The sequence below is a fragment of the Burkholderia sp. SIMBA_062 genome (assembly GCF_046534765.1).
Lineage (GTDB): Bacteria > Pseudomonadota > Gammaproteobacteria > Burkholderiales > Burkholderiaceae > Burkholderia > Burkholderia ambifaria.
The window spans coordinates 113388-171058 of the sequence record NZ_JAWRYD010000005.1 but is presented as its reverse complement, the minus strand read 5'-3'; the positions used below and the strand labels follow the sequence as shown (position 1 = coordinate 171058).

Annotated in this window: 51 protein-coding genes and 2 pseudogenes (2 of these 53 cut by a window edge); 33 read left to right on the top strand and 20 right to left on the bottom strand. The window is 67.4% G+C overall.

The annotated features are described in order from the left end of the window. A protein-coding gene (locus SB786_RS07365; protein WP_410726933.1) for an ATP-binding cassette domain-containing protein crosses the window boundary here: on the bottom strand, positions 1 to 253 show its beginning. The gene continues 1679 nt to the left of window position 1, outside the view; 253 of the gene's 1932 nt are visible here — the first part of the coding sequence; it begins with the start codon at positions 251 to 253; its stop codon lies beyond the left edge, outside the window. A 136-nt stretch (positions 254 to 389) separates the two neighbouring features. Here SB786_RS07365 and SB786_RS07360 point away from each other — a divergent pair, with 136 nt between their 5' ends. After that, the gene (locus SB786_RS07360; protein WP_410726932.1) at positions 390 to 869 is read left to right on the top strand and encodes a glutathione peroxidase; all 480 of its coding nucleotides are present in this window, start codon (positions 390 to 392) and stop codon (positions 867 to 869) included. 138 nt (positions 870 to 1007) lie between these two features. Here the strand turns inward: SB786_RS07360 and cls are convergent, their stop codons facing one another. From cls to dapC, 6 genes are all read right to left on the bottom strand, one after another. Further along, positions 1008 to 2447 carry a cardiolipin synthase gene (cls, locus tag SB786_RS07355; RefSeq protein WP_410726931.1) on the bottom strand — a complete coding sequence of 480 codons (1440 nt, stop codon included), beginning with the start codon at positions 2445 to 2447 and terminating at the stop codon, positions 1008 to 1010. Between the two features lie 114 nt (positions 2448 to 2561). After that, on the bottom strand, positions 2562 to 3470 hold the full coding sequence (prmB, locus tag SB786_RS07350) for a 50S ribosomal protein L3 N(5)-glutamine methyltransferase (RefSeq protein ID WP_006759626.1): 909 nt from the start codon (positions 3468 to 3470) through the stop codon (positions 2562 to 2564). Between the two features lie 11 nt (positions 3471 to 3481). Beyond that, complete coding sequence (dapE, locus tag SB786_RS07345; protein WP_410726930.1) at positions 3482 to 4621, bottom strand: succinyl-diaminopimelate desuccinylase; 1140 nt, start codon at positions 4619 to 4621, stop codon at positions 3482 to 3484. A gap of 90 nt (positions 4622 to 4711) precedes the next feature. Further along, on the bottom strand, positions 4712 to 5080 hold the full coding sequence (locus tag SB786_RS07340; RefSeq protein ID WP_006759624.1) for an ArsC family reductase: 369 nt from the start codon (positions 5078 to 5080) through the stop codon (positions 4712 to 4714). Beyond that, positions 5080 to 5907 (bottom strand): 2,3,4,5-tetrahydropyridine-2,6-dicarboxylate N-succinyltransferase, encoded by an 828-nt coding sequence (gene dapD, locus SB786_RS07335; protein WP_006478479.1) that lies wholly within the window; start codon positions 5905 to 5907, stop codon positions 5080 to 5082. Before dapD ends, SB786_RS07340 begins: the two co-directional genes overlap by 1 nt. Before the next feature lie 45 nt (positions 5908 to 5952). Next, complete coding sequence (gene dapC, locus SB786_RS07330) at positions 5953 to 7200, bottom strand: succinyldiaminopimelate transaminase (RefSeq protein ID WP_410726929.1); 1248 nt, start codon at positions 7198 to 7200, stop codon at positions 5953 to 5955. Between the two features lie 173 nt (positions 7201 to 7373). Between dapC and SB786_RS07325 the strand changes: the two genes are divergently transcribed. From SB786_RS07325 to def, 5 genes are all read left to right on the top strand, one after another. Continuing rightward, positions 7374 to 8315 carry a DMT family transporter gene (locus SB786_RS07325; RefSeq protein ID WP_410726928.1) on the top strand — a complete coding sequence of 314 codons (942 nt, stop codon included), beginning with the start codon at positions 7374 to 7376 and terminating at the stop codon, positions 8313 to 8315. Between the two features lie 139 nt (positions 8316 to 8454). Next, complete coding sequence (gene smc / locus SB786_RS07320) at positions 8455 to 11967, top strand: chromosome segregation protein SMC (RefSeq protein ID WP_410726927.1); 3513 nt, start codon at positions 8455 to 8457, stop codon at positions 11965 to 11967. 85 nt (positions 11968 to 12052) lie between these two features. Then, the gene (locus tag SB786_RS07315) at positions 12053 to 13351 is read left to right on the top strand and encodes a cell division protein ZipA C-terminal FtsZ-binding domain-containing protein (protein WP_410726926.1); all 1299 of its coding nucleotides are present in this window, start codon (positions 12053 to 12055) and stop codon (positions 13349 to 13351) included. Between the two features lie 174 nt (positions 13352 to 13525). Beyond that, entirely contained in the window at positions 13526 to 15601 is a 2076-nt protein-coding gene (ligA, locus tag SB786_RS07310) for an NAD-dependent DNA ligase LigA (RefSeq protein ID WP_410726925.1), read from the top strand. Further along, positions 15598 to 16131, top strand: a complete 534-nt coding sequence (gene def, locus SB786_RS07305) for a peptide deformylase (RefSeq protein ID WP_410726924.1) — start codon at positions 15598 to 15600, stop codon at positions 16129 to 16131. Before ligA ends, def begins: the two co-directional genes overlap by 4 nt. Positions 16132 to 16234: 103 nt before the next feature. On the opposite strand, the gene SB786_RS07300 is transcribed toward def, so the two are convergent. Genes SB786_RS07300 through map form a run of 3 tightly spaced genes read right to left on the bottom strand, consistent with a single transcriptional unit; the run spans position 16235 to position 21666 of the window. Next, positions 16235 to 18202: a pseudouridine synthase gene (locus tag SB786_RS07300; protein WP_410726923.1), complete on the bottom strand. Its 1968-nt coding sequence runs from the start codon at positions 18200 to 18202 to the stop codon at positions 16235 to 16237. 16 nt (positions 18203 to 18218) lie between these two features. Further along, a complete protein-coding gene (locus SB786_RS07295) occupies positions 18219 to 20795 on the bottom strand; it encodes a [protein-PII] uridylyltransferase (protein WP_410726922.1) in 2577 nt (858 codons plus the stop codon). A gap of 55 nt (positions 20796 to 20850) precedes the next feature. Further along, on the bottom strand, positions 20851 to 21666 hold the full coding sequence (gene map / locus SB786_RS07290) for a type I methionyl aminopeptidase (RefSeq protein ID WP_006752148.1): 816 nt from the start codon (positions 21664 to 21666) through the stop codon (positions 20851 to 20853). Positions 21667 to 22047: 381 nt separating this feature from the next. Here map and rpsB point away from each other — a divergent pair, with 381 nt between their 5' ends. From rpsB to SB786_RS07210, 16 genes are all read left to right on the top strand, one after another. After that, positions 22048 to 22788, top strand: a complete 741-nt coding sequence (rpsB, locus tag SB786_RS07285) for a 30S ribosomal protein S2 (RefSeq protein WP_006758564.1) — start codon at positions 22048 to 22050, stop codon at positions 22786 to 22788. Between the two features lie 162 nt (positions 22789 to 22950). Further along, positions 22951 to 23832, top strand: a complete 882-nt coding sequence (gene tsf / locus SB786_RS07280) for a translation elongation factor Ts (protein ID WP_006752150.1) — start codon at positions 22951 to 22953, stop codon at positions 23830 to 23832. Between the two features lie 156 nt (positions 23833 to 23988). Continuing rightward, a complete protein-coding gene (pyrH, locus tag SB786_RS07275; protein WP_006752151.1) occupies positions 23989 to 24702 on the top strand; it encodes a UMP kinase in 714 nt (237 codons plus the stop codon). Positions 24703 to 24804: 102 nt separating this feature from the next. Further along, on the top strand, positions 24805 to 25365 hold the full coding sequence (gene frr, locus SB786_RS07270; protein WP_006752152.1) for a ribosome recycling factor: 561 nt from the start codon (positions 24805 to 24807) through the stop codon (positions 25363 to 25365). A 49-nt stretch (positions 25366 to 25414) separates the two neighbouring features. After that, positions 25415 to 26197 (top strand): polyprenyl diphosphate synthase, encoded by a 783-nt coding sequence (gene uppS, locus SB786_RS07265; RefSeq protein WP_410726921.1) that lies wholly within the window; start codon positions 25415 to 25417, stop codon positions 26195 to 26197. Beyond that, entirely contained in the window at positions 26191 to 27012 is an 822-nt protein-coding gene (locus SB786_RS07260; protein ID WP_410726919.1) for a phosphatidate cytidylyltransferase, read from the top strand. Before uppS ends, SB786_RS07260 begins: the two co-directional genes overlap by 7 nt. Before the next feature lie 15 nt (positions 27013 to 27027). After that, entirely contained in the window at positions 27028 to 28224 is a 1197-nt protein-coding gene (locus tag SB786_RS07255) for a 1-deoxy-D-xylulose-5-phosphate reductoisomerase (protein ID WP_006758561.1), read from the top strand. A gap of 11 nt (positions 28225 to 28235) precedes the next feature. Next, a complete protein-coding gene (gene rseP / locus SB786_RS07250; RefSeq protein WP_410726918.1) occupies positions 28236 to 29624 on the top strand; it encodes an RIP metalloprotease RseP in 1389 nt (462 codons plus the stop codon). 64 nt (positions 29625 to 29688) lie between these two features. Next, entirely contained in the window at positions 29689 to 31995 is a 2307-nt protein-coding gene (bamA, locus tag SB786_RS07245) for an outer membrane protein assembly factor BamA (protein ID WP_410726917.1), read from the top strand. A 64-nt stretch (positions 31996 to 32059) separates the two neighbouring features. Then, positions 32060 to 32557 (top strand): OmpH family outer membrane protein, encoded by a 498-nt coding sequence (locus SB786_RS07240; protein ID WP_034176583.1) that lies wholly within the window; start codon positions 32060 to 32062, stop codon positions 32555 to 32557. Positions 32558 to 32573: 16 nt separating this feature from the next. Next, on the top strand, positions 32574 to 33698 hold the full coding sequence (gene lpxD, locus SB786_RS07235; protein WP_410726916.1) for a UDP-3-O-(3-hydroxymyristoyl)glucosamine N-acyltransferase: 1125 nt from the start codon (positions 32574 to 32576) through the stop codon (positions 33696 to 33698). A gap of 130 nt (positions 33699 to 33828) precedes the next feature. Continuing rightward, complete coding sequence (gene fabZ / locus SB786_RS07230) at positions 33829 to 34296, top strand: 3-hydroxyacyl-ACP dehydratase FabZ (RefSeq protein ID WP_006495559.1); 468 nt, start codon at positions 33829 to 33831, stop codon at positions 34294 to 34296. A 67-nt stretch (positions 34297 to 34363) separates the two neighbouring features. After that, on the top strand, positions 34364 to 35152 hold the full coding sequence (gene lpxA / locus SB786_RS07225; protein ID WP_006758556.1) for an acyl-ACP--UDP-N-acetylglucosamine O-acyltransferase: 789 nt from the start codon (positions 34364 to 34366) through the stop codon (positions 35150 to 35152). A gap of 3 nt (positions 35153 to 35155) precedes the next feature. Then, complete coding sequence (lpxB, locus tag SB786_RS07220) at positions 35156 to 36325, top strand: lipid-A-disaccharide synthase (RefSeq protein ID WP_410726915.1); 1170 nt, start codon at positions 35156 to 35158, stop codon at positions 36323 to 36325. Beyond that, positions 36322 to 36975, top strand: coding sequence for a ribonuclease HII (rnhB, locus tag SB786_RS07215; RefSeq protein WP_410726914.1), 654 nt, complete (start codon positions 36322 to 36324; stop codon positions 36973 to 36975). Before lpxB ends, rnhB begins: the two co-directional genes overlap by 4 nt. Before the next feature lie 295 nt (positions 36976 to 37270). Next, positions 37271 to 38053, top strand: a complete 783-nt coding sequence (locus SB786_RS07210; RefSeq protein WP_410726913.1) for a TrmH family RNA methyltransferase — start codon at positions 37271 to 37273, stop codon at positions 38051 to 38053. 115 nt (positions 38054 to 38168) lie between these two features. Here SB786_RS07210 and SB786_RS07205 read toward each other — a convergent pair whose 3' ends face one another. After that, entirely contained in the window at positions 38169 to 38984 is an 816-nt protein-coding gene (locus SB786_RS07205; RefSeq protein WP_410726912.1) for a pyruvate, water dikinase regulatory protein, read from the bottom strand. Positions 38985 to 39359: 375 nt separating this feature from the next. On the opposite strand from SB786_RS07205, the gene ppsA reads away from it, so the two are divergent. The 3 genes from ppsA (at position 39360) to SB786_RS07190 (ending at position 43329) form a co-directional block, all read left to right on the top strand. Continuing rightward, positions 39360 to 41759: a phosphoenolpyruvate synthase gene (ppsA, locus tag SB786_RS07200; protein WP_410726911.1), complete on the top strand. Its 2400-nt coding sequence runs from the start codon at positions 39360 to 39362 to the stop codon at positions 41757 to 41759. A 166-nt stretch (positions 41760 to 41925) separates the two neighbouring features. After that, positions 41926 to 42360 carry an NfeD family protein gene (locus SB786_RS07195; RefSeq protein ID WP_410726910.1) on the top strand — a complete coding sequence of 145 codons (435 nt, stop codon included), beginning with the start codon at positions 41926 to 41928 and terminating at the stop codon, positions 42358 to 42360. 33 nt (positions 42361 to 42393) lie between these two features. Continuing rightward, positions 42394 to 43329, top strand: coding sequence for an SPFH domain-containing protein (locus tag SB786_RS07190; RefSeq protein WP_410726909.1), 936 nt, complete (start codon positions 42394 to 42396; stop codon positions 43327 to 43329). Between the two features lie 227 nt (positions 43330 to 43556). Here SB786_RS07190 and smpB read toward each other — a convergent pair whose 3' ends face one another. Next, entirely contained in the window at positions 43557 to 44003 is a 447-nt protein-coding gene (gene smpB / locus SB786_RS07185; protein WP_006758548.1) for an SsrA-binding protein SmpB, read from the bottom strand. 98 nt (positions 44004 to 44101) lie between these two features. Between smpB and SB786_RS07180 the strand changes: the two genes are divergently transcribed. Continuing rightward, a complete protein-coding gene (locus tag SB786_RS07180) occupies positions 44102 to 44539 on the top strand; it encodes a type II toxin-antitoxin system RatA family toxin (RefSeq protein ID WP_011657270.1) in 438 nt (145 codons plus the stop codon). 4 nt (positions 44540 to 44543) lie between these two features. Then, on the top strand, positions 44544 to 44867 hold the full coding sequence (locus tag SB786_RS07175; protein WP_006758547.1) for an RnfH family protein: 324 nt from the start codon (positions 44544 to 44546) through the stop codon (positions 44865 to 44867). A 31-nt stretch (positions 44868 to 44898) separates the two neighbouring features. Here the strand turns inward: SB786_RS07175 and SB786_RS07170 are convergent, their stop codons facing one another. The 3 genes from SB786_RS07170 to SB786_RS07160 form a co-directional block, all read right to left on the bottom strand. Then, a complete protein-coding gene (locus SB786_RS07170; RefSeq protein WP_410726908.1) occupies positions 44899 to 45888 on the bottom strand; it encodes a DMT family transporter in 990 nt (329 codons plus the stop codon). 181 nt (positions 45889 to 46069) lie between these two features. After that, positions 46070 to 46753, bottom strand: a complete 684-nt coding sequence (locus SB786_RS07165) for a glutaminyl-peptide cyclotransferase (protein ID WP_410726907.1) — start codon at positions 46751 to 46753, stop codon at positions 46070 to 46072. A 30-nt stretch (positions 46754 to 46783) separates the two neighbouring features. Beyond that, positions 46784 to 48004 (bottom strand): helix-turn-helix domain-containing protein, encoded by a 1221-nt coding sequence (locus tag SB786_RS07160; protein WP_410726906.1) that lies wholly within the window; start codon positions 48002 to 48004, stop codon positions 46784 to 46786. Positions 48005 to 48117: 113 nt separating this feature from the next. On the opposite strand from SB786_RS07160, the gene SB786_RS07155 reads away from it, so the two are divergent. From SB786_RS07155 to guaA, 5 genes are all read left to right on the top strand, one after another. Next, on the top strand, positions 48118 to 48882 hold the full coding sequence (locus SB786_RS07155) for a DUF899 domain-containing protein (RefSeq protein ID WP_410726905.1): 765 nt from the start codon (positions 48118 to 48120) through the stop codon (positions 48880 to 48882). 30 nt (positions 48883 to 48912) lie between these two features. Continuing rightward, positions 48913 to 49740, top strand: coding sequence for a DUF2182 domain-containing protein (locus SB786_RS07150; RefSeq protein WP_410726904.1), 828 nt, complete (start codon positions 48913 to 48915; stop codon positions 49738 to 49740). A gap of 277 nt (positions 49741 to 50017) precedes the next feature. Next, positions 50018 to 51478 carry an IMP dehydrogenase gene (gene guaB / locus SB786_RS07145; RefSeq protein ID WP_410726903.1) on the top strand — a complete coding sequence of 487 codons (1461 nt, stop codon included), beginning with the start codon at positions 50018 to 50020 and terminating at the stop codon, positions 51476 to 51478. A 6-nt stretch (positions 51479 to 51484) separates the two neighbouring features. Continuing rightward, complete coding sequence (locus tag SB786_RS07140; RefSeq protein WP_410726902.1) at positions 51485 to 52084, top strand: hypothetical protein; 600 nt, start codon at positions 51485 to 51487, stop codon at positions 52082 to 52084. 107 nt (positions 52085 to 52191) lie between these two features. Beyond that, positions 52192 to 53811, top strand: coding sequence for a glutamine-hydrolyzing GMP synthase (gene guaA / locus SB786_RS07135; RefSeq protein ID WP_410726901.1), 1620 nt, complete (start codon positions 52192 to 52194; stop codon positions 53809 to 53811). A gap of 118 nt (positions 53812 to 53929) precedes the next feature. On the opposite strand, the pseudogene SB786_RS07130 reads toward guaA, so the two are convergent. The 5 genes and pseudogenes from SB786_RS07130 to SB786_RS07110 form a co-directional block, all read right to left on the bottom strand. Next, positions 53930 to 54249: pseudogene (locus SB786_RS07130) on the bottom strand (gamma-butyrobetaine hydroxylase-like domain-containing protein). After that, on the bottom strand, positions 54246 to 55241 hold the full coding sequence (locus SB786_RS07125; RefSeq protein WP_410726900.1) for a HEAT repeat domain-containing protein: 996 nt from the start codon (positions 55239 to 55241) through the stop codon (positions 54246 to 54248). The pseudogene SB786_RS07130 and the gene SB786_RS07125 overlap by 4 nt, the downstream one beginning before the upstream one ends. A 40-nt stretch (positions 55242 to 55281) precedes the next feature. Further along, positions 55282 to 55449: pseudogene (locus SB786_RS07120) on the bottom strand (ABC transporter ATP-binding protein); the annotation flags it as partial. A 42-nt stretch (positions 55450 to 55491) separates the two neighbouring features. Continuing rightward, on the bottom strand, positions 55492 to 55737 hold the full coding sequence (locus SB786_RS07115; RefSeq protein ID WP_006764074.1) for a ferredoxin family protein: 246 nt from the start codon (positions 55735 to 55737) through the stop codon (positions 55492 to 55494). Between the two features lie 17 nt (positions 55738 to 55754). Further along, entirely contained in the window at positions 55755 to 57494 is a 1740-nt protein-coding gene (locus SB786_RS07110) for a fumarate reductase/succinate dehydrogenase flavoprotein subunit (RefSeq protein WP_410726899.1), read from the bottom strand. 92 nt (positions 57495 to 57586) lie between these two features. On the opposite strand from SB786_RS07110, the gene SB786_RS07105 reads away from it, so the two are divergent. After that, on the top strand, positions 57587 to 57671 hold the beginning of the coding sequence (locus SB786_RS07105; protein ID WP_410726898.1) for an RNA-guided endonuclease InsQ/TnpB family protein. The gene runs 968 nt beyond the window's last position; the window shows 85 of its 1053 coding nt (coding positions 1-85); its start codon is at positions 57587 to 57589; its stop codon lies beyond the right edge, outside the window.

Genomic DNA, 57671 nt, shown 5'->3' with positions numbered 1-57671 from the left:
GCGTGTAGTCGAGGGCCGAGCGGTCGACCGCCGGCGTTTCCTGCGACACGTGGGCGATCCGCCACGACGGCGGCATCGAGAAATCGCCGGCGTCGGAATGCAGCTCGCCGCGCAGGACCGAGAACAGCGTCGATTTGCCGGCGCCGTTCGCGCCGATCAGGCCGGCCTTTTCACCGGGATTGAGCACGAACGATGCTGACTCGAACAGCGGTTTGGTGCCTCGAGCAAGGCTGAACTGATTGAAACGGATCACGGCGGGAATGACTGACGAAAACCGCTATTCTAGACTGCGCGCGCGTCGCTCCGGATATCGGCCGAACGGCCGGTGCCGCAACGGCGCGATTTCGCCTAGACTCCACGTCGTTCCGGTCTCATGAAAGGAGTGCCCGATGTCCACCCTGTATTCCTTCAGCGCGGAGACGCTCGCCGGTGAGCCGGCGTCGCTCGATGCGTATCGCGGCAAGGTGCTGCTGATCGTCAATACCGCGAGCGAGTGCGGTTTCACGCCGCAGTATGCGGGCCTGCAGAAGCTGTACGACCAGTACGCGGAGCGCGGCTTCTTCGTGCTCGGCTTTCCATGCAACCAGTTCGGCAAGCAGGAGCCGGGCGACGCCGCGCAGATCGGCGCGTTCTGCGAGCGCAACTACGGCGTCACGTTCCCGATGTTCGCGAAGGTCGACGTGAAGGGCGACCATGCGCATCCGCTGTACCGCTATCTGACCGACGAGGCGCCTGGCATTCTCGGCCTGAAGGCGATCAAGTGGAATTTCACGAAATTCCTGGTCGACCGCGACGGGCGGATCGTCAAGCGCTATGCGCCGTCGACGAAGCCCGAGGAAATCGCCGCGGATATCGACAAGCTGCTGTAACGCCGAGAAGCGGCGAGCGGGGCGAGCGGGGCGTCCGGACCGAACGGGCCGCGACCGCGGTGCCGGGCCGGACGGTGCGAAAGGGTGCCGCCATCCGGGCGGTGCCGGGCTGGCGCTCGCGCGAGCGCGACGGGCGCGCTACAGGATGGGGGCGAACAGGCGGGCGACGTGCATGGCGATGCGCCGCCACGCGGGCGAGTGCCGATACTCGTTCGCATCGACCTCGTAGGCCTGCGCGAAATCGGCGTCGAGCATGGCCTCGACTTCGTCGGCGAACGCGCGATCGACGGTCAGCACCATGATTTCGAAGTTCAGCCGGAACGAGCGGTTGTCGAGATTCGCGCTGCCGACCGCGGCCGCGATGCGGTCGATCAGCACGACTTTCTGGTGCAGGAAGCCGGGCCGGTAGCGGAACACCTTGACGCCTGCGTCGATGAGATCGCGTGCATAGAGCTTCGACGCCTCGAACACGACGTAGTGGTCGCGCCGGCACGGGATAAGGATGCGCACGTCGACGCCGCGCATCACCGCGAGCTTCAGCGCGGCGATCACCGCTTCGTCGGGTATGAGATACGGTGTCGTGATCCACACCCGTTCCTGCGCGGCGTTGATCGCCCCGACGAAGAACAGCGAGCCGGTTTCCTGCTTGTCGGCCGGCCCCATCGGCACGGCGAGGCAATGCATCGCGTCGCCGGGCAGCGCCTCCGGCGGCGCGGCGAGCGGCGGAAGCGTCTGCGTGGCCCAGTGCCAGTCTTCGGCGAACACGTACTGAATGCTGGCGACCACCGGGCCGCGGATTTCGATATGGGTGTCGCGCCACGGCGACAGGCGCCGGTTCGCGCCGAGATATTCGACGCCGACGTTATGTCCGCCGACGAACGCGCGATTGCCGTCGACGACGACGATCTTGCGATGGTTGCGGAAGTTGAGCTGGAAGCGGTTGACGAACTTGCGGTGGGTCGCGAACGGGTGGACCTCGACGCCGCCGCGGCGCAGCGTGTCGACGTAGCTGTGCGGCAGGTCGAAGCAGCCGATGCTGTCGTACAGCAGGTAGCAGCGCACGCCGGCGGCCGCGCGTGCGAGCAGCGCGTCGCGCAGCATCAGGCCGAGCGCGTCGACGCGCACGATGAAGAACTGGACGAACACGTAATCGCGCGCCGAGTCGATCGCCGACAGGATCGCCGAGAAGGTCGCATCGCCGTTGACGAGCGTGCGCACCGAATTGCCGCCGACGAATGGCATCCCGCCGAGCCGCGTGAGCGCGAGCACGGCAGCCCGGCCGATCGCGTCGGCCGCCGGCCCGTTGGTTGCGTCCGCATCGAGCCACGGCGCGCGCGGCGTGTGCGTGCGCAACGCTTCCATTTCGTGGCGCCGCGCGTCGACGTAGCCGGAGAACTTGCTGCGACCGAGGAACAGGTAGGGGATGAGCGTCAGGTACGGCATCGCGGCGAGCGACACGGCCCACGCGATCGCGCCTTGCGACGTGCGCGTGTTCAGGAGCGCGTGACACGCCGCGATGATCCCGAGCACATGGACGGCCAGGATCAGGGTGCCGAGATGTAGCCAGTCGAGGGTCATGGGCGCGTGACGGACTCCTGAGGTCGTGCGGCGCGACGGCCGCTTACGCGCATCTTACCCAACCGTGCGGGACAGCGGTTTGCCGTACCGCACGGCCGCGGCCGCGGCGCGCCGTCAGGCCTTGCGCGGCAGGTCCGACGCCTGGATCAGGAACACCGTGTCGTCACCCGCGCTGGTGGGCAGCCATGTCAGTTCGAGGCCGCCGAACGCGGCTTCGACGTGCTCGCGCTCGTTGCCGATCTCGACGACGAGCACGCCGTCGTCGTGCAGCCACTTGTGCGCTTCCGAGATGATGCGCCGCACGATGTCCATTCCGTCCTCGCCGCCCGCGAGCGCCATCTCCGGCTCGTGCCGATACTCGGGCGGCAGGGCTGCCATCGACGTCGCGTTCACGTACGGCGGGTTCGTCAGGATCACGTCGTAGCGCGCGTCGGGTTCCGCGCGGAACGCGGGCAGCGGCGCATAGAGGTCGCCACGATGCAGCGTGATGCGCTCGTCGAGGCCATAGTCGCGCACGTTGATCCGGGCGACTTCGAGTGCGTTGTCGGACAGGTCGACCGCGTCGATCTCGGCATTCGGGAACGCGCTCGCGGCGAGGATCGCGAGGCAGCCGGAGCCGGTGCACAGCTCGAGCACCGCGCCGACCTGCTCGGGGTCGGCGACATACGGCTGCAGCCCGTCGTCGAGCAGCTCGCCGATGAACGAGCGCGGCACGATCACGCGCTCGTCGACGTAGAAGCGGTGGCCGTGCATCCACGCTTCATGCGTGAGGTACGCGGCCGGCACGCGTTCGGTCGCGCGCCGTTCGATCACCGCGAGCACGGCCGCGATTTCATCGGGCAGCAGCCGCGCATCGAGGAACGGCTCGAGCGTGTCGAGCGGCAGGTCGAGCGTGTGCAGCACGAGGTAGGCGGCTTCGTCGTACGCGTTGTCCGAGCCGTGGCCGAATGCGAGCTGGGCCTTCGAGAAGCGCGTGACCGCGTAGCGCAGCAGGTCGCGAATAGTTGCAAATGGTGTCGTCATGCGAGGCTCCGTCAGGCGATCAGTTGTTCGAGCACGCGTCGGTACACGTTCTTCAGTGGGTCGACGAAGCGCACGTCGATGTGCTCGTCGATCTTGTGGATGCTGCCGTTCGGCGGCCCGAACTCGATCACCTGCGGGCAGATGCGCGCGATGAAGCGTCCATCGGACGTGCCGCCCGTCGTCGACAGCTCGGTCGTGAGGCCGGTCTCGGCGCGGATCGCGTTCTCCAGCGCGTTCGACAGGTCGCCGCGCGGCGTGAGGAACGGCAGGCCGCTCACCGACCACTTCAGCGTGTAGTCGAGGCCGTGCTTGTCGAGGATCGCATGCACGCGTGCCTGCAGGCCCTCGACGGTGCTCGCCGTCGAAAAACGGAAGTTGAACATCAGGTCCGCATGGCCGGGGATCACGTTGGTCGCGCCGGTGCCGGCATGCAGGTTCGACACCTGCCAGGTGGTCGGCGGGAAGTATTCGTTGCCTTCGTCCCACTGTTCGGCGGCGAGCTCGGCGAGCGCCGGCGCGAGCAGGTGGATCGGGTTCTTCGCGAGGTGCGGGTACGCGATGTGGCCCTGCACGCCCTTGACGACCAGTTCGCCCGACATCGAGCCGCGACGGCCGTTCTTCACGACGTCGCCCAGCTCCGTGGTCGAGGTCGGCTCGCCGACGATGCAGTAGTCGAGGCGTTCGCCGCGCGCTTCGAGCAATTCGACGACCTTCACGGTGCCGTCGGTGGCCGGGCCTTCCTCGTCGCTCGTGATCAGGAACGCGATCGCGCCGCGGTGGCCGGGATGGGCCGCGACGAACTCCTCGGAGGCGACGACGAACGCCGCGAGCGACGTCTTCATGTCGGCCGCGCCGCGGCCGTACAGCTTGCCGTCGCGATGCGCGGGGATGAACGGCGGCGAGGTCCACTGCTCGAGCGGGCCGGTCGGCACGACGTCGGTGTGGCCCGCGAACGCGAGCAGCTTGCCGTCGCGGCCGTCGGCGCCGCGCTTGACGGCCCACAGGTTGGTCACGCCGTGCGACGGGATGGTCTCGCATTCGAAGCCGAGCCTGGCGAGGCGCTCGGTCATGATCTGCTGGCAATGCTGGTCGTCGGGCGTGACGGACGCGCGGGCGATCAGCTGTTCGGTAAGGGCTAGGGTGGCGGACATGGTTCGGACCACTTTCGATAAAAAATGCCGGCGCGGTGGCCGGCAGTGACGAGACGTCGGGCTGCACCCGCGGGCGCAGCGCGGGCGGCCCTAGGCGGCAAACAGCGCCGCGTACTGATCGGCCACGAAGCCGAGCGATTTCACGCGGCCGTTGACGACGAGCACGGGACGCTTGATGACCGACGGCTTGTGGATCATCAGCGCGACCGCGCCGGACCGCGTTTCCGCGGCCGCCTTCATCGCATCGTCCAGGCCGCGCCACGTCGTGCCGCGCTTGTTCACGAGCGCGTCGAGCGACACGTCCTTCAGCCAGTCCTCGACGAGCGGCGCGCTGACGCCGAGCTTCTTGAAGTCGTGGAACTCGAACTCGACGCCGTGATCGTCGAGCCACACGCGGGCCTTCTTCACGGTGTCGCAGTTCGGAATGCCGTAGACGACCACGGTGCGTGGCTTGGCCATCAGTCGCCTCGCAGCAGCTCGTTCAGGCCGACCTTCGCGCGGGTCTTCGCGTCGACTTTCTTCACGATTACCGCGCAGTACAGGCTGTGCGAGCCGTCCTTCGACGGGAGGTTGCCGGCCACGACGACCGAGCCGGCCGGGATGCGGCCGTAGCTGACTTCGCCCGTTTCGCGATCGTAGATCTTGGTGCTCTGGCCGAGGTACACGCCCATCGAGATCACCGAGTTCTCCTCGACGATCACGCCTTCGACGACTTCCGAGCGCGCGCCGATGAAGCAGTTGTCCTCGATGATGACGGGATTCGCCTGCAGCGGTTCGAGCACGCCGCCGATGCCGACGCCGCCCGACAGGTGCACGTTCTTGCCGATCTGCGCGCACGAACCGACCGTGGCCCACGTGTCGACCATCGTGCCTTCGTCGACGTACGCGCCGATGTTGGTGTACGACGGCATCAGCACGACGTTCTTCGCGATGAACGAGCCGCGGCGCGCGATGGCCGGCGGCACGACGCGGAAGCCGCCCGCGGCGAAGTCTTCCGCGGTGTAGTTCGCGAACTTCGACGGCACCTTGTCGTAGAACTGCGAGTAGCCGCCGGCCGGCATCGGCGCGTTGTCCTCCAGGCGGAACGACAGCAGCACGGCCTTCTTCAGCCACTGGTGGACCGTCCAGTTGCCGTCGATTTTCTCGGCGACGCGCAGTGCACCCTTGTCGAGTTGCTCGATCGCGTGAGCGACGGCCTCGCGGACGTCGGCGGGCGCGGCCTTCGGCGACAGCTCGGCGCGGTTTTCCCAGGCGGTATCGATGATTTGCTGAAGTTGTTGCGACATGTTCGTTTTCGCAGGAGATGAATGGAATTGATCGGGATGGACGTCTTACCGTGCGAGAGCCCGGCAGAAATCGACGATGCGTTGCGCGCCCTCGACGCATTCGGGGGTGTCCGCGACGAGCGCGATCCGGATGAAATCGCGGCCCGGATTCGTGCCGTGCGCGTCGCGCGCCAGGTACGAGCCGGGCAGAACCGTCACATTATAGTCGGCGTACAGGCGGCGGGCGAACTCGGTGTCCGACAGGCCGGTGCGCGCGACGTTGGCCCACAGGTAGAACGCGGCGTCGGGCAGCTTCACGTCGATCACGTCGGCCAGCATCGGCGTGACCGTGTTGAACTTCTGCAGGTACAGCGCGCGGTTCTCGCGCACGTGCGCCTCGTCGTTCCACGCGGCGATGCTCGCGTGCTGCCAGACCGGCGACAGCGCGGCACCGTGGTAGGTGCGGTACAGCAGGAATTTCTTGAGCAGCGCGGCGTCGCCGGCGACGAAACCCGAGCGCATGCCCGGCACGTTCGAGCGCTTCGAGAGGCTCGACAGCATCACGAGGCGCTCGAAGCCGCGCCCCAGGCGGTGCGCGGCCTCGAGGCCGCCGAGCGGCGCCGCCGCTTCGTCGAAATAGATTTCCGAATAGCACTCGTCGGACGCGATCACGAAACCGTGGCGGTCGGACAGCGCGAACAGCTCGCGCCAGTCGTCGAGCGTCAGCACGGCGCCCGTCGGGTTGCCCGGCGAGCACACGTACAGCAGCTGGGTGCGCGCCCAGACCTCGTCGGGCACCGCCGCGTAGTCACACGCGAAGTTGCGCGCCGGGTCGCTGTTCGCGAAATAGGGTTCGGCACCGGCCAGGAGCGCTGCCCCTTCGTAAATTTGATAGAACGGATTCGGACAGAGTACGATCGCCTTCTTGCCGTCCGCGCTCGCGCGTGAGTCGATCACCGTCTGCGCGAGCGAGAACAGCGCCTCGCGCGACCCCGACACGGGCAGCACTTGCGTGGCCGGATCGATCGCCGGCAGCCCATAGCGGCGTTCGAGCCAGTGCGCGATCGACGTGCGCAGCGCGTCCGAGCCGGCCGTGGCCGGGTACGACGCGAGGCCGTCGAGCGCGGCTACCACGGCGTCGCGGATCAGCGCCGGCGTCGGGTGCTTGGGCTCGCCGATGCCGAAGCTGATCGGTTTCAGGCCGGCAGCGGGCGTACCGGCAGCGGGCATACCGGCACCGGGCGTCACGTCCTTGAACAGGGCGCGCAGCTTTTCGAAGGGATAGGGCTGGAGCGAGTCGAGTCGAGGGTTCACGGGCGAAGCGGCCGTCGCGGCCGGTTGGAGCGAAAGGGGCGGCGCAGGTGCCGCACGGCTGCGAACGGGCGCCGACGGCGCGCGGCTCGCAACGGACGATTATAGCGTGACGCAATGCGGTCACGGCCGCCGCAGCGGCGGCCGGGCCGGTCGAATAAAGGGTATCGAACCACATGAATAACGCGGTACGCGGCAGCCTGCCGACGCTGGCCATCCTGATCGGCGCTTCGGTATGGGGCCTGATCTGGTATCCGCTGCGCATCCTTGCGTCGCTCGGCCTCACCGGCACGCTGGCGAGCGCGCTGACGAGCCTCGTCGCTTTCCTGTTCGTGATCGTCGTGCGCCACCGCACGATCGCGACGCTGCGCTGGCACTGGGTGCTGCCGGGCATCGCGATCACGGCCGGCGTGACCAACCTCGGCTTCGTGTGGGGCACGATCCACGGCGAAGTGCTGCGCGTGATGCTGCTGTTCTACCTGACGCCGGCGTGGACCGCGATCTACGCGCATTTCCTGCTGCGCGAGCGGCTGACCTGGGCCGGCGCGGGGCTCGCGGCGCTGTCGATCGCCGGCGCGATGCTGATGCTGTGGTCGCCGACGCTCGGCGTGCCGCTGCCGGCCAACCCGGCCGAATGGGCGGGGCTCGCGGCCGGCCTGAGTTTCGCGATGAACAACGTGCTCGTGATCAAGGCGAGCCGCGAGCTGCCGGAGATGCGCGCCGAGATGCGCACCGCGACGCTGTTCGGCGGCGCGGCGGTGTTCGGCGCGATCGCGTCGCTGTTCGAGGGGCTGCCGGCCGCGCCGGCCGGCGGCCAGCTCGGCACAGCCGCGCTGATCGTCGTCGCGATCGGCGTGACGATCGCGGTGAACAACCTGCTCGTGCAATACGGGCTTGCGCGCGTGCTGGCAAACCGCGCGTCGATCATCATGCTGTTCGAGATCGTGATCACCGCGCTGTCCGCATGGGTGTTCGCGAGCGAACTGCCGAGCGCGCGCGAGTGGGCGGGCGGCGCGTGCATCGTGCTGGCGACGCTGCTGTCGAGCCGGGTCCATCGTGCCGCGCCGGCACGGGGCAAACCCGGCGACGGGCGGGACGGCGCACGCGCGATGGTATGATGGAAGCCGTTTGCGGGGCCCAACGCTGGATGCGCGCGGCCCCGCTTTTGAATTCCGGGGCGCATCGCGCACATGGGCCGTCCGGCCCCGCGCGTCGCGGCCCGTTCCGTTTCACACCTTCTTCACATCCGATACCGCCGTGCGTCTGAGCTCGATCAAACTCGCTGGCTTCAAATCCTTTGTCGATCCCACGCATTTCCAGGTTCCGGGCCAGCTAGTCGGCGTGGTGGGCCCGAACGGGTGCGGCAAGTCCAACATCATCGATGCCGTGCGCTGGGTGCTCGGCGAGTCGCGCGCGTCCGAGCTGCGCGGCGAGTCGATGCAGGACGTGATCTTCAACGGCTCGACCGCCCGCAAGCCCGGCAGCCGGGCAAGCGTGGAACTGATCTTCGACAACTCCGACGGCCGCGCGGCCGGGCAGTGGGGCCAGTACGGCGAGATCGCCGTGAAGCGCGTGCTGACGCGCGACGGCACGTCGAGCTACTACATCAACAACCTGCCGGCGCGCCGCCGCGACATCCAGGACATCTTCCTCGGCACGGGCCTCGGCCCGCGTGCGTACGCGATCATCGGCCAGGGCATGATCGCGCGGATCATCGAGGCGAAGCCGGAAGAGCTGCGCGTGTTCCTCGAGGAAGCCGCGGGCGTGTCGAAGTACAAGGAACGCCGCCGCGAGACCGAGAACCGCCTGCACGACACCCGCGAGAACCTGACGCGCGTCGAGGACATCGTCCGCGAGCTCGGCGCGAACCTCGAGAAGCTCGAGGCGCAGGCCGTCGTCGCGACCCGGTACAAGGAACTCGTCGCCGATGGCGAGGAGAAGCAGCGCCTGTTGTGGCTGCTGCGCAAGAACGAGGCCGCCGGGGAGCAGCAGAAGCAGCAGCGCGCGATCGAGCAGGCGCAGATCGACCTCGACGCGCAGACGGCCCGGCTGCGCGAGGTCGAGTCGCAGCTCGAGACGCTGCGCGTCGCGCATTACTCGGCGAGCGACGCGATGCAGGGCGCGCAGGGCGCGCTCTACGAGGCGAACGCCGAAGTGAGCCGCCTCGAGGCCGAGATCAAGTTCATCGTCGAATCGCGCAACCGCGTGCAGGCGCAGATCGCCGCGTTGAACGCGCAGCGCGAGCAATGGCGCGCGCAGGCCGAGAAGGCGCAGGACGAGCTCGAGGAAGCCGAGGAAGCGCGCGCGATGGCCGACGAGAAGGCCGCGCTCGCTGAAGACAACGCGGCCGCGAAACACGACGCGCTGCCGGCGCTCGAAGCGAAGTGGCGCGATGCGCAGGCGCAGCTCAACGACGAGCGCGCGCGCATCGCGCAGACCGAGCAGTCGCTGAAGCTCGAGGCCGCGCACCAGCGCAATGCCGACCAGCAGCTCCAGCAGCTTCAGCAGCGCCATGAGCGCCTGAAGTCCGAGGCGGGCGGGCTTGATGCACCGGACGAAACGCAGCTCGAAGAATTGCGCATGCAGCTCGCCGAGCAGGAAGAGATCCTCGCCGAGGCGCAGGCGCGCTTGGCCGATGCGCAGGAAGCGCTGCCGCGTCTCGACGCCGAACGCCGCGCCGCGCAGGAGCGCGTGCAGGCCGAAAGCGCGCAGATCCACCAGCTCGAGGCGCGGCTCGCCGCACTCAAGCAGCTGCAGGAGAACGTGCAGACCGAAGGCAAGATCCAGCCGTGGCTCGACAAGCACGAACTCGGCGCGCTGCCGCGCCTGTGGAAGAAGCTGCACGTCGAAGCGGGCTGGGAAGCGGCGCTCGAGGCCGTGCTGCGCGAGCGCCTCGCCGCGCTCGAAGTGTCGAATCTCGACTGGGTGAAGGCGTTCGCGACCGATGCGCCGCCCGCCAAGCTCGCGTTCTACGCGCCGCCGGCCGCCGGTGAACCGCCGGCCGCCGCGGCCGGGCTGCGCCCGGTGCTGTCGCTCGTGCGCATCGACGATGCGGGCATTCGTGCGGTGCTGAACGACTGGCTCGGCAACGTGTACGTTGCCGACGACGTCGCGCAGGCGCTCGCGACGCGTGCGCAACTGCCGGCAGGCGGCGCATTCGTCGTCAAGGCAGGCCACATCGTCACGCGCGTCGGCGTGCAGCTGTACGCGGCCGATTCGGAGCAGGCCGGGATGCTGGCCCGCCAGCAGGAAATCGAGAACCTGGCCCGCCAGGTACGTGCGCAGGCGCTGCTCGCCGACGACGCCCGCACGGCCGCGGTGCGCGCGGAAGCCGCGCACACGCAGGCCACGCAGGCGCTCGGCGACGTGCGCGCGCAGGCCGAACGCGCGACGCAGCGCGTGCACGCGCTGCAGATGGACGTGCTGAAGCTCGCGCAGGCGCATGAACGCTACACGCAGCGCAGCACGCAGATCCGCGAGGAACTCGAGGAAATCGGCGCGCAGATCGACGAGCAGCGCGCATTGCGTGCCGAATCGGAAGCGAACTTCGAGCGTTTCGACGGCGAACTCGCGGAACTGCAGGCGCGCTTCGAGGACAACCAGCTCGCGTTCGAAGCGCTCGACGAATCGTTGACGCAGGCGCGCCAGGAAGCGCGCGATCTCGAGCGCGGCGCGAACGACGCGCGCTTCGCCGCGCGCAACGCGGTCACGCGGATCGACGAGCTCAAGCGCAGCATCCAGGTCGCGCACGAGCAGAGCGAACGCGTCGCCGCGTCGCTGGAAGACGCGCGCGCCGAACTCGAAACGATCAACGAGCAGACCGCGCACACGGGCCTGCAGGACGCGCTCGAAATTCGCGCGGTGAAGGAAGAAGCGCTGCAGGCCGCGCGGATCGAACTCGACGACCTGACCGCGAAGCTGCGCGCGTCGGACGAGCAGCGTCTCGTCGCCGAGCGTTCGCTGCAGCCGCTGCGCGACCGCATCACCGAGCTGCAGTTGAAGGAGCAGGCCGCGCGCCTGGCCGTCGAGCAGTTTGCCGAGCAGCTCACGACCGCCGAGGTCGACGAGGAAGCGCTGCGCGAGAAGCTGACGCCGGACCTGAAACCGTCGTACCTGCAGGGCGAGGTCACGCGCCTGAACAACGCGATCAACGCGCTGGGCCCGGTGAACATGGCCGCGCTCGACGAGCTGAAGGCCGCGAGTGAGCGCAAGGTGTTCCTCGATGCGCAGTCGGCCGACCTGACCGATGCGATCACGACGCTCGAGGACGCGATCCACAAGATCGACCAGGAAACCCGCACGCTGCTGCAGGGCACCTTTGACGAGGTCAACCGTCACTTCAGCGACCTGTTCCCGCGCCTGTTCGGCGGCGGCCAGGCGAAGCTGATCATGACGGGCGACGAAATCCTCGACGCGGGCGTGCAGGTGATGGCGCAGCCGCCGGGCAAGAAGAACGCGACCATCCACCTGCTGTCGGGCGGCGAGAAGGCGCTGACCGCCACCGCACTGGTGTTCGCGATGTTCCAGCTGAACCCGGCGCCGTTCTGTCTGCTCGACGAGGTCGACGCGCCGCTCGACGACGCGAACACCGAGCGTTTCGCGAATCTCGTGCGCGCGATGTCCGACAAGACGCAGTTCCTGTTCATCTCGCACAACAAGATCGCGATGGAGATGGCGCAGCAACTGATCGGCGTGACGATGCAGGAGCAGGGCGTATCGCGGATCGTCGCGGTGGACATGGAAACCGCCGCGGGTTTTGCCCAGAATTGACGTGTGACGAAACCGGACCGCGTTCGCGCGGCGCATGGGCGCCCGTTCGCGGGTCCGACGAAAAAGAATTGCTGATGGAGCGTGCATGGACGAGTTGACACTCGGTTTGATCGGCGCCGGCGCCGTCGTGGTGGGCGGCGTCGTGGTCTACAACGCGTGGCAGGGCGCGAAGGTGCGGCGCAGGATGCCGCGCCCGATGCCGGAAGAGGCGGCCGAGGCGATGAATCGCCCCGAGCGCGACGAGGAGCTGCCGTTCATCGAGCCGGTGCGCCAGCCCGCGCGCCGCGAATCCGCGGCACCGGCGGCACCGGCGGCGGGCGCCGCGAGCACGCCGGCTGAAGCAGCGCGCGTCGAGCCGACCTTCGGCAGCGCGGCGCCTGCCGACATGCCGGCCGATCTGCAGGCCGAGGCCACCGGGGGCGACACGCAGCCGGAATCGACCGAGCCAGCCAGGCGGCCCGTCGACGAAGGGGCGGTCGCCGCTGCAAGTGACGCGCCGGCCGGCCACGCATCGACCGAGCCTGCCGAACCCGTGCTGCCGGCCGCGACGACGATCTCGTCGGCACCGCCCGCGATCGTCGATCGCCGGATCGACTGCATCGTGCCGATTCGCCTCGGCGGGCCGCTGCCCGGCGACAAGATCCTGCCGGCCGCGCAGCGGCTGCGCCGCGCGGGCAGCAAGCCCGTGCATATCGAAGGCAAGCCGGAAGGCGGCCAGTGGGAACTGCTGCAGAATGGCATGCGCTATGAAGAACTGCGCGCGGCCGCACAGCTCGCGAACCGCAGCGGCGCGCTGAACGAGCTCGAATTCTCCGAATTCGTGACGGGCGTCCAGCAGTTCGCCGATACGATCGACGGCGCACCGGAATTCCCGGACATGATGGAGACGGTCGCGATGGCGCGCGAGCTCGACGGCTTCGCCGCGCAGTGCGACGCGCAGTTGTCGATCAACGTGATGTCGGACGGCGCGCCGTGGTCGGCGAACTACGTGCAGGCCGTCGCATCGCAGGACGGGCTGCTGCTGTCGCGCGACGGCACGCGTTTCGTCAAGCTCGACGCGAAGCAGAACCCCGTGTTCATGCTGCAGTTCGGCGACACGAACTTCCTGCGCGACGACCTGACGTACAAGGGCGGCAACATGATCACGCTGGTGCTCGACGTGCCGGTCGCCGAAGAGGACATCCTGCCGTTCCGGCTGATGTGCGACTACGCGAAGTCGCTGTCCGAGCGGATCGGTGCGCGGGTCGTCGACGATTCGCGCCGGCCGCTGCCGGAATCGACGCTCGTTGCGATCGACCAGCAACTGATGAAGCTGTACGCGAAGCTCGAGGAAGCAGGCATCCCGGCCGGTTCCCCGGTCACGCGACGCCTGTTCAGCCAGTAACGCGTTTCACGGGCGGTGGCCATCGGTGCCGCCGCCGTCCGTCGCTGCACTGCCGCACACACGCCGCCTGTGTGCGCTGCAGCCGGCTTGCGCGGCACGCATCGCGTGCCCCCGTCGCGGCGTCAAACTGAGATAATCGAACATCCGATTTTTCAGAACGAAACTGCCGCCAGCATGGCCCGAACCCAAGCCGAACCGCCAGCCAGCCAGCCCGACACGCGTGCCGCGTGGCTGCGCGACCAACTCGAGCGGGCGAATTACGCCTATTACGTGCTCGACCAGCCGGATCTGCCCGACGCCGAATACGATCGACTGTTCGGCGAGCTGCAGCAACTCGAAACCGATCATCCCGAACTCGTGACGCCCGACTCGCCGACGCAGCGCGTCGGCGGCGAAGTGGCGGGCGGTTTCACGCCGGTCGTCCACGATGCGCCGATGCTGTCGCTGAACAACGGCTTCGCCGACGAGGACATCGCCGCGTTCGACAAGCGCGTCGCCGATGCGCTCGACAAGACGACCGATCTCGCCGGCTCGGTGACGGAACCCGTCGAATATGCGTGCGAGCTGAAGTTCGACGGGCTCGCGATCTCGCTGCGCTACGAGCACGGCGTGTTCGTGCAGGCGTCGACGCGTGGCGACGGCACGACCGGCGAGGACGTGACGGAGAACGTCCGCACGATCCGCTCGATCCCGCTGAAGCTGAAGGGCGCCCACGTGCCGGCCCTGCTCGACGTGCGCGGCGAGGTGCTGATGTTCAAGCGCGATTTCGCACGCCTGAACGAACGCCAGCGCGCGGCCGAGCAGCGCGAATTCGCGAACCCGCGCAACGCGGCGGCCGGCAGCCTGCGCCAGCTCGATCCGAAGATCACCGCGCAGCGTCCGCTGTCGTTCTTCGCGTACGGGATCGGCGTGCTCGACGGGGTGCCGATGCCGGACACGCATAGCGCGCTGCTCGACTGGTATGAGTCGTTCGGCCTGCCGGTGAACCGCGAGCGCGCGGTCGTGTACGGCGCCGACGGCCTGCTCGGCTTCTTCCGCAAGGTCGGCGAGAAACGCGAGTCGCTGCCGTACGACATCGACGGCGTCGTCTACAAGGTGAACCGGCGCGACGAACAGGATCGCCTCGGCTTCGTGTCGCGCGCACCGCGCTTCGCGCTCGCGCACAAGTTTCCCGCGCAGGAAGCGCTGACCAAGCTCGTCGCGATCGACGTGCAGGTCGGCCGCACGGGTGCGATCACGCCGGTCGCGCGGCTCGAACCCGTGTTCGTCGGCGGCGCGACGGTGACCAACGCGACGCTGCACAACGAGGACGAAGTGCGCCGCAAGGACATCCGGATCGGCGATACCGTGATCGTGCGGCGCGCGGGCGACGTGATCCCCGAAGTCGTCGGCGCGCTGCTCGATCGCCGGCCGGACGATGCGGCCGAATTCGTGATGCCGACCGAATGCCCGGTGTGCGGCTCGAAGATCGAGCGGTTGCCGGACGAGGCGATCGCGCGCTGCACGGGCGGCCTGTTCTGCCCGGCACAGCGCAAGCAGGCGCTGTGGCACTTCGCGCAGCGTCGCGCGCTCGACATCGACGGGCTCGGCGAGAAGATCATCGATCAGCTCGTGGAACTGAATCTCGTGCGCACGCCGGCCGACCTGTTCAATCTCGGTTTCGCGACGCTCGCGGAACTCGATCGGTTCGCCGAGAAGTCCGCACAGAATTTGCTCGACTCGCTCGAGAAGGCGAAGCACACGACGCTCGCGCGCTTCATCTACGGGCTCGGGATTCGCCATGTCGGCGAATCGACCGCGAAGGATCTCGCGAAGCACTTCGGCTCGCTGACCCCGATCATGGACGCGTCGATCGAGGAACTGCTCGAAGTCAACGACGTCGGGCCGATCGTCGCCGAGTCGATCCACCAGTTCTTCGCGGAAGAACACAACCGCACCGTGATCGAGCAGCTGCGCGCGCCCGGCAAGGTCACGTGGGCCGAAGGCCCGCCCGCGCCGAAGGCGCCGCAGGGCGTGCTGGCCGGCAAGACGGTCGTGCTGACGGGCACGCTGCCGAATCTCACCCGCGACGCGGCGAAGGAGATGCTCGAAGCGGCCGGCGCGAAAGTCGCGGGCTCGGTATCGAAGAAGACGGATTACGTGGTCGCGGGTGCCGACGCCGGCAGCAAGCTCGCGAAGGCCGAGGAACTCGGCATCCCCGTACTGGACGAAGACGGACTGCACCAACTCCTGGAGGGCAACACCCCATGATTCGCGAGATCCTGAAGATGGGCGATCCGCGCCTGCTCGAAGTCGCCAAACCGGTCGCGCAGTTCGACACGCCGGAGCTGCACGAGATCGTCGCGGACATGTTCGAGACGATGCATCACGCGAACGGCGCGGGGCTCGCCGCGCCGCAGATCGGCATCGGGCTGCAGATCATCATCTTCGGCTTCGGCAGCAACAACCGCTATCCGGACGCGCCGCCCGTGCCCGAGACCGTGCTGATCAACCCGAAGCTCGAGTACCTGCCGCCGGACATGGAAGAGGGATGGGAAGGCTGCCTGTCGGTGCCGGGCATGCGCGGCGTCGTCAGCCGCTATGCGAAGGTGCGCTACAGCGGCTACGACCAGTTCGGCGCGAAGATCGACCGCGTCGCCGAAGGCTTCCACGCGCGGGTCGTCCAGCACGAATACGACCACCTGATCGGCAAGCTGTACCCGATGCGGATCACCGACTTCACGCGCTTCGGCTTCACCGAGGTGCTGTTCCCGGGGCTCGATCCGATCGACGACGACTGACCCCGGCACGCGGCGGTGCGCGATGTTGCGCGCCGTCGTGACGGAAACGACAAAGCCCGCTTGCGCGGGCTTTGTCATTGCGTGGCGCGGTGCGTGCCTGCTGTCAGAACGACTCGTCGGGCGACAGGTAGCGCCATTGCCCTTGCGGCAGCGCGCCAAGCATCACGCGGCCCATCCGCACGCGCTTCAGGCCGATCACTTCGAGACCGACCAGTTCGCACATCCGGCGGATCTGGCGCTTCTTGCCTTCACGCAGCACGAAACGCAACTGTTCGCCGTTCTGCCAGCTCACCATCGCGGGCTTCAGTGCGACACCGTCGAGTTCGAGGCCGTGGCGCAGCTTCGCGAGCGATTCGGCGGGGAAGTGCTGATCGATGTCGAGCAGCCGTTCGCCGAAGCGCACGCGCACCAGGTATTCCTTGTCGATGTCCGACTGCTCGCCGATCAGCTGCTTCGCGATCCGGCCGTTCTGCGTCAGCACGAGCATGCCGGTCGAATCGATGTCGAGCCGGCCGGCCGGTGCGAGCGCATGCAGATGCTGCGGCGAGAAGCGCAGCGGCGAGCGGTCGCCGCTCCACTGGTTGGCGCGCGTGATCAGCACCGACGCGGGCTCGTAGCCGTCTTCCGCCTGACCGGACACATAGCCGACCGGCTTGTGCAGCAGGATCGTCACCTGCGCGGCCTGCGCGGCGCTCGCGCGCTCGTCGATCTCGATCTTCTGGTCGGGACGGACCTTGGTGCCGAGCGTGTCGATGCGTTCGCCGTCGACGAGCACCCAGCCTTTTTCGATCCATTCGTCGGCTTCGCGGCGCGAGCACAGGCCGAGCTCGGACATGCGCTTCGACAGGCGCATCAGGCCGGTTTCGTCGCCGTGATCGATGTCGGCGGCGCGGCGCTTGACCGGTTGTGCGGTATTCGGCGCGGCGCCGGTCGAGCGGCGCTCGGTGTTGCCGCGCTCGCCGTCGCGTGCGGGGCGCGCCGGGCGGTCGGACGACGTGCGGCGCTCGCCGAAGCTGCGCTTCTCGCCGTAGCCGGTGGCCTTGTCGCGATAGGGTGCGCGTGCAGCGCCTTCGGTGCCTGCGCGGCGCGGCCGTGCATCGTCGTCGTTGCGGCGCGCGGGGCGGTCGGAGGACGTACGGCGCTCGTCGAAACTTCGCTTCGGCGCATCGCCGGTTGCCTTGTCGCGATAGGGGGCGCGTGCAGCGCCTTCGGCACCTGCTCGGCGCGGGCGTGCGTCGTCATCGCTGCGGCGCGCGGGGCGGTCGGAGGACGTACGGCGTTCGCCGAAGCTGCGCTTCTCGCCGTAGCCGTCTGCCTTGTCGCGATACGGTGCGCGTGCGCCGCCTTCGGCGCCTGCGCGGCGCGGCCGTGCATCGTCGTCGTTGCGGCGAGCCGGGCGGTCGGACGGCGTACGGCGTTCGCCGAAACTGCGCTTCGGCGCATCGCCGGTTGCCTTGTCGCGATACGGTGCGCGTGCGCCGCCTTCGGTGCCCGCGCGGCGCGGCCGCGTATCGTCGTCGCTGCGGCGAGCCGGGCGGTCGGACGGCGTACGGCGCTCGTCGAAACTGCGCTTCGGCGCATCGCCGGTTGCCTTGTCGCGATACGGTGCGCGTGCGCCGCCTTCGGCGCCTGGGCGGCGCGGCCGAGTATCGTCGTCGCTGCGGCGAGCCGGGCGGTCGGACGACGTACGGCGTTCGCCGAAGCTGCGCTTCTCGCCGTAGCCGTCTGCCTTGTCGCGATAGGGTGCGCGTGCGCCGCCTTCGGTGCCCGCGCGGCGCGGCCGCGCATCGGGCTTGCCTTCGGCGCTGCGATACGGGCGCTCGGCACCGCCGTCACGCGGTGCGCGCTTCGCCGGCGCACGATCCGCGCCCGGGCGTTCCGCGCCGCGCGGCTTGAACGCGCGTTCGCCGGCGGCTGCCGGAGCGGCGGCCTTCTTCGGGCGCGGCGGCTTGTCGGCCGCGGGCGGCGGGGCGGGGCGCACCGCCTTGCGAGCGACGAGGCTGCCGGAGCGGACGGGGGCGCGGGTCGGCGACGCCGGACGCGGATTCTTGACGGTTAATTTGGTGCGCATAAACGCTGGGATTCATTCAGACTGCGATCGCGCGCAGCAATTCGGTTTCGAGCTGGATCTGCAGGCGGTTGTCGGACAGGCCGGCACCGTCGAGCAGGAAGATGTCCTCGACGCGTTCGCCGAGCGTATTGATCCGCGCCGCGTGGACGCCGACCTGATGCTCGGCCAGTACGCGCGCGATCGAATAGAGAAGGCCCGGCCGGTCGTTGGCGGACACGGACAGGATGTAGTACTGGCCACGCTCGTCGGCCCGGAGGTCGACGCGCGGCGTGATCGGAAACGTCCGGGACAGCCGCGACAGGCGGCCCTTGGACGGCTCTGGCAGCGGGGCGGTCTCGGCAAGGCGCGTCGCGAGCTGCTGTTCGACGAGATTCGCGATGTCGCGATAGCGCACGTCGCGTTCGGTCTGCGTGACGATGAAATTGTCTAGCCCATAGCCATGCCGCGTGGTGCTGACGCGCGCATCGAGCACCGACAGTCCGTTGCGGTCGAAGTACGCGCAGATGCCCGCGAACAGGTCGGGGCGGTCCTTCACGTACACGAGCACCTGCAGCGCGTCGCCGATCGGCGACGGCCGTGCGCGGACGATCGCGGTCTCGGCATTCACGTGCCGGTACAGCACGCGCGTTTGCCATGCGATGTCGGCCGCGTCGTGACGCAGGAAGAAGCCGACGTCGAGCTGATCCCACAGCGCGCGGTGCGCGTCCTCGGGCACGGTCTCGAGGCGCAGCAGCGCGAGCGCCTGCTCCTGGCGCGACTTCAGTTCCGAATGCGCATCGGGGTTGGCGCCGCCGAGCACCGCGAGCGTGATGCGGTAGAGATCCTCGAGCAGCTTGCCCTTCCACGTGTTCCACACCTTCGGGCTCGTGCCGCGGATATCGGCGACGGTCAGCAGGTACAGCGCGGTGAGGTGCCGTTCATTGGCGACCACTTCGGCGAAGCGCTTGATGACTTCCGGGTCGCTCGTGTCCTGCTTCTGCGCGACCTGGCTCATCGTCAGGTGATGCTGGACGAGCCATACGATCAGCGCCGCGTCGTCGCCGGTGATGCCGTGCTCGCGGCAGAAGCGTCGCGCGTCGACCATCCCGAGCGTCGAATGGTCGCCGCCGCGGCCTTTCGCGATGTCGTGGAACAGCGCGGCGACATACAGCACCCACGGGCGCTCGAAATTGCCGATCAGCTGGCTGCAGAACGGGTATTCATGCGCATGCTCGGCCACCGCGAAGCGGCGGAGGTTGCGCAACACCATCAGGATGTGCTGGTCGACCGTATACACGTGGTATAGATCGTGCTGCATCTGGCCGACGATGCGGCGGAAATTCAGCAGGTAGCGGCCGAGCACGCTCGTCTGGTTCATCAGCCGGAATGCATGCGTGATGCCCTCCGGCTGCTGCAGGATCTGCATGAACGTGCGGCGGTTCTGCGGATCGCGCCGCCACGTGTTGTTCATGATCTCGCGCGAGTTGTACAGCGCACGCAGCGTGCGGGCGGACAGGCCCTTCACGCCGCGCGTCACCTCGTACAGCAGGAATGCTTCGAGAATCGCGTCGGGATGGCGTTCGAACACGCCGTCGTCGACGATCTCGAGCATGCCCTGCTTCTCGACGAAACGATCGGGCGACAGCACGCGCGTGATGCCGCTCGTCGCGGGGAACAGCTGCGCCTCGATGTTCTGGATCAGGATCGTCGCGAGCTGCGTGACCGCCTTCGCGGCCCAGTAATAGCGGCGCATCAGCTGCTCGCTCGCGCGCTTGGCCTGCGTCGGCCGGTAGCCGAAGCTCTCGGCGGCCTGCGTCTGCAGGTCGAACACGAGCATGTCCTGGCGGCGGCCGGCGATCACGTGCAGCCGCGCGCGCAGCGTCTTCAGGAATCCTTCGTTGCGGCGCAGCTCACGCGCCTCGCGCTCGGTGATGAGCCCGCGCGTGTCGAGCTCGCGCCAGCTGCTGCCGAAGCCGGCCGCGCGCGCGATCCAGAGGATCGTTTGCAGGTCGCGCAGCCCGCCCGGGCTTTCCTTCACATTCGGCTCGAGGCTGTACGGCGTGTCCTGGCACTTCGCGTGGCGCTGGCGCATCTCGAGCACCTTCGCGGTGAAGAACGCGCGGGCGTCGAGCGCCTCGTGGTACCGCACGGTGAAGCGTTCGAACAGCGCGGTGCTGCCGACGATGCGGCGCGCCTCGAGCAGCGAGGTCTGCACGGTGACGTCCTGCGACGCTTCCTCGATGCATTGCGCGACCGTGCGCACGCTGCTGCCGATCTCGAGGCCGAGATCCCACGCCATCCCGATGAAGCGCTCGATGCGCGCGTCGAGCGCCGGGTCGTGCGCGTCGGGCAGCAGCACGAGGATGTCGACGTCGGAGTAGGGCGCGAGCTCGCCGCGTCCGTAGCCGCCCACGGCGACGAGCGCGAGCGTCGCGGGCATTGCGCAGTCGTCCCACACGCGCTTGAGCGCATCGTCGGTGAGTTTCGACAGCGCGTGCATCAGCGACGCGACGTTCGTCGCGCTGCGAAAGCGCTCGAGCATGTCGACCTTGGCGGCCTTGAATTCGGCGCGCCGCGACAGCGCTTCGGACGAGGGGGCGGCGTGAGCGCTCATGGGTGGCCGTTCAGGTCGGGGGCGGGGCAGGGCGGGCAGGCGGGCGCGGCGGCGCTCAGACCGCGGCGGCCGGTTGCGCGAACACCGGGCGTGCCGGCGTGCCGGCCGACACGGTCAGCACCTCGTAGCCCGTCTCGGTGACGAGCACGGTGTGCTCCCATTGGGCGGACAGGCTGCGGTCGCGCGTCTTGACCGTCCACTGGTCGGGCATCGTGCGGATGTCGCGCTTGCCGGCGTTGATCATCGGCTCGATCGTGAAGATCATCCCGGCCTTCAGCTCGATGCCGGTGCCCGGACGGCCGTAGTGGACGACCTGCGGATCTTCGTGGAACACCGTGCCGATGCCGTGGCCGCAGTATTCGCGCACGACGCTGTAGCCCTGCGCTTCCGCGTGCTTCTGGATCGCATAGCCGATGTCGCCGAGGTGCGCGCCGGGCTTGACCTGGTCGATGCCGAGCCACATGCACTCGTAGGTGGTCTGCACGAGGCGCTTCGCGAGGATCGAGCCCTCGCCGACGATGAACATCCGGCTGGTGTCGCCGAAGTAGCCGTTCTTGATCACGGTGACGTCGATGTTCAGCGCGTCGCCGTTCTTGATCACCTTCTCGCCCGGAATGCCGTGGCAGATCACGTCGTTGACCGAGATGCAGGTGGCCTTCGGGTACGGCGGGTAGCCGGGCGGCTGATAATTCAGCGGCGCGGGGATCGTACCCTGCTCGTTGAGCATGAATTCGTGACAGAGCCGGTCGAGTTCGGCGGTCGTGACGCCGGCGACGACGTGCGGCGTGATGAAGTCGAGCACTTCGCTCGCGAGACGGCAGGCGACGCGCATCTCGGCGATGTCGTGTTCGTTTTTGAGCGTAATAGCCATCGAGGTATGCCTGGAATGCGGTGAATTGACGGATTATCGCACCTTATGGCTGGCCTCGCAGCCCCTGCCGGCGGTGCCGATGCGGGTTTTCGGGGATTGTCCGGCCGGCTGCCGCGCGGCAAGCGAAAGTGGCGGGCGACTTGAGAGCCGACAAATCGGCGTGCTATACTCTTTGGCTAAGTCGACATCCAAATGCCGAACCTGCCTCGTTTTGGGGCAGCATGGCGATGAAAGGCTTGTGGCACGCGCATTTTCGCACGTGCCGAACTCGCAAGCCGGCGCAACCAAGGGTGCCGGCCGCGCGGAACGAAGGTCCTTCGGGGTGCGTTCGCGCGGCGGTACGGCAGCCGGCTTAAGACCCAACCCTCGTGGAGAATTCACATGGCAGTTACGATGCGCCAAATGCTGGAAGCGGGTGTCCACTTCGGTCACCAGACGCGCTTCTGGAACCCGAAGATGGCTCCGTTCATTTTCGGTCACCGCAATAAGATTCACATCATCAACCTCGAAAAGACGCTGCCGATGTTCACGGACGCACAGAAGTACGTGCGCCAGCTGGCAGCGAATCGCGGCACGATCCTGTTCGTCGGCACGAAGCGCCAGTCGCGTGACACGATCGCCCAGGAAGCGCAACGTGCGGGCATGCCGTACGTCAACGCGCGCTGGCTCGGCGGCATGATGACCAACTTCAAGACGCTGAAGGTATCGATCAAGCGCCTGAAGGACATGGAAGCGGCCGTCGAATCGGGCGAAACCGAGAAGATGAGCAAGAAGGAAGCGCTGCTGTTCGAGCGCGAAATCGCCAAGCTGCAGAAGTCGATCGGCGGCGTGAAGGACATGGGCGGCATTCCGGACGCGATCTTCGTCATCGACGTCGGCTACCACAAGATTGCCGTCACGGAAGCGAACAAGCTGGGCGTGCCGGTCATCGCCGTGGTCGACACGAACCACTCGCCGGAAGGTGTGGATTACGTGATCCCGGGCAACGACGACTCGAGCAAGGCAGTCGCGCTGTACGCTGAAGGCGTGGCCGACGCGATCCTCGAAGGCCGTGCCAACGCGGTCAACGAAGTGGTCCAGGCCGCACGCGGCGACGACGAGTACGTCGAGGAAAACGCGTAACTGGCCCCGAGCCGGCGCAAAAAGGGGGCTCTCAACAGGCCCCCTTTTTTTAAGCTTGTGCGCCGGACCTGATCGCGTCGAATCGGCGCGGGTCCGGAAACGATTTTCGGCCGTTCGCGTCCAAGCGGGCGGCGTTGTGAATACAGACTCAAGGAGCGAATGATGGCGGCAATTACCGCAAGCATGGTGGCAGAACTGCGCGCAAAGACCGACGCACCGATGATGGAGTGCAAGAAGGCGCTGACGGAAGCCGACGGCGACCTGGCCAAGGCTGAAGAGCTGCTGCGCGTCAAGCTCGGCAACAAGGCGAGCAAGGCGGCATCGCGCGTGACGGCCGAAGGCGTCGTCGCATCGTTCGTCGGCGGCAATGCAGGCGCGCTGGTCGAACTGAACTGCGAAACCGACTTCGTCGCGAAGAACGACGACTTCCTCGCATTCTCGAAGACGGTCGCGGAACTCGTCGCGACGCAGAACCCGGCCGACGTGGCCGCGCTGTCGGCGCTGCCGCTCGAAGGCTCGACGGTCGACGCCGTGCGCCTCGCGCTGATCGGCAAGATCGGCGAGAACGTCTCGATCCGCCGTTTCGTGCGCTTCGAAACCGCGAACAAGATCGCGACGTACCTGCACGGCGCGCGCATCGGCGTGATCGTCGAGTACACGGGTGCGGACGAGCAGGTCGGCAAGGACGTCGCGATGCACATCGCCGCGATGAAGCCGGTCGCGCTGTCGTCGGCCGACGTGCCGGCGGAACTGATCGACACGGAACGCCGCGTGGCCGAGCAGAAGGCTGCGGAATCGGGCAAGCCGGCTGAAATCGTCGCGAAGATGGTCGACGGCAGCGTCCAGAAGTACCTGAAGGAAGTGTCGCTGCTGAACCAGACGTTCGTGAAGAACGACAAGCAGACGATCGAGCAGATGCTGAAGGCCGCGAATTCCACGGTGCAGAAGTTCGCGCTGTTCGTCGTCGGCGAAGGCATCGAGAAGCGCCAGGACGACTTCGCCGCCGAAGTGGCCGCGCAAGTCGCAGCAGCAAAGCAGCAGTAAGCAGTCAGGCAGTATCCGCGGCGGGCGTCCGCTCCGCCGCGGCCGGCGGCGGCGCCGGCCGGCCGGGAACCCCGGTCCGACCGGCGGCGCTTGCCCGAATCAGTATTTCGCCCCTACAGTTCGTGGTTGTCATCCTCTCGTCGCTCGGAAGCCCCTATGTCCAATGCCTATAAACGCGTCCTCCTCAAACTCTCCGGCGAAGCGCTGATGGGCGACGATGCCTTCGGCATCAATCGCGCGACGATCGAACGGATGGTGGCGGACATTGCCGAAGTCGTGGGTCTCGGTACGCAGCTTGCGGTCGTGATCGGCGGCGGTAACATTTTCCGCGGTGTCGCGGGCGGTGCGGCCGGCATGGACCGCGCGACGGCCGACTACATGGGGATGCTGGCGACGATGATGAACGCGCTGGCGCTGCAGGACGCGATGCGCCACGCCGGCATCGTCGCACGCGTGCAGTCCGCGCTGCGCATGGACCAGGTCGTCGAGCCGTACATCCGGCCCCGCGCGATCCGCCAGCTCGAGGAAGGCAAGGTCGTGATCTTCGCGGCCGGCACGGGCAACCCGTTCTTCACGACGGACACGGCCGCCGCGCTGCGCGGTTCGGAAGTGGGCGCCGAGGTCGTGCTGAAGGCGACCAAGGTCGATGGCGTATATTCTGCCGATCCGAAGAAGGATCCGTCGGCCACGCGCTACGCGACGATCAGCTTCGACGAGGCGATCAGCCGGAATCTGCAGGTGATGGACGCGACGGCCTTCGCGCTGTGCCGCGACCAGAAGCTGCCGATTCGCGTGTTTTCGATCAACAAGCCGGGCGCGCTCAAGCGTATCGTGCTGGGCGAGGACGAAGGTACGCTCGTCCACGTGTAAACTCCCGCGGATGCGGGCAAGCGGCGTGGGTCGCCGGCCGTGGTGCGTCGCGCGCCGGGCGGGGTCCGCGTTCTTTGAAGGTTGGAAGGTTTGGAGGTTGAAATGAGTGTCGCTGATGTCAAGAAGGGCGTAGAGCAGAAGATGCAGCGCTCGATCGAAGCGTTCAAGAACGATCTGGCGAAGATCCGTACGGGCCGTGCGCATACCGGTCTGCTCGATCACGTGCAGGTCGACTACTACGGTTCGATGGTGCCGATCTCGCAGGTTGCGAACCTGACGCTCGTCGACGCACGCACGATCGGCGTGCAGCCGTGGGAAAAGAACATGGTCGCGAAGGTCGAGAAGGCCATCCGCGAAGCCGATCTCGGCCTGAACCCGGCGACGGCCGGCGACCTGATCCGCGTGCCGATGCCGGCGCTGACGGAAGAGCGCCGCCGCGAGCTGACCAAGGTGGTCAAGAGCGAAGGCGAAACGGCGAAGGTCGCGATCCGCAACCTGCGCCGCGACGCGAACGAAGCGCTGAAGAAGCTCGTGAAGGACAAGGAAATCTCGGAAGACGACGAGCGCCGTGCGAGCGACGACGTGCAGAAGCTGACGGACAAGCACGTTGCCGAAGTCGACAAGCTCGTGCAGAGCAAGGAAGCCGAGATCATGACGGTCTGACGACCGTCCTCGCGCGCCGCCTTCTTCCCGCATTACTGTCTCAACGGCCATGACCTATACAAGCTCTACTGTTCGCGTGCCTGACGTCGGCGCCGTGCCGCGTCATATCGCGATCATCATGGACGGCAACGGCCGTTGGGCGACCGAACGCCGCCTGCCGCGCGTCGCGGGGCACACCCGCGGCGTGGATGCCGTGCGGGCGGTGGTCGAAGGCTGCGCGCGCGCCGGCGTCGAATACCTGACGCTATTCGCGTTCAGTTCGGAAAACTGGCGCCGGCCGAACGACGAAGTGTCGTTCCTGATGCGGCTGTTCATCACCGCGCTCGAGCGCGAGATCGGCAAGCTGCATGCGAACGGGATCCGCCTGCGGGTGGTCGGCGATCTCGAGCGCTTCGAGCCGCGCATCCGCGAACTGATCCGCCGCGCCGAGACCAAGACGGCGCGCAACACCCGCCTGACCCTGACGATCGCCGCGAACTACGGCGGCCGCTGGGACATCCTGCAGGCGACGAAGAAGCTCGTCGAGCAGGCCGTGCGCGACGGACGCGAGGTCGACGTGACCGAAGACGCGTTCGCGCCGCACCTGGCAATGGCCTATGCGCCGGAGCCCGATCTCTTTATCCGCACCGGCGGCGAGCAGCGCGTCAGCAATTTCCTGCTGTGGCAGCTCGCGTACGCGGAATTCTATTTCACCGACAAGTACTGGCCCGACTTCGACGGCGCGGCGCTGGCCGACGCGATCGCGTCGTATACCGAGCGCGAGCGCCGTTTCGGGCGCACCAGCGCGCAGCTCGAACCGCAATCGCAGAACGCCGATTCCCTTTCATGCTGAAGACCCGTGTGATCACGGCGGTCGTGATGCTGGCCGTGCTGCTGCCGGTGACGCTGTTCGCGCCGCTCACCGCGTTCGGCGCGCTTATCGGCGTCGTGCTCGTGTTCGCCGCGTGGGAATGGGCGCGCCTGCTGAAGCTCGGCGCGACCGGCTCCGTCGTCTATGCGATCGTCGCGGCGGCCGCGCTCGCGGCGACCGCGCCGCTCGGCGTCGGTGCGTCGTCGTCCCGTCCCCTTTTCATGGCAGCCGGCGTGTTCTGGCTGCTGGTCGGCCCGTTCTCGCTACGGCGCAAGCCGGAACTCGCGGGCGGCGTGTGGCGGGCGTTCCTGTTCGCGGCCGGGCTCGTCGTGTTCGCGGCCTGCTGGCACGCGCTCGTCGCGGCGCGTGCCGACGGCGTTCCGTTCGTGTTGTCGCTGCTTCTGGTCGTCTGGCTGGCCGATATCGGCGCATACTTCGCGGGCAAGGCCTTCGGAAAGCGTAAACTGGCCATCACGATCAGTCCCGGGAAGAGCTGGGAAGGTGCGATCGGCGGCTGGTTCGCCGTGATGGTCGTCGCGGGTGTCGCGATGGCTTCGCACTGGTTTGAGCCGACCCTGTTTTCCGCATTCGCGGCGCGCTACGGGATGCCCGGTGCGTGGGCCGCGTTGACGCTGCTGGTCGCGTACAGCGTGATCGGCGACTTGTTCGAGTCGCTGCTCAAGCGTCAGGCGGGCGTGAAGGATTCCAGCGGTCTGCTGCCCGGGCACGGGGGCGTGCTCGACCGCGTCGACGCGCTGCTGCCCGTGCTGCCGCTCGCAATGCTGCTGCTTGGTTAAACCACTATTTCTGTTATGCAAAAACGTCTGACACTGCTCGGTTCCACGGGCTCGATCGGAGACAGCACGCTCGACGTGGTCGCCCGCCATCCCGAGCGTTTCTCGGTCTATGCGTTGACCGCGCACCGCAACGGCGACAAGCTCGTCGAGCAGTGCCTGCGCTTCGCACCCGAAGTCGCGGTGGTCGGCGATGCGAACACGGCGGCGCACGTCGAGGCAAAGCTGCGCGCGGCGGGCAGCACGACCATCGTGCTGTATGGGCCGCAGGCGCTTGTCGACGTGTCGAAGAGCGACGGCTGCGACACCGTCGTCGCGGCGATCGTCGGCGCGGCCGGCCTGGCGCCGAGCCTCGCGGCCGCGCGCGCCGGCAAGCGCATCCTGCTGGCGAACAAGGAATCGCTCGTGATGTCGGGCGCGATCTTCATGGACGCCGTGCGCGACCATGGCGCGATCCTGTTGCCGGTCGACAGCGAACACAACGCGATCTTCCAGTGCATGCCGCGCGACGGGAACGAGCACGGCGGGATCTCGAAGATCATCCTGACCGCGTCGGGCGGCCCGTTCCGCACGCGCGAGCCGGCCACGCTCGCCGACGTGACGCCGGACGAGGCATGCAAGCACCCGAACTGGGTGATGGGCCGCAAGATTTCGGTCGATTCCGCGACGATGATGAACAAGGGCCTCGAGGTAATCGAGGCGCATTGGATCTTCGGTCTGCCGGGCGACCGGATCGACGTGCTGATCCACCCGCAGAGCGTGATCCATTCGCTCGTGTCGTACCGCGACGGCTCGGTGCTCGCCCAGCTCGGCAACCCCGACATGCGCACGCCGATCGCGCACGCGCTGGCGTTCCCGGAGCGCGTCGACGCGGGCGTCGATCAGCTCGACCTCGCGCAGATCGCGCAGCTGTCATTCGAGAAACCCGATTACACGCGGTTCCCGTGCCTCGCGCTCGCGCTGAAGGCGCTTGAAGAGGGCGGTATCGCGAGCGCCGCGTTGAACGCGGCGAACGAAATCGCGGTCGAAGCGTTTCTCGAGCGCCGGATCGGCTTCATGGCGATTGCGGCCACGGTCGACGCAGTGCTCAACGCGCTGCCGAACCGCAGTCCGAACGGGCTCGACGACGTCCTTGCGGCGGATGCCGAGGCACGCCGCCTCGCCGCCGAGATCATTGCGAAAGCGCCTGCGCCACGCGTGGAGCGTACTGTCTGAATGAGGTGCTCATGAACGTGCTGGTCGAACTGATCGCGTTTGCGGTGGCGATCGGGGTGCTGGTCGTCGTGCATGAGTACGGACACTATCGCGTCGCGCGCTGGTGCGGCGTGAAGGTGCTGCGTTTCTCGATCGGTTTCGGCCAGCCCGTCGCGCGCTGGGTCAGCCCGAGGACGGGCACCGAGTGGACGCTGTCCGCACTGCCGCTCGGCGGTTACGTGAAGATGCTCGACGAGCGCGAGCCGGGGGCGGACATCAAGCCCGAGGAGCTCGGCCAGGCGTTCAACCGGCAATCGGTGTTCAAGCGCATCGCGATCGTCGCCGCCGGCCCGATCGCGAACTTCCTGTTGGCAATCGTCCTGTTTTCCGTCGTATTCGCAACCGGCGTGACGGAGCCGGCCGCGGTGCTCGCGCCGCCGGCCGCCGGCACGGTGGCGGCGCGCGCGGGCTTCGACGGCAACGAGACGGTCGTATCGATCCGTGACGTGCACGCAGGCGACGCGCAGGGCGGCGAGGCCGTGCCGGTGCGTTCGTGGTCGGATTTGCGCTGGAAGCTTCTCGCCGCCTCGTTCGATCATCGCGAGGTCGTGCTCGGCGCGCGCGATGGCGGCGCGTCGACGTTCGACTTCCGCGTCGACCTGCGCAACGTTCCTGAAAGCGAGCTCGACGACGATTTCATGACGCACCTGGGCTTCGAGACCGGCGGCGGCACGTTGTCGGTGGCGTCGGTGCAGCCCGGCAGCGCGGCCGAGCGTGCGGGCCTGAAGACCGGCGACAAGCTGCTCGCGCTCGACGGCAAGCCCATCGGCGGCGCGTCGCGCTTCATCGACGCGGTGAAGCACCACGCGGGCCAGGCGGTCGACCTGCGCGTCGAGCGCGGCGGCGCCACGCAGACGGTGTCGATCGTGCCGCAGGCGCAGCGCGACGACGAGACGGGGCAGCAGGTCGGCCGCATCGGCGCGGCGCTGTCGATGCATACGCCGTCGGTCGACGTGCGCTATGGGCCGATCGAGAGCCTGCAGCTCGGCGCGCACCGCACGTGGGACATCGCCGTTTATTCGCTGAAGATGTTCGGGCGCATGATCACGGGCCACGCGTCGCTGAAGAACCTGTCCGGTCCGGTGACGATTGCGGACTACGCGGGCAAGAGCGCGCGGCTCGGTCCGTCGGCCTTCCTGTCGTTCCTCGCCCTTGTCAGCATTAGCCTCGGCGTGTTGAACTTGCTGCCGATTCCCGTTTTGGACGGGGGGCATCTGTTATATTATCTGGTTGAAGCCGCGACCGGGAAAGCCGTCTCGGAGCGCTGGCAGCTGATTCTGCAAAGAGCCGGGTTGATCTGCATCGTCGCGTTGTCGGCGATCGCGTTGTTCAACGACCTGGCTCGGTTAATCCATTTCTGAAGCGTCAGGCGGCGGCCAGTCGGCCGCCGCCTGATTTGATGCAGCTAAATATTGGGGATGCACGTTGTTCAAACCTCATCGCTTTGTACCTAAGACAGTTGCGGCGGCCGCGCTCGCCGCGCACGGCCTCGCGGCGCATGCAGCGGCACCGTTCGTGGTGCAAGACATCAAGATCGAGGGGTTGCAGCGCGTCGAAGCGGGTTCGGTGTTTGCCTACCTGCCGATCAAGCAGGGCGATACCTTCACCGACGACAAGGCATCCGAAGCAATCCGCGCGCTGTACGCGACGGGCTTCTTCAACGACGTGCGCATCGCCACGCAGGGCAACGTCGTGATCGTGCAGGTGCAGGAGCGTCCGGCCATCGCGTCGATCGACTTCACCGGCACGAAGGAATTCGACAAGGACAACCTGACGAAGGCGCTGCGCGCGGTGGGTCTGGCCGACGGCCGCTACTACGACAAGGCGCTCGTCGACAAGGCGGAGCAGGAGCTCAAGCGTCAGTACCTGACGCGCGGCTTCTACGCGGCCGAGGTCAAGACGACGATCACGCCGGTCGACGCGAACCGCGTGTCGATCCTGTTCGCGGTCGCCGAAGGCCCGAGCGCGAAGATCCGCCAGATCAACTTCATCGGCAACAAGGCGTTCAGCACCAGCAAGCTGCGCGACGAGATGCAGTTGTCCACGCCGAACTGGTTCTCCTGGTACACGAAGAACGACCTGTACTCGAAGGAAAAGCTGACGGGCGACCTCGAGGCAGTACGCTCATACTACCTGAACCGCGGCTACCTCGAGTTCAACATCGAGTCGACCCAGGTGTCGATCTCGCCCGACAAGAAGGACATGTACCTGACGGTCACGCTGCACGAAGGCGAGCCGTACACGGTGTCGGGCATCAAGCTGTCGGGCAACCTGCTCGATCGCGAAGCCGAACTGAACAAGCTGATCAAGATCAAGCCGGGCGATCGCTTCTCGGCCGAAAAGCTGCAGCAAACGACGAAGTCGATCGTCGACAAGCTCGGCGAATACGGCTACGCGTTCGCGACCGTCAACGCGCAGCCGGACATCGACCAGGCGAACCACAAGGTGAACCTGAACCTCGTCGTCGATCCGAGCCGCCGCGTGTACGTGCGCCGCATCAACGTGGTCGGCAATACGCGTACGCGCGACGAAGTCGTGCGCCGCGAAATGCGCCAGCTCGAAAGCTCGTGGTTCGATTCGAACCGCCTCGCGCTGTCGAAGGACCGCGTGAACCGTCTCGGCTATTTCACCAACGTCGACGTGACGACGGTGCCGGTCGAAGGCACGAACGACCAGGTCGACGTGACCGTGAAGGTCGATGAAAAGCCGACCGGCGCGATCACGCTGGGCGCGGGCTTCTCGTCGACGGACAAGGTGGTGCTGTCGGCCGGCGTGTCGCAGGACAACGTGTTCGGCTCCGGCACGAGCCTGTCGGTGAACGTCAACACCGCGAAGAGCTACCGCACGCTGACCGTCACGCAGGTCGACCCGTACTTCACGGTCGACGGCATCAAGCGGATCACGGACGTCTACTACCGCACGTACCAGCCGCTCTACTACTCGACGAATTCGAGCTTCCGGATCATCAGCGCGGGCGGCAACCTGAAGTTCGGCATTCCGTTCTCGGAAGTCGACACCGTCTACTTCGGCGCGGGCTTCGAGCAGAACCGTCTCGATGTCGACTCGAACACGCCGCAGAGCTACCAGGATTACGTGAACCAGTTCGGCCGCGTGTCGAACACGGTGCCGCTGACCGTCGCGTGGTCGCGCGACGCGCGTGACAGCGCGCTGATCCCGAGCCGCGGCTACTTCACGCAGGCGAACGTCGAATACGGCGTGCCGGTCGGCAAGATCCAGTACTACAAGGCCGACCTGCAGGCGCAGTACTACTATTCGTTCTCGCGCGGCTTCATCCTGGGCATGAACCTGCAAGGCGGCTACGGTAACGGTATCGGCAACCCGTACCCGATCTTCAAGAACTACTACGCGGGCGGTATCGGCTCCGTGCGTGGCTACGAGCCGAGCTCGCTGGGCCCGCGCGACACGAAGACGAACGACCCGATCGGCGGTTCGAAGATGGTGGTCGGCAACATCGAGCTGACGTTCCCGCTGCCGGGCACCGGCTACGACCGCACGCTGCGCGTGTTCACGTTCCTCGACGGCGGTAACGTGTGGGGCAGCGCGCCGGGCGGCACGAGTACCGGCGCGAACGGCCTGCGTTACGGCTACGGTGTGGGTCTCGCGTGGATCTCGCCGATCGGCCCGCTGAAGCTGAGCCTCGGCTTCCCGCTGCAGAAGCATGAAGGCGATCAGTACCAGAAATTCCAGTTCCAGATCGGGACGGCGTTCTGACCGAACGCATGACAACAGCAACGAGAGGGTAATTTTGCTAACCGGTAAGTTTTCGAAACGAGTGATGTGTGCGCTGACCGTTGCGCTGGCCTTGGGCGCGGCGACGGCGCATGCTCAGGACGTCGCCCGCATCGCGGCGGTCAATTCGGATCGGATCCTGCGCGAGTCGGCGCCCGCCAAGGTGGCGCAGACGAAGCTCGAAGCCGAGTTCGCGAAGCGCGACAAGGATCTGCAGGACCTCGCGGCGCGCCTGAAGTCGATGTCCGACTCGCTGGACAAGAACGGTCCGTCGCTGTCGGCGGCCGATCGTGCGCAAAAGCAGCGCGATCTCGCGCAGCTCGACACCGACTTCCAGCGTAAGCAGCGCGAGTTTCGCGAGGACCTGAACCAACGCCGCAACGAGGAACTCGCGGCGGTGCTGGAGCGCGCGAACAAGGTCATCAAGCAGATAGCCGAGCAGCAGAATTACGACCTGATCGTGCAGGAAGCCGTGTACGTCAGTCCGCGCATCGACATCACCGACAAGGTGCTCAAGGCGCTCGCGTCCGGCTCGACGAACTGAACGGAGCAGACGACGAATGGCATTGACGCTCGAGGAACTCGTAAAGCGGTTCGGCGGCGAGATCGCCGGCGACGCCCAGTGCAAAGTGGGCGGCCTCGCGCCGCTCGATCAGGCAGGCCCTCAGCAACTCGCGTTTCTCGCGAATCCGAAGTACCTGTCGCAGGTCGAGACGACCCGCGCCGGCGCGGTGCTGATCGCGCCGAAGGATCTCGAAAAGCTGCGCGCGGCCACTGACGGCCGGACGGCCAGCCCCCGGACGGCCGGCCCCCGGATGGCCGGCCCCCTCAATTTCATCGTGACGCCGAATCCGTACGCGTACTTCGCGCGCGTCGCGCAGATGTTCATCGATCTCGCCACGCCGCCGCGCGCGCCGGGCGTGCATCCGAGCGCGACGATCGATCCGGCCGCACAAGTTGCCGCGAGCGCGGTGATCGGTCCGCACGTGACGGTCGAGGCCGGCGCGGTGATCGAGGACGGCGTGCAGCTCGACGCGAACGTGTTCGTCGGCCGCGGCACGACGATCGGCGCGGGTTCGCACCTGTATCCGAACGCATCGGTGTACCACGGCTGCAAGATCGGCCCGCGCGCGATCATCCATTCGGGTGCCGTGATCGGTTCCGACGGGTTCGGCTTCGCGCCGGATTTCGTCGGCGACGGCGATGCGCGCACCGGCAGCTGGGTCAAGATCCCGCAGGTCGGCGGCGTGACGGTCGGCCCGGATGTCGAGATCGGCGCGAACACGACGATCGATCGCGGCGCGATGGCGGATACCGTCATCGAGGAATGCGTGAAGATCGATAATCAGGTCCAGATCGGCCACAACTGCCGGATCGGCGCGTATACGGTGATCGCGGGCAGCGCGGGCATCGCGGGCAGCACGACGATCGGCCGCCACTGCATGATCGGCGGCGCGGCGGGCATCGCCGGCCACGTGACGCTCGGCGACTATGTCATCATCACCGCGAAGTCGGGCGTGTCGAAGTCGCTGCCGAAGGCCGGCATCTACACGAGCGCATTCCCGGCCGTCGACCACGGCGAATGGAACCGGAGCGCCGCGCTCGTGCGCAACCTCGACAAGCTGCGCGAGCGCATCAAGGCGCTCGAAACCGCGCTGGCCGCCCAGGGCGGTACGGACGCCTGACCGACGCCATGCGAGACCAGGAACCGGGCAGGGCCAGCGCTACCGGCCCGGTTTGTCACACTGGGCCGCGCGGCGGCCCGCTTCAGCCTTTGCATCACCACCGCGCAGCCTCTGCGTGAGACGAACCATCATGAGCACTGAAAAAATCAATCTCGACATCCACAAGATCCTCACGCTGCTGCCGCACCGCTACCCGATTCTGCTCGTCGATCGCGTGCTCGAACTCGAGCCGCACAAGGGAATCAAAGCGCTGAAGAACGTGTCGATCAACGAGCCGTTCTTCCAGGGACACTTCCCGAAGCGGCCGGTGATGCCGGGCGTGCTGATCCTCGAGGCGCTCGCTCAGGCAGCCGCGCTGCTGACGTTCGCCGAAGAGCAGCCGAAGGATCCGGAAAACACGCTGTACTACTTCGTCGGCATCGACGGCGCGCGCTTCAAGCGCGTGGTCGAACCGGGCGACCAACTGATTCTGAACGTGACGTTCGAACGTTACATCCGCGGCATCTGGAAGTTCAAGGCGGTGGCGGAAGTGGACGGCAAGGTGGCGGCGGAAGCCGAGCTGATGTGCACGGTCAAGACGGCCGACGCGGCGCCCTGAGCGACGCGGCACGCATGGGTATCGTAACGCGAGCAACGCGACACATCATATCGAGAGGCAACGGCGCATGACCAGGATTCATCCCACCGCGATTGTCGAACCGGGCGCGCAGATCGACGAGTCCGTCGAGATCGGGCCGTATGCGATCGTCGGGCCGCACGTCACGATCGGCGCGCGTACGACGATCGGCTCGCACAGCGTGATCGAAGGTCACACGACGCTCGGCGAGGACAACCGCATCGGCCATTACGCGTCGGTCGGCGGCCGTCCGCAGGACATGAAGTACAAGGACGAGCCGACGAAGCTCGTGATCGGCAACCGCAACACGATTCGCGAATTCACGACGATCCACACCGGCACCGTGCAGGATCTCGGCGTGACGACGCTCGGCGACGACAACTGGATCATGGCCTATGTGCACGTTGGTCATGACTGCCGCGTCGGCAACAACGTGATCCTGTCGAGCAACGCGCAGATGGCCGGTCACGTCGAGATCGGCGACTACGCGATCATCGGCGGGATGTCGGGCGTCCACCAGTTCGTGCGCATCGGCGCGCATTCGATGCTGGGCGGCGCGTCGGCGCTCGTGCAGGACGTGCCGCCGTTCGTGATCGCGGCCGGCAACAAGGCCGAGCCGCACGGCATCAACGTCGAAGGCCTGCGCCGGCGCGGTTTCTCTCCCGACGCGATCTCGGCGCTGCGCAGCGCATACCGCCTGCTGTACAAGAACGGCCTGTCGCTCGAGGAAGCGAAGGTGCAGTTGCGCGAGCTGGCGGTCGCGGGCGGCGAAGGCGACGCAGCGGTCACCGCGTTCGTCGAGTTCATCGACGCGTCCCAACGCGGCATCATCCGCTAAGCGATGTCGCTCCCGACCAATCAGCTCCGGCTCGCGATGGTGGCCGGCGAGCCGTCGGGCGATCTGCTCGCGGCGTCGCTGCTCGGCGGGCTTCAAGAGCGGCTGCCCGCGTCGACCCGGTACTACGGGATCGGCGGGCAGCGGATGCTCGCGCACGGCTTCGACTCGCACTGGCAGATGGACAAGCTCACGGTGCGCGGCTACGTCGAGGCGCTGGGCCAGATTCCCGAGATCCTGCGGATTCGCGGCGAGTTGAAGCGCCAGCTGCTCGCGGAACGGCCCGACGCGTTCATCGGCGTCGACGCGCCCGACTTCAACTTCAGCGTCGAGCAGGCCGCGCGCGATGCGGGCATCCCGTCGATCCACTTCGTGTGCCCGTCGATCTGGGCGTGGCGCGGCGGGCGGATCAAGAAGATCGCGAAGTCCGTCGACCACATGCTGTGCCTGTTCCCGTTCGAACCGGCGATCCTCGACAAGGCGGGCGTCGCATCGACGTATGTCGGTCATCCGCTCGCCGACGAGATTCCGCTCGAGCCCGACACGCACGGCGCGCGCATCGCGCTCGGCCTGCCGGCCGACGGCCCGGTGATCGCGGCGCTGCCGGGCAGCCGGCGCTCGGAGATCGGGCTGATCGGCCCGACGTTCTTCGCGGCGATGGCGCTGATGCAGCAGCGTGAGCCCGGCGTGCGCTTCGTGATGCCGGCGGCGACGCCTGCGCTGCGCGAACTGCTGCAGCCGCTCGTGGATGCCCATCCGCAACTCGCGCTGACGATCACCGACGGCCGCTCGCAGGTCGCGATGACGGCCGCCGACGCGATCCTCGTGAAGAGCGGCACCGTCACGCTGGAAGCCGCGCTGCTGAAGAAGCCGATGGTGATCTCGTACAAGGTGCCCTGGCTGACCGGGCAGATCATGCGCCGGCAGGGTTATCTGCCGTACGTCGGCTTGCCGAACATCCTGGCGGGGCGCTTCGTCGTGCCCGAGTTGCTGCAGCATTTCGCGACGCCCGAGGCGCTCGCCGATGCGACGCTCACGCAGCTGCGCGACGACGCGAACCGCCGCACGCTGACCGAAGTCTTTACCGAAATGCATCTTTCGCTGCGTCAGAACACGGCCGCGAAGGCCGCCGAAGCGGTTGTGCGCGTACTCGAGCAACGCAGGGGGCGCGCATGACGGCCGCCCGTGCGCCACGCCGCCGCGCGTCGGCCGACCTGCAGGGCGGTTTCGACTTCAGTCGGCCTGACGAGATCGTTTGCGGCGTCGACGAAGCGGGTCGCGGCCCGCTCGCGGGGCCGGTCGTGGCCGCCGCGGTGATCCTCGATCCCGCGCGGCCGATCGACGGGCTCGACGATTCGAAGGCGCTGTCCGCGAAGAAGCGCGACGCGCTGTACGACCTGATCGTTGCGCGCTCGAGCGCGTATTGCGTCGCGTCGGCCAGCGTCGACGAAATCGACACGCTGAACATCCTGCACGCGACGATGCTGGCGATGAAGCGGGCTGTCGAAGGCTTGTCGGTGCTGCCGACGCTTGCCCAGATCGACGGCAACCGCTGTCCGACGCTGATGGTGCGTGCCGAGGCGATCGTCAGCGGCGACGCGCTCGTGCCGAGCATCTCGGCTGCATCGATTCTCGCGAAGGTCACGCGCGACCGCATGCTCGTCGATCTGCATGAACGTTTCCCGGTGTACGGCTTCAACGTGCACGTGGGTTACAGCACCCCGAAACACCTTGCCGCGCTGCGCGAGCACGGCCCGTGCGAAGTGCATCGGCGCTCGTTCGCCCCCGTGCGCGAGGCGCTCGACCTGATGACCGGTTCCCGCTGAGAACGGGCTTGCGCCGGCCGCCAGAAGGGTCGAGCGCGCGGGAAGGGGGCGCGGCGAATGCCTCGCGTATTCGCAACGAGCACGACGCCACGATCGGCCTTTCCGGCGGTCCCCGCCGGAAAGGGATTTTTTAGTTTCGTGAACGTGCGTGGCCGGCCGCCTGGCGACGTCGCGCGTCGCCGGTTCGGCGCGGCCCGACGGCGTGCTGTGCTTCTTGCACGCGCCCGAAGGCACTCCCTTTGGACAGCCGGCAACGCACGTTCGCAAGCCCGTGATTAGCGGGAACAGGCCCCTGATGAAGAGCATTACATCCCGCGACAACCCGCTGTACAAGCGCCTGAAGGCGCTCGCGGGCTCGACGTCGCAGCAGCGGCGCGGCGGCCAGGCGCTGCTCGAAGGTTTCCATCTCGCCTGCGCGTATCTCGATACGGGCGCGACACCGGAGCTGTGCGTCGCGACCGAAGGCGCGCTCGCGCACGCCGAAGCGCAGGCGATCATCGCGCGCATCGACGCGCAGCGGGTCGTCACGCTGCCCGACGCGCTGTTCGGCCAGTTGTCGAACGTGGTCAGCGGCGTCGGTTTCCTGCTGCTCGTCGAGCGGCCCGCGCAGCCGCTGCCCGAGCGCGTCACGCACACGTCGGTCGTGCTCGACGGCGTGCAGGATGCCGGCAACGTCGGCTCGATCCTGCGCAGCGCGGCGGCGGCCGGCGTGCGGCACGTCTTCTGCGCGCCGGGCACCGCTTATGCGTGGTCGTCGAAGGTGCTGCGTTCGGGGATGGGCGCGCACTTCCTGCTGTCGATCCACGAGGATGTCGAGCCGGACGCGCTCGCCGGGCGGCTCGACGTGCCGGTCGCGCTGACGGATTCGCATGGCGCGCAAGCGGTCTACGACTGCGATTTGGCCGGGTCTGTCGCATGGGTGTTCGGCAACGAGGGCGCCGGCGTGTCGGCGTTCTGGCGCGACGCGGCCACGCATCGCGTGACGATTCCGCAGCCCGGTGGAATGGAGTCGCTGAATGTCGCGGCCGCGGCGGCGGTGTGCCTGTTCGAGCAGGTGCGGCAGCAGCGGCGCGCATGACATGACGCCGTGACGCACGGCGTCGCCCGCGCGTATCCCGCATCACGAAAAAAAGGCCGCGTACGCGGCCTTTTTGCTGTCGGCGGCGGCCAGACGGCGGCCGGTGCGCCAGTCGTCAGTACGACTGCCGGTCGAGACGGATTTCCTGCAGGATCGTCGTCGCGATTTCCTCGATCGACTTGTGCGTCGACGACAGCCACTTGATCCCTTCGCGGCGCATCATCGCCTCGGCCTCGTTGATCTCGTAGCGGCAGTTTTCCGGCGCCGCGTACTTGCTCCCCGGGCGGCGCTCGTTGCGGATCTCCGACAGGCGCTGCGGGTCGATCGACAGCCCGAACAGCTTGTCGCGATGCGGCGACAGCGCCGACGGCAGCTTGCCGCGCTCAAAGTCTTCCGGAATCAGCGGATAGTTGGCCGCCTTCACGCCGTACTGCATCGCGAGATACAGGCTCGTCGGCGTCTTGCCGCTGCGCGACACGCCGACCAGGATCACGTCGGCTTCCGACAGGTTGCGGTTCGACTGGCCGTCGTCGTGCGCGAGCGAGAAGTTGATCGCCTCGATCCGCGTCTTGTATTCCTCGGTATCGGCGTTCTGGTGGCCGCGGCCCATCGCGTGGCTCGACTTCAGCTCCAGTTCCTGCTCGAGCGGCTCGACGAAGCGCTGGAACATGTCCAGCACGAGCGCGTTCGAGCGCTTGACGATGTCGTTCGACTCGCTGTCGACGAGCGTCGTGAAGACGATCGCGCGGCGGCCGTCGTGCACCGCGGCGTCGTTGATCTTCTCGACGGTCGTATAGGCTTTCTCGAGCGAGTCGACGAACGGCACGCGCACGAGGCGGAATTTCTGGTCGAACTGGGAGAGGATCGAATGCGCGAAGGTTTCGGCAGTGATCCCGGTGCCGTCGGAGACGATGAAAACGGTAGGCAGCATGAATCTGGGCGTCGAGCGTGAAGGGCGGTTGCGCGGCGGCTGGAGATTCGCCTCCAGACGCGGAGACAAGGTCGCGCCACATCCGGCAGCCGGCACGGTAGAATAGCGGCAACCTGTTGGATAAGCAATTGCAGGGGCAGGATACGAACGGCGCCCCCGGCTTGGCCGCTCGATTCGAAAACTCCCGGCAAGTTCGGCGATTTGTCTGAATATATCGCCCTTCTGCCGGGATTTTTGCAAATCGGGTCGGGCGATTTTTCGCCGCTGCGATTGTTTCTCCAACAGGTTGCGCAAGACGCGCCGCGCCTTTTTGCAGGCGCCCGCGTCCGAGCCCACTTGCGCAATCGAGCATTTTTTTCACACTTAGGGGCTTGTATGACTAACGCAGCAAACGTCGCAAAGGACCAGGCGTATGTAATCCCGTTCGAGCAGTTGCGGATGACCGATGTGGAGATCGTGGGCGGCAAGAATGCGTCGCTCGGCGAGATGATCAGCCAGCTTTCCGAAGCAGGCGTTCGCGTACCCACCGGTTTCGCCACGACCGCGCTCGCCTTCCGTGACTTCCTCAAGCACAACGATCTGACCGATCGCATCGCCAAGCGTCTCGAGTCGCTCGACATCGACGACGTGAAGGCGCTCGCCGAAGCCGGTGCCGAAATCCGCAAATGGATCGTCGATGCGCCGATGCAGGCGCGTCTCGAAGAGGAAATTCGCGCCCAGTTCGAAATCCTGAAGAGCGGCTCGCCGGCCGAGCTGTCGTTCGCCGTGCGTTCGTCCGCGACCGCGGAAGACCTGCCCGACGCGTCGTTCGCCGGTCAGCAGGAGTCGTATCTGAACGTCGTCGGCATCGAGGACGTCCTCGATCGCATGAAGCACGTGTTCGCGTCGCTCTACAACGACCGCGCGATCTCGTATCGCGTGCACAAGGGCTTCACGCACGCGGAGGTCGCCCTGTCGGCCGGCGTGCAGCGCATGGTCCGCTCGGACGTCGGCGCGGCCGGCGTGATGTTCACGATCGACACCGAATCGGGCTTCAAGGACGCCGTGTTCATCACGTCGAGCTATGGTCTGGGCGAAACCGTCGTGCAGGGCGCCGTGAACCCGGACGAGTTCTACGTGTTCAAGACGACGCTCGCGCAGGACAAGTACCCGATCATCCGCCGCTCGATCGGCTCGAAGCTGATCAAGATGGAATTCACGCAGCCGGGCGAGCCGGGTCGCGTGAAGACGGTCGACGTGCCGCACGAGCAGCGCAACCGCTACTCGATCACCGACGAAGACGTGATCGAACTCGCGAAGTACGCGGTCATCATCGAGAAGCACTACCAGCGTCCGATGGACATCGAGTGGGGCAAGGACGGCCGCGACGGCAAGATCTTCATCCTGCAGGCACGTCCGGAAACGGTGAAGAGCCAGGCGAGCGGCAAGGCCGAGCAGCGCTTCAAGCTGAAGGGCCAGTCGCAGGTGCTGGCGACGGGCCGCGCGATCGGCCAGAAGATCGGCGCGGGCCCCGTGCGCGTGATCCAGGATCCGTCTGAAATGGAACGCGTGCAGCCGGGCGACGTGCTGGTGGCGGACATGACCGACCCGAACTGGGAGCCGGTGATGAAGCGTGCGGCGGCGATCGTCACGAACCGTGGCGGCCGAACCTGCCACGCGGCGATCATCGCGCGCGAGCTCGGCGTGCCGGCAGTCGTCGGCTGCGGCGACGCGACCGACGTGCTGAAGGACGGCGCGCTCGTCACCGTGTCGTGCGCGGAAGGCGACGAAGGCAAGATCTACGACGGGCTGCTCGAGACGGAAGTCACGGAAGTGCAGCGCGGCGAGCTGCCGGAAATCCCGGTCAAGATCATGATGAACGTCGGCAACCCGCAGCTCGCGTTCGACTTCTCGCAACTGCCGAACGCCGGTGTTGGCCTCGCGCGTCTCGAGTTCATCATCAACAACAACATCGGCGTGCACCCGAAGGCGATCCTCGAGTACCCGAACATCGACCAGGACCTGAAGAAGGCGGTCGAGAGCGTCGCGCGTGGTCACGCGTCGCCGCGCCAGTTCTACGTCGACAAGCTGACGGAAGGCGTCGCGACGATCGCCGCGGCGTTCTATCCGAAGCCCGTGATCGTGCGTCTGTCCGACTTCAAGTCGAACGAGTACAAGAAGCTGATCGGCGGTTCGCGTTACGAGCCGGACGAGGAAAACCCGATGCTGGGCTTCCGCGGTGCGTCGCGCTACATCGCGGACGACTTCGCGCAGGCGTTCGAGATGGAATGCCGTGCACTGAAGCGTGTGCGCGACGAGATGGGCCTGACCAACGTCGAGATCATGGTGCCGTTCGTGCGTACCGTGAAGCAGGCGGAGCGCGTCGTCGGCCTGCTCGAGAAGTTCGGCCTGAAGCGCGGCGAGAACGGCCTGCGCCTCGTGATGATGTGTGAAGTCCCGACCAACGCGATTCTGGCCGAAGAGTTCCTCGAGCACTTCGACGGTTTCTCGATCGGTTCGAACGACCTCACGCAGCTCACGCTCGGCCTCGATCGCGACTCGGGCATGGAACTGCTGGCCGTCGACTTCGACGAGCGCGACCCGGCCGTCAAGTTCCTGTTGAAGCGTGCCATCGATACCTGCCTCCGGTTGGGCAAGTACGTCGGCATCTGCGGCCAGGGCCCGTCCGATCACCCGGACTTCGCGCAATGGCTGACCGACGAAGGCATCGTGTCGATCTCGCTGAACCCGGACACGATCATCGATACGTGGCAGGCGCTCGCCAACCGGAAGTAACGGTCGGTCATGCAGCTTCGACGAAAGGGCGGCCCGCCGCTCTTTCGGTGAAGGCAGAGTGCAAGGTTCATGCTATAAACACCCCGGTAGACACCGGGGTGTTTTTGTTTGTACTCGTCGAGCCGCGAACATAGCGAGCGTGAGAGCTGTTTTTCGGGAGACCACAATGATGTCGGGGCATCTGTTCTGGTGGGTCGGAGTCGGCGTGCTGGTCGTCGCCGAATTGCTGACCGGCACGTTTTATCTGCTGATGATCGCGCTCGGCTTTCTCGCGGGCGCGCTGCTGCAGCTCGCCGGTTTCGCGCCGCACGTGCAGGTCGGGGCGGCCGCCGCGGTCGCGATCATCGCGATGATCGTGCTGCGTCGCTCGGGGCTCGGGCGCAAGCAGAAGCGCGACACGTCGGCGAATCCGGACGTTAATCTCGATATTGGCTCGACCGTGACGGTCGATGCGTGGCATGACGGCCGCGCGCGCGTGCAGTATCGCGGCGCCGATTGGGACGTCGAGCTCGCGACCGGCGAGCGTGACGATGCGCACGTGTATCAGGTGAGTGCCGTGCGCGGCAACAGCCTCGTCGTCGTCGCGAAACCCGCGCGCTGATCGTCCACGGATAAAACAAGGAGAGAACATTTCATGGATTCGCTGATCATCTGGGTCGTCCTGCTCGTCATCGCCATCGTGATCGTGTCGAAAACGGTGAAGATCGTGCCGCAACAGCATGCGTGGGTGCTCGAACGATTCGGGCGCTATCACGCGACGCTGTCGCCCGGTCTCAATATCGTGCTGCCGTTCGTCGACCGGATCGCCTACCGGCACGTGCTGAAGGAAATTCCGCTCGACGTGCCGAGCCAGGTCTGCATCACGCGCGACAACACGCAGCTGCAGGTCGACGGCGTGCTGTACTTCCAGGTCACCGATCCGATGAAGGCTTCGTACGGGTCGAGCAACTTCGTGCTCGCGATCACGCAGCTCGCGCAGACGACGCTGCGCTCGGTGGTCGGCAAGCTCGAACTCGACAAGACCTTCGAGGAGCGCGATTTCATCAACCACAACATCGTGTCGGCGCTCGACCAGGCCGCCGCGAACTGGGGCGTAAAAGTGCTGCGCTACGAGATCAAGGACCTGACGCCGCCGAAGGAGATACTGCACGCGATGCAGGCGCAAATCACCGCCGAGCGGGAAAAGCGCGCGCTGATCGCCGCATCCGAAGGCCGCAAGCAGGAGCAGATCAATCTCGCGTCGGGCGCGCGCGAGGCGGCGATCCAGAAGTCCGAAGGCGAGCGGCAGGCCGCGATCAACCGGGCGCAGGGTGAGGCGTCCGCGATTCTCGCGGTGGCCGAGGCGAACGCGCAGGCGATCCAGAAGATCGCGAACGCGATCCAGTCGCAGGGCGGGATGGATGCCGTGAACCTGAAAGTCGCCGAACAATATGTCGGCGCGTTCTCGAACCTCGCGAAACAGGGCAACACCCTGATCGTGCCGGCGAACCTGTCGGATCTCGGCACCGCGATCGCGTCGGCGCTGACGATCGTCAAGAACGCGGTGCCGGCCGAGGGCGGGAAGGGCTGAGCGTACGCGCGGTTCCAGGCGCCGGCGGGCGTGGCATGCGCCGCGCGTGCGGCGAATCGTCGCACGGCGGAATCGCGATCACGATCGTATTTGCATGGCGACGGGCGGCGCAGGGCTTCATCCGGGGTGGCGACGGCTGCTCGATCGGCACCCGCACGAATCACGCGATACAAAGCGACACGGCCCGCTTCGAGCGGGCCGTGTCGTTTGCGATGCGGGACGGGTGGTCAGGTACCGGCGCGCATGATGCGGGCCTTTTCGCGTTCCCAGTCGCGCTTCTTCTCGGTTTCGCGCTTGTCGTGCAGCTTCTTGCCCTTCGCGAGCGCGATGTCGCATTTCACGCGACCGCCCTTGTAGTGGAAGTTCAGCGGCACGAGCGTGTAGCCGCGCTGCTCGACCTTGCCGATCAGTTTCTTGATTTCCTCGCGGTGCAGCAGCAGCTTGCGCGTGCGGACCGGGTCGGGCGTGATGTGCGTCGAGGCTTCGGGCAGCGGGCTGATGTGGGTGCCGATCAGGAAGATCTCGGCGTTCTTGACGACGACGTAGCCTTCCTTGATCTGGCCGCGCCCGGCGCGCAGCGCCTTGACTTCCCAGCCCTCCAGCACGAGCCCCGCCTCGTAGCGTTCCTCGATGTGATAATCGAAGTGCGCTTTCCTGTTGTCGATGATGCTCATGAAAGGATTGGGCCAACTCGTTTAAAATCACGATTTTAGCAAAGCGGGGCGAGAATCGCCCGGCTTGCGTTCTCACTTCGAGCGATGCCGCGCGATTTATGGCAGATGTCCAGAAAACAGTATTGATCCGTCATTCGGCGGAACAGATGTTCGACCTCGTCACCGACGTGGCCGACTACCCCAATTTCCTGCCCTGGTGCGGCGGCGTCGAGATTCGCCGTCAGGACGACCGCGGGATGGAAGCGCGCATCGACATCAACTTCAAGGGTATCAAGCAGCATTTCGCGACGCGCAACACGCAGCAGCGCCCGACGCGGATCGACATGGAGTTCGCGGACGGCCCGTTCAAGAAGTTCACGGGCTCGTGGCGCTTCATTCCGCTGCGCGCCGATGCGTGCAAGATCGAATTCGCGCTGCACTACGAGTTCTCGAGCATCCTGCTCGAGAAGATCATCGGGCCGGTGTTCAGCCATATCGCGAACACGTTCGTCGATTCGTTCGTGAAGCGCGCCGACCAGCGCTACGGGAAGGGGTGACGCGATGCTGTCGATCGAAGTCTGCTACGCGCTGGCGGATCGCCAGACGCTGATTCCGGTGTCGCTGCCCGAAGGCGCGACCGTGCGCGCGGCGATCGACGCGAGCGGTGTGCTCGCGCTGCACCCGGAGATCGATCTCGCACACGCAAAAACCGGCGTGTTCGGCAAGCTCGCGCCCCTCGACGCGCCGCTCGCCGACCACGACCGCGTCGAGATCTACCGACCGTTGATCGTCGATCCGAAGCTCGCGCGCCAACGGCGGGTCGACAAGACCCGCCGCGAGGGCTCCATCGAGGGCCGCAAGTGGATGCACAAGGACGCGCGCTGACGCGTCGCTCCGGCCCTTTCGTTCCGATTCGTCAGACCACGCGGCCGCGCTCAGTGGGCGTGACGTTCGCGCGGCCGGCCGTATCGCCTCCCGCGTGCGTGTCGCCGTGCCGGCGCACCGACGCATAGACGCCCGCCAGCAGCAGGGCGAGTGCCGCGATCTCGAGCGCGCGCGGCATTCGTTGGTCGTAGACCAGCGCGTAGAGCATCGCGAACACGGTTTCGAACACGATCAGCTGGCCCGACAGCGTGAGCGGCAGCCGCTTCGACGCGGCGTTCCATAGTCCGTTGCCCAGCCACGACGCGCCGATCGCCAGCATCAGGTTCAGCAGCCAGAACAGTTGCCAGCGCGATGCCGGGACGGCCGCCTGCGCCATGCCGGCCGGCAGCGCGAGGATCGCGAGCCAGCAGAGACCGCCGATCAGGCCCGTCACGACGCCCCACAGCACCGACCACTCGTTGCCGCCGAAATGATGGTGGCGCTGCAGGTAGCGCGCGTTCGCGACCGCGTACCAGGTCCAGCTTGCCAGCGCGCCGCATGCGCACGCGATGCCGGCGAGCTTCTGGCCGAGCGTCGTCGCGTGCGCGGCTTCCGAGGTGAAGAGGTCGACGTTGATGCAGACGATGCCGGCGATCACCAGCGCGAGCGGGGCGGCGAGCCGCCGCAGCGGCACCGCGCCGTGGTCGCCGAGACCCGCGAGCGTGACGGTCACGGGCAGCACGCCGACGATCAGCGAGCTGGGCGCGATGCCGATCAGGTGCACGGCGCCGGACAGCAACATGTAGTAAGCGACGTTGCCGACGAGCGCGAGCTTCACGAGCGCGACGAGATCCTCGCGGGTCAGTCGCGCGAGCAGCGAGCGGGCGGCCGGCAAGGCCGCTGCCAGCGACACGAGGCCGTACATCGCATAGCGGCCCGCGCTCAGCAGCAGCGGCGAGAAGTCGGTCATCAGCCGCGGCACGAGAAACACCATACCCCACAATGCGCCTGCAAGGACGCCATACACCACACCGCGCTGCATCGACTGCTCCGAACGAATGACTGACGAGCGCGCATCTTAGCGACGGCGGCGCAAACGCGTCTTGTTCATTCCTGCACTCGGAAGCGGATGGCGTTCGGGATCGGCCGCGAAGCGCTGCCGTGCCCCGGTCCTGTTTGCCGCGGATCGCGGCGTGCAGGGACGCCCTTCGACGACCGGCGGATCAGCCCTCGGCCGGTTCGGCCGCCGCCGCACTGTCGCCCGCCGCGGATGCCCGCGCGGGGCGGCGTACGGCGCGCAGCTTGCCGCTGTTGCCGCCCCCGCAGTAGAACGTGTCGCGGCCGTCCGACTCCAGCCCCGACACGCCGACGCCGGGCGGCATGTCGACCTGCTCGAGCACCTGCCCGGTGCGCGGGTCGATCCGCCGCAGCTCGCTCTCGTCGGCCTCCCAGGTGCCGTGCCACAGCTCGCCGTCAACCCACGTCACGCCGGTGACGAAGCGGTTCGATTCGATCGTGCGCAGCACGGCGCCCGATTGCGGATCCACCTGATGAATCTTGCGCTCGCGGTATTGGCCCACCCACAGCGTGCCTTCCGCCCACGCGAGCCCGGAATCGGCGCCGCCGCCGGGCGCGGGTATCGTCGCGAGCACGCGGCCCGAGTCGGGATCGATCTTCTCGATGCGGTCCTCGACGATCTGGAACAGGTGGCGCCCGTCGAACGCGGTGCCCGCGTGCGCGGCGACGTCGAGTGTGCGCACGGTCGTGCCGCGTTGCGGGTCGAGCGCGTTCAGCTTGTCGCCGGACGCGAACCACACGTGCTGTCCGTCGAACGTGACGCCGTGCACGCCGTCGCCGCCCGGAAACGGGCCGTATTCGCGGAGGATGTCTGCCGTGGATCGTTTCATGTCTGTCGCCTCGTCGTTGGTGTACCCATCCTAGTCGCCCGGCAGCGGCGCGGGGAGTAACAAGGTCGTCGCGAATCCGGGCAGCGGCGGCGTCATCCAGCGGCGCGCGCGACCGCGGCCGAGCGCCTGCACCTTGCCCGCTTCGGCGAGCGTGTCGAGCGCACGCTGGACGGTGCGCTGGCTCGCGCCGAGCGCGAGCGCCAGTGCGGAACTCGACCACGCCTCGCCGTCCGCGAGCAGCGCGAGCACGGCCGCGTGGCGGTCGTCGACGGGGCGCGCGAGCACGACGGTCTCGCGCGGGCCGAGCGGTTCGAGCGCGAAGCCGTGCGGCGTCGCGGTGACGTTCGCGAGCGGCCGCAGCATCGCGCGCAGGCGGCCGATCTCGACACGCAGGCGGGCGCGATGCGATTCGTCCGCGTGCTTCGCGCGAAACGCCGCGGCGACGAGTGCGTTTCTCGACACGTCGCCGGGCCATGCCTCGCCGAGCGTGCGGGCGAGCACGAACAGCACCGGGCGGCGCGCGAGCGATACGGTCGTGCGCGCGTCGCGCACCGCGTGGCGGCATGCATCGACGACGAGTGCGTTCGATTCCAGCAGCGCCTCGACGTCGTCGAGCAGCACGAGCCGCGACGCACCGCGCGCGATGAGCCGCGCGGCCGGCGTATCGAGCACGCGCGCGGCCGTGTCGACTTCGGCCGTCAGCGCGGCGATGCCGGCGTCTCGTGCGGCCGCGCGCGCACGGGCGAGGGCCAGGCGCGCCGCGTGCGGGCGGATGCGACGCATCGCGATGCCGGCTGCGATCAGTTCGTGCGCCGCGCGTGACGCGGCCGGCAGCGATGCGGGATCGAGGCTCGCGAGCCGGCGTTCGGCGTCGTCGACGTGCCCGATCAGCAGCAGCCGGCGCACGACGAGATAGCACGCATGCGCGGCGTTCGCGTGGTCGCCGTGCGCGTCGAGCGTCGCGCAGGCGGTGTCGAGCGACCGCGACGGCCAGCCGAGGTCACGCGACGCCAGCGCGATCTCGGCTTCCGCGACGACGCAGCGCGCTCGCGCCACGGCCTCCTTCGCGCCGAATGCGCGGGCCGCGCCGCGCACAAGCGCCCGCGCACGCTCGAAATCGCCGAGTTGCGCCATCGCGATGCCGCGCAACGCGAGTGCCGGCGCGTCGTCGCGCAGCGCGACGCGGTTCAGCGCGCCGAGCGGGTCGCCCGCCGCGAGCGCGCGTGCCGCGGCCGTGATCAGCGAATCCATCCGAATCCCGACACAGTTGTCACTCCCTGCCGTCCGATGCCCGGCCCTAATCTAGCACCACGCACACGGCAGATGCGCCGTGCCCGGATCCCTGTCCAAAGAAGGAACCCGCAATGACGACTCATCTCACCGGAACACGCGCCGAATGGCTGGCTGCGCGCCGCGCGCTGCTCGACGCGGAAAAGACGCTGACACGGCAGAGCGACGAGCTCGCGCGGCGGCGCCAGGCGCTGCCGTGGGTGCGCGTCGACAAGACCTACCAGTTCGATACCGAGAACGGCCCGGCGACGCTCGACGATCTGTTCGGCGGCCGCTCGCAACTGCTCGTCTATCACTTCATGTTCGGCCCCGACTACAAGGCCGGCTGCCCGTCGTGCTCGGCGCTGGCGGATGGCTTCGACGGCTTTGCGGTCCACCTCGCGAACCACGACGTGACGCTCGCCGCGGTGTCGCGCGCGCCGCTCGAGAAGCTGCTCGCATACCGGCAGCGGATGCGCTGGCGCTTTCCGTGGGCGTCGTCGGACGGCGGCGAGTTCAATTTCGACTTCAACGTGTCGTTCACCGAAGCGCAGCAGCGCGCGGGCGACGTCGAATACAACTACGCACGGGCCGGCCATGCGATGGACATGGATCCGCCGCCGGCCGCCGTCGCGCAGTTCGCGGCGACGTGCGGCACCGACGCCGCCACGTACTCGCTCGACCGGCCGGGGATGAGCGCGTTCGTGCGCGAGGACGGCGTCGTCTATCACACGTATTCGACCTACGCGCGCGGGCTCGACGGACTGTGGGGCATGTACCAGTGGCTCGATCGCGCGCCGCTCGGGCGCAACGAGACGGGCGTGTGGTGGCGTCGTCATGACGAATACGCACGCGGTTGAGCGCGGGTCGAACCGCAACGGGAGCGAGTAATGGGCATCGCGACGAAACCGGCTGCGACCGGCGCGGCGGGCGGCGGCCGACTCGCGTTCGGCGCCGCGCTCGCCGTGGTGTTCGCCGCCGCCGTGTGGGCGACGCTCGCGCAGCACGCAGCGATGGATGCGATCGGCGGCATGCCGATGGCGGGTGGCTGGACGCTGTCGGCCGGGTGGCTCAGGCCGTGCGGATGGCGGGCAGGGCACGCGTTCGCCGGGTTCGCCGGCATGTGGGGCGCGATGACGGTGACGATGACGATGATGCTGCCGGTGCTGGCGCCGGTGCTCTGGCGATACCGGCAAAGCGTCGGCCCGGCGGGCGACGCGCGTGCGGGATGGTTCGTCGCGATCGTGGGCGCCGGGTATTTCTCGGTGTGGATGGCGGTCGGTGCGGTGGTGTTTCCCGTCGGTGTCGCGTTGGCGGCGGCCGCCACGCGCCTGTCCGCACTGGCTGCCGCAATGCCGTTTGCGGCCGGCGCGGTCATGCTTGGCGCCGGCGTGCTGCAGTTTTCCGGCTGGAAGATGCGCCGGCTGGCCTGCTGCCGGCACGCGCCGGTCGACGAAGGTGCGCGGCGGGCAGGTGCCGGCGCCGCGTGGCGGCACGGCGTGCGGGCCGCCACGCGGTGCGGCGCCTGCTGCGGGAACCTGATGGCCGTTGCACTGGCGGCCGGCATGATGGATCTATGCGTGATGGCCGTCGTGACGGTGGCCATCGCCGCCGAGCGGCTGGTTCCGGCCGGCGAATGCGTCGCGCGGATCGTCGGGGGCGTCGCGACCGGCGCCGGCGCAGCGATGATCGCGTGCGCGGCGGCGGGGCTCGCCTAGCGGCGCTCGAGGCCGCCGACGCGCATCGAGCGGGGGCGGGCGCTGCGCCGCCGTCGGGTGCTGCGTGGTACGGCAGCGACGTACGATCGGCCCGAATTCCGGTCGACTGCGCGAATGGGTCGATGCCCGGGTGAAACGAAAAGCGATCGAAAACGAACCGAACGGCGATCCGAACGATTCGGCCCCCGAACGCTCGAAGCGGGCTAACCCGTTGTTCGTGTTGTGAAAATTCGCAGCGCTTCGCGTATAATTCGCTTTTGCGCCCATAGGATTTGCCATGCGTCTGATCCAAAAAGCACTCACTTTCGATGACGTGCTCCTCGTTCCCGCCTTCTCCGACGTTCTCCCGCGTGACACCAGCCTGAAGACCAAGCTGACCCGCAACATCTCCCTGAACATGCCGCTCGTGTCCGCCGCGATGGACACGGTCACCGAAGGTCGCCTCGCGATCGCGATGGCGCAGCAGGGTGGTGTGGGTATCGTCCACAAGAACCTCACGCCGGCCGAGCAGGCCCGCGAGGTCGCGAAAGTCAAGCGTTTCGAATCGGGCGTCGTGCGCGACCCGATCACCGTCCCGCCGCAGATGAAGGTGCGCGACGTGATCGCGCTGTCGCGTCAGCATGGCATCTCGGGCTTCCCGGTCGTCGAAGGCCCGCAGCTCGTCGGCATCGTCACGAACCGCGACCTGCGTTTCGAATCGCGCCTCGACGAACCGGTGAAGTCGATCATGACGCCGCGCGAGCGTCTCGTCACGGTCAAGGAAGGCACGCCGCTCGCCGAAGCGAAGGCGCTGATGCACAGCCACCGCCTCGAGCGCGTGCTGGTCGTCAACGACGCGTTCGAACTGCGCGGCCTGATGACCGTGAAGGACATCACGAAGCAGACCGAACACCCGGATGCGTGCAAGGACGAACACGGCAAGCTGCGCGCTGGCGCCGCGGTCGGCGTCGGCCCGGACAACGAAGAACGCGTCGAGCTGCTGGTGCAGGCCGGCGTCGACGTGATCGTCGTCGATACCGCGCATGGTCACAGCAAGGGCGTGCTGGAGCGCGTGCGCTGGGTCAAGCAGAACTTCCCGCACGTCGAGGTGATCGGCGGCAACATCGCGACGGCCGCTGCCGCGAAGGCGCTCGTCGAATACGGCGCGGACGCGGTCAAGGTCGGTATCGGCCCGGGCTCGATCTGCACGACGCGGATCGTCGCGGGCGTCGGCGTGCCGCAGATCAGCGCGATCGCGAACGTGTCGGAAGCGCTGAAGGGCACCGGCGTGCCGTGCATCGCCGACGGCGGCGTGCGTTTCTCGGGCGACGTGTCGAAGGCCCTCGCGGCCGGCGCGAACGCGGTGATGATGGGCAGCATGCTCGCGGGCACCGAAGAGGCGCCGGGTGACGTGTTCCTGTATCAGGGCCGCCAGTACAAGTCGTATCGCGGCATGGGTTCGGTCGGCGCGATGAAGGACGGCGCGGCGGACCGCTACTTCCAGGACAACTCCGCGAACATCGACAAGCTCGTGCCGGAAGGCATCGAAGGCCGCGTCGCGTACAAGGGCTCGGTCAACGCGATCCTGTTCCAGCTGGTCGGCGGCGTGCGTGCGAGCATGGGCTACTGCGGCTGCCGCACGATCGACGAGCTGCACGACAAGGCCGAATTCGTCCAGATCACCGCGGCGGGCATGCGCGAGTCGCACGTGCACGACGTGCAGATCACGAAGGAAGCACCGAACTACCACGTGGACTGAGCGCCGATGAAACCGCTGCTGCGAGCCGTGCTGATCGTCGATGCCATGCTGCTGCTGGGGTTCGGCGTGCTGTTCGTGCTGACACCCTGGCAGGCGCTGTTCAACGCGCTCCAACTCGCGAACATCCAGCCGGCGATGCTCGGCCAGGCGTTCGGCATCGCGCTGCTCGGGCTCGCGTGGCTCGCGTTCCATGCGGCGGTCAACGGCGAACTCACGACGCCCGTCGCGCGCGTGGTCGGCCATGTGAACTGGCTGATCGGCGTGCTGACGGTCGTGTGGTCGTTCGGCACCGGCAACGGTCCCGCGCTCGCGGCCGCCGGCCGGGTGCTGTCGGCGATGGCCGGTGTCGCGCTGATCGTGCTCGGCCTCGGCGGCGTGCGGCTCGCATCAGCCGTGCGGCGGCGCGAGAAGGCGCAGGTGCTCGAGGCCCGCGACGCGAAGCGTCCGGCCGAACCGGCGCCGGCCTCCGCACCGCCGCGGCGGGTCGAGCCGGTCGTCGGCCGTCCGGCGGCGCCTTCCGCCCCGGCCGCGGCAGCCACGCCGGCCGCATCCGACCGATTGTCAGGCAGCGTCGCATTCGACGCGCGCCCGCCGTCGCGGGATTGACCGGCGATGCGTCGCGCGAGCCGCCTGCCGCCCGACGCCGTTGTCCATGTTATTGACGCAGCGCTTCATGCGCTGCTTTTCTTATTCTCTTCATCCCGTCCGCAGCCATGCACGACAAAATCCTGATTCTCGACTTCGGTTCGCAAGTCACCCAACTGATCGCGCGCCGCGTGCGCGAAGCGCACGTCTACTGCGAAATCCACCCGAACGACGTGTCCGACGACTTCGTCCGCGAGTTCGCGCCGAAGGCGGTGATCCTGTCGGGCAGCCACGCGAGCACGTACGAAGACCACCAGCTGCGCGCGCCGCAGGCCGTGTGGGATCTCGGCGTGCCGGTGCTCGGCATCTGCTACGGCATGCAGACGATGGCCGTGCAGCTCGGCGGCAAGGTCGAGTGGAGCGACCACCGCGAATTCGGCTACGCGGAAATGCGCGCGCACAGCCATACGCGCCTGCTCGACGGCATCGAGGATTTCAAGACGACCGAAGGCCACGGCATGCTGAAGGTCTGGATGAGCCACGGCGACAAGGTTGCCGAGCTGCCGCCGGGCTTCGCGCTGATGGCGTCGACGCCGAGCTGCCCGATCGCCGGCATGGCCGACGAGGCGCGCGGCTACTACGCGGTGCAGTTCCACCCGGAAGTCACGCACACGGTGAAGGGCCGCCAGATCATCGAACGCTTCGTGCTGCAGATCGCCGGCGCGAAGCCCGACTGGATCATGAGCAACCACATCGAGGAAGCCGTCGCGAAGATTCGCGAGCAGGTCGGTGACGAGGAAGTGATTCTCGGCCTGTCCGGCGGCGTCGATTCGAGCGTCGCGGCCGCGCTGATCCACCGCGCGATCGGCGATCAGCTGACCTGCGTGTTCGTCGACCACGGCCTGCTGCGCCTGAACGAGGGCAAGATGGTGCTCGACATGTTCGAGGGCCGCCTGCATGCGAAGGTCGTGCACGTCGACGCGTCCGAGCAGTTCCTCGGCCACCTGACCGGCGTGACCGATCCGGAAGCGAAGCGCAAGATCATCGGCCGCGAATTCGTCGAGGTGTTCCAGGCCGAAGCGAAGAAGCTGTCGAAGGCGAAGTGGCTCGCACAGGGCACGATCTATCCGGACGTGGTCGAGTCGGGCGGCACGAAGACGAAGAAGGCGACGACGATCAAGAGCCACCACAACGTCGGCGGCCTGCCGGAAACGCTCGGCCTGAAGCTGCTCGAACCGCTGCGCGACCTGTTCAAGGACGAAGTGCGCGAGCTGGGCGTCGCGCTCGGCCTGCCGCCCGAGATGGTGTACCGCCATCCGTTCCCGGGCCCGGGCCTCGGCGTGCGGATTCTCGGCGAAGTGAAGCGCGAATACGCGGACTTGCTGCGTCGCGCGGATGCGATCTTCATCGAGGAACTGCGCGGCACGACCGCGACGGCGCAGGATGCGGCTGCCGGGCTGTGCGGCGAGGCCGATGTCGGCAAGAGCTGGTACGACCTGACGAGCCAGGCGTTCGCGGTGTTCCTGCCGGTGAAGTCGGTCGGCGTGATGGGCGATGGCCGCACGTACGACTACGTGACGTCGCTGCGCGCGGTGCAGACCACCGATTTCATGACCGCGCACTGGGCGCACCTGCCGTACGCGCTGCTCGGCCGTGCGTCGAACCGGATCATCAACGAGGTGCGCGGGATCAATCGTGTGGTGTACGACATCTCGGGCAAGCCGCCGGCGACGATCGAGTGGGAGTGATGCGGCGCCGAGGCGTGCCTCGGTAGCCAATCACGGCATCGGATGATGCGAACGCCCGGCAGGGGAACCTGCCGGGCGTTTTTTGTGCCGCGCGGGTCGTGCGGGCCGTGCTGGCATCTCAGCGCTGCTTCGACAAGCAGGCCGTCGCATCCGCCCGGTCTCCGCCGAGTTCCGCCAGATACGGCCACGGATAAATGCCGCGCGCATGACCGTCGCCGAACAGCAGGCGGATGCCGTAGCCGGCCGCTTCCACGCCGTCCAGCGTCAGGCCGGCTTGCGCGTCGACCCGGCCGCCGTCGAGACGGATCTTCCGGCATGCGGCGCACGGGCAATCCTGCGCAACCGTGCATAGCCGATGCGTTGCATGGCGCCGTCCGGCCAGCGCAGCACCAATGCACGGGCCGTATGATCGACGCGGATCTCGGTCGGCGGCATCATCGTGCGTCATCTCCGATCTGCGCGATCGCGATTCGCACGGCTTTGCGCACCTCGGGATCGCGATCCTCAAGCGCGCCACGCAGAGCGGGCAGCGTCGCCGGATCGCGCAGTTCGCCAAGCGCGAGTGCCGCCTCTTTGCGCAGGTTGCTGATCGCATGCGACAGCAGTCCGACGACAGCCGGCGCCGCGGCCGCATCGCGCAATTGTCCGAGTGCGCGCACCGCACGCAGGCGCACCTGCCAGTAATCGTCGTCGAGCGCGGCGACGAGCGGCGCGCGTGCGGCCGCGACACGCAGCTTGCCGAGCGTCGCGGCGGCTTCCTCGCGGACCTGCCATGCGGCGTCGCGCAGCGCCGCCAGCAACGCGGTGACGACGGCCGCATCGTCGGGCGCCGCGAATCCGACCGCTCCGATCGCGATGCGCCGCACGTCCGCATGCGTGTCGGTCGTTGCGACGCGCGCGAGCGGCGGCAGCGCGCGCGTGTCCTTGAGCCAGCCGAGCACGGCTGCGGCCTCGGCGCGCACGGCCGACACCGGCGCGTCGAGCGCGCGCAACGCCGGCACGAATGCGTCGGGATCGCGCAGTTCGCGCAACCCGCGCAGCACGGCGACGAGCACGAACGGTTCGGCGTGTTCGGCCCAGCGGCACAGCACGGCGCCGGACGCGACGTCCTTCAGTTCGGACAGGCCTTGCGCGGCGATCGCGCGCACGCCGTCGTCGGGGTCGAGCAGCGCACGGCACAGCGCGTCGACGACATCGGGTTGTTCCCACGCGGCAAGCACGCGCGCGGCCTCGCCACGCACGTCGGCGGACGGATCGTCGCGCAGCGTCGCAACGAAGGTCGGCACGAGCTCGGAATCCTCGAGATCCGCGAGTCCGAGCAGCGCAATGCGGCGCACCGGTGCATCGGCTGCGGCGAGGCGCGCGACGAGCGCGGCATGATCGGCGGTCGGTACACCGGGCAGCGGGAAAGCGGAGGAAGAAGCGGTCATGGAAGAAAAGTCGGTGCGAAGAGTGGGTGGGCACACGCGCTCAGGTCACGTTGCGCAACAGTGCGAGCGAGCGGCGTTTGATGGCGGCGAACGCGGGCTCGGTCGTGCTGTCGTCGGTGCGTGGCCGCGTGAGCGGCACGCGGATGTCGGCGACGATGCGCGGCCGGATGTTGAGTAGCTGTGCTTGCATCACCCGGCGCGTCTGCGCGTGTGCGCGTCGGGGAGAGCGGTGCGCGGGTGGCGCGCGGCATCAGCGCAGCAAGTACGGGATGTCCACCTTGACCGCGCCGGTCGGGCAATCGCGTTCGCATGGCATGCAGTACCAGCATTCGTCGAACTGCATGTACGCCTTGCCCTTGGTCACGTCGATCGCGAGCAGGTCGAGCGGGCACACGTCGACGCAGACGGTGCAGCCCTTGTCGGCGATGCAGCGTTCCTCGTCGATCGTCACGGGCGCGCTGCTGCGCAGGAAGATGTCGTGCGGGGTATGGGGCACGGTAAGGCTCCTCGGAGTCAGAGTACGGCCGCGTGTGCGGCCGGTTCGCGGATGCGCAAGTGCGCGTACGCGCTGCGTTCGTCGTCGGCAAGCGGCACGACGTACGGTTCGACCGGCCGCTTCTCGCTGCGCATCGTGCCGTCGACGCTTTTGCGCAGCCAGGTGTGGCAGAACCATTCGGCGTCGTTGCGATGCGGGAAGTCGACGCGATGGTGATACAGTCCCCAGCGGCTCTCGGTGCGGAACAGCGACGCACGCGCGGCCATTTCGGCGCAGTCGCGGATCGCGCGCACTTCGGCCGCGCGCATCAGTTCGTGCGGGTGGTTCGCCTTTATTTCTTCGATGTCCTCAGTGATTCCGTAAAAACGTTGCAAGCCAATTTCCATCTTGCGCGTGACCTTCGGTGGTTGAAGATAGTCGTTCACCATGCGGCGCAGCTTGTATTCGACCTGCGCCGGCGCGAGGCCGCGCTCGCGCGTGAGCGGCGCGAGCACGCGGGTGCGTTCGGCGGCGACCTGTTCGTCGTCCACCGGCGCGTGATCGCGGCCGGCCACGTAGTCGGCGGCGTTCTGCCCGGCGAACCAGCCGTAGGTGAACGCGCCGAGCATGTAGTTGTGCGGGACGGCCGCCATGTCGCCGGCCGCGTAGAGCCCCGGCACGGTCGTTTCCGCGCGTGCATTCACGTACACGCCGGACGCGCTGTGACCGCTGCAGAAACCGATCTCGGAGATGTGCATCTCGACCATCTGGCGCCGGTAGTCGGTGCCGCGTCCCGCATGAAAGCGGCCGCGGCTCGGCCGCTCGTTCGTGTGCAGGATCTGCTCGATGGTCTGGATCGTTTCCTCGGCGAGGTGGTCGAGCTTCAGGAACACCGGACCGTTGCCGCTTTGCAGTTCCTGGTGGAACTCCCACATCATCTGGCCGCTCCAGTAGTCGCACTCGATGAAGCGCTCGCCCTTGCCGTTCGCGGTGAAGCCGCCGAGCGGCCCCGTCACGTACGCGCAGGCCGGGCCGTTGTAGTCCTTGATCAGCGGGTTGATCTGGAAGCACTCGAGGTTCGCGAGCGCCGCGCCCGCGTGGTACGCCATCGCGTAGCCGTCGCCCGCGTTGGTCGGGTTCTCGTATGTGCCCATCAGGTAGCCGGACGCCGGCAGCCCGAGACGGCCGGCCGCGCCGCAGCACAGGATCACGGCCTTCGCGCGGATCACATGAAAATCCGCGGTGCGGCAGTCGAAGCCGAGCACGCCGCTCGCGCGGCCCTGCGCGTCGGTCAGCACGCGCGTCGCGACGATCCGGTTCGTGATAGCGATGCGCGCGCGCTTCAGCTGCCGGTACAGCACCTTCTTGATGTCGTGTCCTTCCGGCATCGGCAGCACGTACGAACCCATGTGGTGGACCTTCTTCACCGCGTAGTCGCCGGTGCCGTCCTTTTCGAACTTCACGCCCCAGCGGTCGAGCTGCTCGATCGTCGCGAAGCTGTGCGTCGCATACGCATAGACGGCTTCCTGGTCGACGATCCCGTCGTTGGCGATCGTGATCTCGCGCGTGTACTGCTCGGGCGTCGCGTGGCCGGGGATCACCGCGTTGTTCAGGCCGTCCATCCCCATCGAGATCGCGCCGCTGCGTTTCACGTTGGCCTTCTCCAGCAGCAGCACGCGCAGCGACGGGTCGCGCTCCTTGGCCTTGATCGCGGCCATCGGGCCGGCCGTGCCGCCGCCGACCACGACGATGTCGTATTCGAGTACATGGGTGTTCATCAGAATTTGCTCCGAGAAACCCCGCCATTGATGGCGGGAAGGAAAGGAGTGCTGTTGACAGGCAGCTTCTTCCACGGGTTAGGATCACCTGCATGATTCTTGTCTACCGCTACCGCGTGAAGTCGCTCAACGGACTGCTCAACAAGCAGAGCCGTGCGGTGAACTACGTCTGGAACT

Coding starts and splice junctions, on each gene's coding strand:
- pyrH (WP_006752151.1), top strand. CDS start 23,989: ATGTCCAATGCCTATAAACGCGTCCTCCTCAAACTCTCCGGCGAAGCG.
- SB786_RS07295 (WP_410726922.1), bottom strand. CDS start 20,795: ATGAGCGCTCACGCCGCCCCCTCGTCCGAAGCGCTGTCGCGGCGCGCC.
- dapD (WP_006478479.1), bottom strand. CDS start 5,907: ATGTCGCAACAACTTCAGCAAATCATCGATACCGCCTGGGAAAACCGC.
- SB786_RS07195 (WP_410726910.1), top strand. CDS start 41,926: ATGATGTCGGGGCATCTGTTCTGGTGGGTCGGAGTCGGCGTGCTGGTC.
- smpB (WP_006758548.1), bottom strand. CDS start 44,003: ATGAGCATCATCGACAACAGGAAAGCGCACTTCGATTATCACATCGAG.
- SB786_RS07150 (WP_410726904.1), top strand. CDS start 48,913: ATGGGCATCGCGACGAAACCGGCTGCGACCGGCGCGGCGGGCGGCGGC.
- SB786_RS07205 (WP_410726912.1), bottom strand. CDS start 38,984: ATGCTGCCTACCGTTTTCATCGTCTCCGACGGCACCGGGATCACTGCC.
- SB786_RS07165 (WP_410726907.1), bottom strand. CDS start 46,753: ATGAAACGATCCACGGCAGACATCCTCCGCGAATACGGCCCGTTTCCG.
- SB786_RS07140 (WP_410726902.1), top strand. CDS start 51,485: ATGAAACCGCTGCTGCGAGCCGTGCTGATCGTCGATGCCATGCTGCTG.
- guaA (WP_410726901.1), top strand. CDS start 52,192: ATGCACGACAAAATCCTGATTCTCGACTTCGGTTCGCAAGTCACCCAA.
- rpsB (WP_006758564.1), top strand. CDS start 22,048: ATGGCAGTTACGATGCGCCAAATGCTGGAAGCGGGTGTCCACTTCGGT.
- SB786_RS07360 (WP_410726932.1), top strand. CDS start 390: ATGTCCACCCTGTATTCCTTCAGCGCGGAGACGCTCGCCGGTGAGCCG.
- lpxD (WP_410726916.1), top strand. CDS start 32,574: ATGGCATTGACGCTCGAGGAACTCGTAAAGCGGTTCGGCGGCGAGATC.
- rnhB (WP_410726914.1), top strand. CDS start 36,322: ATGACGGCCGCCCGTGCGCCACGCCGCCGCGCGTCGGCCGACCTGCAG.
- fabZ (WP_006495559.1), top strand. CDS start 33,829: ATGAGCACTGAAAAAATCAATCTCGACATCCACAAGATCCTCACGCTG.
- lpxA (WP_006758556.1), top strand. CDS start 34,364: ATGACCAGGATTCATCCCACCGCGATTGTCGAACCGGGCGCGCAGATC.
- SB786_RS07300 (WP_410726923.1), bottom strand. CDS start 18,202: ATGCGCACCAAATTAACCGTCAAGAATCCGCGTCCGGCGTCGCCGACC.
- ligA (WP_410726925.1), top strand. CDS start 13,526: ATGGCCCGAACCCAAGCCGAACCGCCAGCCAGCCAGCCCGACACGCGT.
- SB786_RS07160 (WP_410726906.1), bottom strand. CDS start 48,004: ATGGATTCGCTGATCACGGCCGCGGCACGCGCGCTCGCGGCGGGCGAC.
- SB786_RS07125 (WP_410726900.1), bottom strand. CDS start 55,241: ATGACCGCTTCTTCCTCCGCTTTCCCGCTGCCCGGTGTACCGACCGCC.
- SB786_RS07175 (WP_006758547.1), top strand. CDS start 44,544: ATGCTGTCGATCGAAGTCTGCTACGCGCTGGCGGATCGCCAGACGCTG.
- SB786_RS07170 (WP_410726908.1), bottom strand. CDS start 45,888: ATGCAGCGCGGTGTGGTGTATGGCGTCCTTGCAGGCGCATTGTGGGGT.
- prmB (WP_006759626.1), bottom strand. CDS start 3,470: ATGACGACACCATTTGCAACTATTCGCGACCTGCTGCGCTACGCGGTC.
- uppS (WP_410726921.1), top strand. CDS start 25,415: ATGACCTATACAAGCTCTACTGTTCGCGTGCCTGACGTCGGCGCCGTG.
- def (WP_410726924.1), top strand. CDS start 15,598: ATGATTCGCGAGATCCTGAAGATGGGCGATCCGCGCCTGCTCGAAGTC.
- SB786_RS07240 (WP_034176583.1), top strand. CDS start 32,060: ATGTGTGCGCTGACCGTTGCGCTGGCCTTGGGCGCGGCGACGGCGCAT.
- frr (WP_006752152.1), top strand. CDS start 24,805: ATGAGTGTCGCTGATGTCAAGAAGGGCGTAGAGCAGAAGATGCAGCGC.
- rseP (WP_410726918.1), top strand. CDS start 28,236: ATGAACGTGCTGGTCGAACTGATCGCGTTTGCGGTGGCGATCGGGGTG.
- tsf (WP_006752150.1), top strand. CDS start 22,951: ATGGCGGCAATTACCGCAAGCATGGTGGCAGAACTGCGCGCAAAGACC.
- SB786_RS07210 (WP_410726913.1), top strand. CDS start 37,271: ATGAAGAGCATTACATCCCGCGACAACCCGCTGTACAAGCGCCTGAAG.
- dapE (WP_410726930.1), bottom strand. CDS start 4,621: ATGTCCGCCACCCTAGCCCTTACCGAACAGCTGATCGCCCGCGCGTCC.
- SB786_RS07180 (WP_011657270.1), top strand. CDS start 44,102: ATGGCAGATGTCCAGAAAACAGTATTGATCCGTCATTCGGCGGAACAG.
- SB786_RS07340 (WP_006759624.1), bottom strand. CDS start 5,080: ATGGCCAAGCCACGCACCGTGGTCGTCTACGGCATTCCGAACTGCGAC.
- SB786_RS07315 (WP_410726926.1), top strand. CDS start 12,053: ATGGACGAGTTGACACTCGGTTTGATCGGCGCCGGCGCCGTCGTGGTG.
- SB786_RS07255 (WP_006758561.1), top strand. CDS start 27,028: ATGCAAAAACGTCTGACACTGCTCGGTTCCACGGGCTCGATCGGAGAC.
- SB786_RS07110 (WP_410726899.1), bottom strand. CDS start 57,494: ATGAACACCCATGTACTCGAATACGACATCGTCGTGGTCGGCGGCGGC.
- cls (WP_410726931.1), bottom strand. CDS start 2,447: ATGACCCTCGACTGGCTACATCTCGGCACCCTGATCCTGGCCGTCCAT.
- guaB (WP_410726903.1), top strand. CDS start 50,018: ATGCGTCTGATCCAAAAAGCACTCACTTTCGATGACGTGCTCCTCGTT.
- map (WP_006752148.1), bottom strand. CDS start 21,666: ATGGCTATTACGCTCAAAAACGAACACGACATCGCCGAGATGCGCGTC.
- SB786_RS07325 (WP_410726928.1), top strand. CDS start 7,374: ATGAATAACGCGGTACGCGGCAGCCTGCCGACGCTGGCCATCCTGATC.
- lpxB (WP_410726915.1), top strand. CDS start 35,156: ATGTCGCTCCCGACCAATCAGCTCCGGCTCGCGATGGTGGCCGGCGAG.
- ppsA (WP_410726911.1), top strand. CDS start 39,360: ATGACTAACGCAGCAAACGTCGCAAAGGACCAGGCGTATGTAATCCCG.
- SB786_RS07190 (WP_410726909.1), top strand. CDS start 42,394: ATGGATTCGCTGATCATCTGGGTCGTCCTGCTCGTCATCGCCATCGTG.
- SB786_RS07155 (WP_410726905.1), top strand. CDS start 48,118: ATGACGACTCATCTCACCGGAACACGCGCCGAATGGCTGGCTGCGCGC.
- SB786_RS07260 (WP_410726919.1), top strand. CDS start 26,191: ATGCTGAAGACCCGTGTGATCACGGCGGTCGTGATGCTGGCCGTGCTG.